This window comes from Nonomuraea sp. NPDC050451 (assembly GCF_044458585.1).
Genome location: NZ_JBITHZ010000036.1, coordinates 56,447 through 112,750, shown reverse-complemented (window position 1 = coordinate 112,750; position 56,304 = coordinate 56,447). Strand labels below are relative to the sequence as shown.

Genomic DNA, 56,304 nt, shown 5'->3' with positions numbered 1-56,304 from the left:
AAGCGTGTCATCGCTCCACACGCCCTCAGCGCCGGTGTACTGGGGTTCGAACATCTCTACATCTACGAGGTAGTCCGCGCCGTACTCGCGCAGTTCTGTCACGCGGCCGCCGCTCATGTCGCGTACTGCGGCGCGCACCTGGGCGAGTCCCTGCTCGTCCCACATCGATGCCTCCGTCAGCACGAGGACGTCGGGGGAAGTTGGCTCGGCGAGCATGGGGTGCCACGACCTGCCCACCAGCCCCCACCGCTGCTCCAACTGTTTCTGTCGTTCGAACGACTCGGCGGGCATCAACACGCGCCGGTACGGCAGCGGTTCCACCGGAAGGTCGGCCCGCGCTACCCAGGCTTGCAAGGTCGCCTGAAACAGCCGGCGTTCCTCAGCCATCGCCTTTGCCTCGGTCTTATTCGATGCCGGTTGTGTGAACGGCGACTGGGCCGTGTCGGCAGCCTCGGATAGGGCGTCGACTAGGTCGGAGAACTCGGGCAGCCGGTCTGGATCGAGCCGCTCCACGTGTTCCAGGATCGCTGCGATCACGTTGTAGCGGGGAAAGATGTGCCAGGCTTCGGGACGGTAGTTGTACCCGAATGCGGATCGTACCTCGTTGGGCAGTGCGGCGTACTTGTCGGTCAGCTCGTCGTACCGCTCCATCAGGTACCGTCGTGCCGCCGTGTGCAGCGTTACCGAGTCCATGCCACAAACTCCCCATGATTCAGCCGCCAGCGCACTCTGATGCCTGGCAACGGACGTTTCAGTCCAGCACTGGCCCAGGTTCATGAAGAGGTTATCGGCGACGGATGACCTGTCTGTCGACCAGTCACCGGTGAGGCCCTGACGATCGCCGGCCTCGGTTCCCGTAGTCGAGGGCCGTGGCGGTTGCTGCAGCGGCCTTTCTTCGTCGCCTCCCAATGGCCATGGGAGAGGTGACAGCAGCCCTGACAGCAACGTCCCCACACGTCGACGCATCCGCGCCACCGTCCACACGCACCTGACTATGGTCTTGATCACTGGAGCAGGGTGAATGCTCCGCCTGAAAAGCGGAAGGTCGGATTGCCGCAATGCATCCGCCGCCGAGGATAGAAATGTCGCTCCTGGTCAGCTTGCCATCGAGTTACCTGCTACCGATGCCCGTGACTTCTGCTGCCTGATCTCAGCGTGTAGATTCCCGGCCAGTTCCTCCAAGGTCTCTCCGCAACGCACGTTGGAGAGACCGCTGTTCTTGGGCATGAAGTTGACTCGCATGGCGACCCAGCCTCCGGACATGTCGGTGATCTGCCAGCCGGGGAATCTGTGGAGCAGTTGCTGCACGGTTAGGGGCATGGCTGCGCTCCGGCGATCAGTGACGAGAGCGGATGCGACATGCGCAGTTGCGTATAGCGAAGGGCGACTCGGTGGGCGGCGCGGGCCGGCTGAGTGAAGGGGTGTCCTGCGTAGATCGGTCGGTGTCTGCGTGGGTTCCAGCCGGTGCGCCACCAGTACGTTTCGTCCGCACACCAAACGATCAGGCTGACCCAGACCGACACCATAGGCGTGCCGTAGTCGTGATGGACGTCGGCACTGATTCCCTCGTCTACAAGGGCGGTGGCCAGTTGTTGCGCGGCGGCCAAGGAGTGGGGCGGCAGTTCGTTCATGTACTGAGCGTTGCCGTCATAAAACCGCAGGTGAACGGCCTAGTGCTGCTGGTGGTATGGGTATTCCCCTCACGAATATCGGTACGGCCGAGGCCAGCGGCTTAACCTAGCGTTGTGCCCCATATACCGCCGCAGTTCTGGTCCGGGCCAGTTGTGGCCGCCGCTCTCGCCGACTGCGATCTACCAACCATCCTCGAAGAGGTGCGGCGGGCGCACGGTTGGACGCAGGGCCAGCTCGCTGAGGCGGTCGGCTACTCCCAGAGTTGGGTGTCCAAGGTGTTGCGTGGTCGTCAGCCGCTCACTGTGGACCAGGTTCGGGAGATATCCATCCAGATCGGGGTGCCGCTTCACTTGCTCCGCTTTGGAGCCCGAGGGGATGACGATCCGACGAAGCGCAGAGATTTCGGCAAGGCCCTGGCATTGACCGCGCTGGCGGGGGTGGCCCTGCCCAAGCGTCCCGATGTGGACGAGACGACGGCTGCCACGCTGACCAGCATCACCGGTGCCCAGCGTCGGTTGGAGGCCGTCACGCCTGCGCGGGAACTCGCCAGGCCGGCTGTGGCGCAGGTCGATCTCGCGAGCCGCGTTCTCGGCCGCGCGTCGCGGTCTCCGCATGCTGACGAGATTCGGGCGGGTTTGAGCGAGGCGGCAGGCTTCGCGGCCTGGGTGCATGCCGATATGCAGGACACCGGTTCGGCGCGCCTCTACTACCGTCGCGCCGTCGACAGCGCGCGGCAGGCCAACCATGCGCTGCTGGCGGCGTACATGATCGGCAGTCTGGCCGCCTTCGAGATCGACGCCGACGATCCGCTGATCGGACTGAATCTCTTGGCGCGGGCGCGGCGGGAGATCGGTGAGCGGCCACCGGCAATCGCCCGCGCGTGGCTGTCGAGTCTCGAAGCGCTCGGCCATGCGACCGCGCGGGACGAGGCGGCAGCGCTTCAGGCGTTGAGTGCGGCTGAGGCGGCGGTACGGGCTGGCGAGCGGGCCGCTGCACCGCCCTGGCCGTGGGTGTTCCCGTTCGATCACGCCAAGCTGGCGGGGTATCGGGCTCTGGTGATGGTACGGCTCAAGCGGCCGGTTGAAGCCGTTGCCGCGTTCAACGAGTCGCTTTCGTCGGCCCAGCCCGGTGCGAAGCAGCAAGGTGTGCTCATGACGGAGGTGGCGACGGCTGAGGCCATGTCGGGGCGCTATGACGAGGCGCTGTATCTGGCGTCCAATGCGCTCACTGTGGCTACGACGTATGGCTCTGAGCGTGTCCTGCACCGGGTCAAGAACTTCCGCCGATCGTATGCCGGGCCGTCGTCCGGTGCTCTGCGCTCGTTCGACGAGCGTCTTCACGCCACTCTGATCTAGGGGGATCATGGTTCGCATCGCTGTGTCCGGCCATCGGGGCTTGCCGGAGGAGACCGCCGTCCTGATCGACGGGGCGGTACGTGAGGCGCTTGCTGAGTACGGTCCGGGTGTCACCGGGTTGTCCTGTCTGGCGGACGGGGCTGATCAGATCTTCGCTCGTGCGGTGCTCGATCTCGGTGGTGTGCTGGAGGCCGTGATCCCGGCCAGGGAGTATCGGGACGGGCTGCCGGGCGAATGCCATGCAGCGTACGGCGAGTTGCTGAACCGGGCGGGCCGGACTCACACGCTGGAGTTTGTGGAGTCCACTGCGGAGTCGCACATGGCGGCCAGTGCGCGGATGCTGGACGACGCCGATGTGTTGTTCGCCGTCTGGGACGGGCAGCCGGCCCGAGGTTATGGCGGGACTGCTGACGTGGTGGATGAGGCTCAGCGGCGGGAGGTGCCCGTGCGGGTGATCTGGCCCGATGGGGCTCGGCGAGATTAGGAGCCTCTAGACGCTAGGTGCCTGGTCAGGCGGCTAATGGGCCTCTAGGAGTGTCTCTAGACCTAGAGGTGATCTCTCTAGGTCTAGAGGCACGGGGCCCTACCGGTTCTCGCTTGCTTGCTGTCGTGCGATCCTGCGAGCGGTGGCGATCCGTTGGCGAGCTACCTCGGCCCAGAAAGCCTCTCCGTGGCGATGGCCGCTTCCGTCATAGTGCCACTCGCCCACCGTCACGGTCTTCTCCGGATTGGGAGGCGGAGTGCCCGTGATCAGCCGGGCTTGCTCGGCGCGGAAGTCGGCCCGGGCCTGTCGCATGTCCCCGAGTCTGATCGAGTAGTGGCGTGACTTGGTGGAGAAGTGTCCCCGGTAGCCGAGCATGTGCGCCCACTGCCGCAGGAGAAGGGTTCGGTAGGGCTGGAGTTCGGCGAGGCTGAAACAGGTGTAGATCATGCGGCGGGCGTGCTCGGTGACCTTCAGTCTGGCGATCTCCCCGGCATGCCGAATTGGACGGTCAACAGTGCCTGCCGACTCGGCTCCCTTGGTGGCGTACTTGGCCACGTACGCGGCGACTCGCTGATCGCTCAGGCCGCCCAGCTCAGCTGAAACGTAGACCGGTCGTACGTCGAGCTGATCGCCCCACCGGACCGGCGAGGGCGGTCCGCTCTCTACTCGAACCGCGACCTGACCGGCGGTCCGGCGTATGGACCGGTCGAGCAGGTCGATCGTGATGTGGTCCGGAGGGCGGTCGGCGGGCCCGTCCGGTCCGTCGAGTCTGACGACGGCATGGAAGTGGACCAGGCCGCGAGCTTGGTACTCGGCGACCTTGGCGTACGAAAGGCGGACCGTCCGGCGTAGCTCCCTTCGCGTGATGTCGAGCAGACGGGCCAGGACGCTCGGCATCGTCTTGGTGAACTCCCGCCAGAGGGCGCCCGCGTGAGCGTTCCACAGGACGGCTCCGATGTAGTCGTAACAGTCCACGCACAGGGGCTGTCCGACCTGGACATCATCGCGCTCATGACGCAAACCGCAGCCCTTAGGCCGGCCGTGCTCGCAGACGGGGTGGTCCCGGCGTGGACGGCATGGGAGTGTCCGGTTGGACTGCTCGCGGTGGGCGTGGACGGCACCGAAGGATGGGGCGGTGAAGGTGACGAACGCGCGGGGATGCAGACTGACCTCCTCCGGAACGCCCTTGCCGCCGCGTAAGCCAGTGATGATCAGGTGGTACGTGTCGTCCTTGTAGACCGCCGAGCAGGCCGGACATCTGGACGCACGCCGGTTGCCGCAGGCTGTGAGCAGGAAGCCGGTCGGCTCGTCGGCGGTGCGGTACATGTCGAGAACTTCGCCCGTCCGGCTGTCCAGCGTGTACCTCTCGCCGTGCAGCCGGACCGGTTGGGCGCAGCCGCCCGTGGCGTGGACCATCTGTTGCCAGCGGGTGAAGTCGGGCATGGCCGCTCGCTGCATCACGGCCAGCATCTCGGGTGACAGGTGAGGAACCTCGCTCATGCGGCGTCCCCGGAGGAGCCGTCGGGCGGGGTTTGGCGGGCGACGCATACGCCGAGCACGGTGGCGATGCGCTGCCACTTTTCTTCTGACCAGCGAGGGGATCGTGCAGCTTGCTGCTTGCCCCACTCCTGGGCAGACAGCTCGTTCGGTTGGTTCAGGTGGCCTCCTCGGCTCGCGGGCGGGAGGCACCGCCGTACCTGACGAGCACGACCAGACGCCAGCGCCACGGCAGCCTGAAGACAGCCATTGGCGGTGGTACCAGCAGCGAGAGAACAGGAATGGAGTGCGGCGAGAAGGTGAATGGCGCGCTCTGCGTGGACACCTGCCGTCGGGCCGGGAAATCCGACGGGTCATCAGTGGTCGTGGATGTGCTTGCCCGGAATCGTCTATGCGCCTTGAGGTGATTCGCCGAGATGTTCGCTGCGGTCGTGCTGTAGAGGGGCGGTGGCCCTTGGTGTGAGTACGTTGTACCACTCGGAGAACGTGTTTACGCAGGTCGGAGTTCCGGCGGCGACGAGAGTGCAGACGTCCGGCACGTCCCGTAGGCGTCCGGGGGTGTCCGTAGAAGTCCGGCTGTCACTGATGGTTCGGGGACAAAGTAAGAAGGCTGTCGCCCCTGGGTAAGGGAGACAGCCTTCTCGGACGTCCTGGACGTCTTGGGCTCAGCCTTCTCGCCAGATCGGCTCAAGCAGGTCGGGGTTGAACGTCCTGCGTCCCTTGCCGGACGGATAGATGATCACGGCTAGGAGGGCTTCGCGGATGTAGGACCGCTTGATGGTGAGGGGTAGTCCGTCTTCCTCCTCTGGTAGGTACCAGCGCCGTCGGATGTCGCTGATGTCGGTGTCGGAGCGGGCTTGGCGGCGCTGAGCGGCAGCGGTGAAGCCTTGTGCCTCGGTGCGAAGGCGGGCGATGCGCTTCTCAAGGTCCGGCGCTGTTGAGAAGAACAGCTCGTTGGTGATGTTGCCCGCCGTCCACTGGACGCGCAGTTCCTCCAGGCGAGTCTTTGCGCCCTCGCACTCCGCCTGGCCTGGCCACTCGGCGGACGCGGTGGATGCGGCGAGTTGGACCTGCTCCAGCTTGGCGAGGACCGCTTCCGAGATAAAGAGATCGACCATGTCACCGCGCCGCCCGAGTCCGCCGCAGCCGCCGACGGTCTTGCCGGGGCAGATGTAGATGTGCTGAACGCAGTCCTTGCTGTGGGTGACGCGCAGCGAGGTGTTGCAGAGGGAACCGTCCGGCTTGGCACGACCGCAGCGGAGGAAGCCGGTGAGCAGGTAGTTCGGCTCGCGGAAGTCCGGTGTGAGAATGTGGCCGATGCTCCCGTCCCGGTGGATGTAGTGACCTCTGCGGGCGTCGAAGATGTTCTTGACCGCCATCCACTGTTCGGGCGTCACGATCGGTTCCCACTGCCCGACCACGGGACTACCCGCCGCGTCCCGGACGAGTTCGCCGTTGATCTCCCGCCAACCACAGACGCGAGGGTTCTGCACGGTGAGCTTGAGCGACTGAGGGGTCCACTCGTTGTCGAGCGATGTCTTCGCGCCCTCCCGACGCCACTGGTTGGCGATGGAGTAGAGCGAGCGGCCTGCGATGAGGTCAAGGACTGCCTGCCGTACGAGAGGTGCCTCCTTGGGGTCGAGGGTGAGACGGTCGGGCTTCCAGCCGAACGGGCGTGTACCGCCGACGGGCATTCCTTGCTCGGCTCGCGTCCGATGCGAGCGGCGCATGCGGCGCTGCATCTTGCGGACCTCCATCTTGGAGATCACCGCACCGAAGAGGCCCATGCTCTCGGTGTCCTCGCTGTACAGGTCCTTCGTGCCACGAGCGTCGGCGAACACGCGGCCGTCCTGGTACGTGATCGCTTCAACGAAGCGCTCGTAGTCGCCGGGACGCCGCGCGAGACGGTCTTCGGCGACGATCACGACGCCTTGCACCGCCGTCCCGTTGGGAAGTTCGCCGGCTTGGAGAACCCGCAGCATGGCCTCGAAGTAGTCGCGTACGACATCGGCTTTCGCCGCTGACTTGTCGTTGTCCGTGTACTCGTGGACGACCGTCCACCCCTGCCGTTCCGCCGTCTCCCGGTTGAGGCGGTGCTGGTCCTGCACCCCGTGCTCATCCCGTCTGATGTCAGCGGAAATGCGAGCGTAGGAGACGACCGGGACAATGGTCACATAACTCTCCTCGCATGAATTGTTGCGGAGAGTTAAGTTCTGCCACCAGCAATATCTTTTTAATGTGCCAAACGGGTATTGCGGGATCGGTGGCACTGGAGTCTCGTGCCCGCTGGGTGTCGCGCCTGCCGGTGAGTGATCTGACGGCTGCCAGGCACCCGGCAAGATCGTGAGTTGTTGCCCCTTCTGCAAGTTGCAAGGGCGCGATACTCCTCCTGGGGGATCATGCAAAATCGCCTCGAACGCCGAATACGCCTGGGCATCGAGGGTGGGGCTCAGGGGGACGGCGCGCATACAACGTGTCCGTCAGCGGCTACGGCGCCCAACCTGACGACGGTTCGAGAGGTCGGCAAATGTCGGCAGCATCGCTGACACCGGCCTGCTGCGAAGATCACCCCCTTCAGGCCAATGAGGCCGCTTCTGGGTCGATCCCTCAGTTTTTGCGTGATGAGGCGGCGGAACTGTTTCGCAGCGTCATCGGCCCCGGAACTCCAGGAGGAGCGCGGATGGCACGCGCACGAAGCCGGCTGAGCGCGGGCACCCTGGTTCTCGATTGCGAAGGGCTTGTGAAGTGGTGTGAGGCAGACCAGCGGGTGACCGCGCTCGTGCGGGAGGCGCAGGACAACGACTACCGGGTCGTGGTCAGTGCGATGACGCCGATCGAGGCGCAAGACGTCCGTGTCAAGAGCGATCGTCTTAGGTGGTACTTGTCTCGATTGAAGATCGAGTCGGTGACCGAGGAGATCACTTCACGGGCGATCGAACTGCTACGAGATGCCCGCTTGCATGGCCACAAGTACGCGATCGGCGAGGTGCACAGCTTCGGATGACCCCGGCGATATACGGGAAACATACCGCCCTCCTCTACCCTCCGAATGTCTTTCCCTGACTCAACGGACAAGCTCAGACCCCGCCTCGGTGGTCGGAGAGTTGGGTCCGGGCCCCTTCGGAGGAGAAACACACTATGCCCGGATCTCTATCGCGCCGCAGCCTGCTCAGGATCGGTGGCGGGGCCGTGGTCGCGGGGGCGGCCGCGTCCCTGACCCGTGACGTGCTGGCCCCCGACGCGGCGCAGGCGGCTACATGGCATTCCCAGCTCGTCTACCCGGGCGCCGACGGCCGGCTTGTCTACAAGCCGGATTCGCGAGGGAAGGTGATCCCGGACTTCAGTTGGGCCGGGTACCGCAATGGCCAGACGCCGATCCCGTCCGTCCCAGTCGTCAAGGAGATCGGCCCTGTCGATGGTGACAACACCGCGCACATTCAGGCCGCGCTCGACGAGGTGGGCGGGATGCCGCTCGGCGCCAACGGGTTCAGAGGGGCGCTGCTCCTCAAGCCCGGTCACTACATCGTCGACGGCACGCTCCGGATGAAGTACGACGGTGTCGTGTTGCGCGGGGTCGGCAAGGAAGCCGACCCGTCGGTCAACACGGTCATCACCGGTAAGGGCGACGGGAGCAGGAGCGCGGTCCTCTTCGTCGGTGGTACGTCCGGCGACTGGGAATCGCAGGTGCCCGGCACCAAGACCGGCATCACCTCCAGCCTGGTCACGACCGGACAGCGCCGGATCACCCTGGCATCGACGGCCAACCTCAAGGTCGGCGACAACATCATCATCTATCACCCGCACACCCAGGAGTGGACCGACGCGATCAACGGCGGGGGCGTGGTGAACGAAGCTCCCTGGACCCCCGGCCAACCGCCGGAGCTGCCCATCATGTACAACAGGTACATCCGGGAGATCGTCGGCAACGACATCATCATTTGCGCCCCCGTCTTCAACGATCTGCGACGGTCCCTGTCCCAGTCCTACGTATATGTCTGGGACCGGGTCGGGCTCGTCCGTAATGTCGGTGTGGAGGACCTCCGCATCGACATGGGCGATCCGTCGAGCACTAGCGAGGATCACCCGCAGAGCTGCATCTTCGTCAGCAGGGTGGAGGACGCGTGGGTCATGAACGCCGCGCTCCTGCACTTCTCGGTCTCCGGCGTCTGGGTGCAGCGCAGCACGCGGGTTACCGTGCAGCGGGTTCGGGCCGTCCAACCTCGTTCCGAGATCATCGGAGGGAGGCGGTACAGCTTCTGCGCCGGTGGCATGTCCCAGCAGGTCCTCTTCGACGACCTGATAGCGTTCCATGCGCGGCACGCCTTCATCGGCACGGGGATGAGCACCTGCTCTGGCAATGTGTGGCTGAACGGGTACAGCAAGTTTGGCTACAACGAGACCGGCGGCCATCACCGGTGGAGTCAGGGGCTCCTGTACGACAACATCCAGGAACTGTCCAACCAGAGCGAGAACGATTGGGTCCTGGCCCTGCACAACCGCGGAGACAGGGGGGATGGGCATGGCTGGTCCTCGGTGAACAGCGTGGCGTGGAACTGCACCGTCGACAACGGCAAGAAGCTGTGCGTGCAGACTCCACCGACCGCCCAGAACTTCGCCATCGGCACTACCGGCATCGTCACCGGGCAGAACTGGTACACCAACCACCAGACCGGCTATGTGGAGGGGACCAACCGCTCGGGGCTGGCACCTGGATCCCTCTACCTGGCGCAGCTCGCCGATCGGCTCCGTGGCTCGTAAGCGATGAGCGTTGGCCGCGCCTCACTGGGGGCGAACGCGCTCCGGCCTGCCCTCGTCCAGGCTGTCCGTCCCTGCCCTCGGCTGCCGCACGAACCCGCTGCGGATGCGGCGGCACAGCATGCTCTGGGGCCGCACGCCGCCAGACTCCGGACTCCGAACGGTGTCAGGAGGGGGCAGTGCCGTTGATGTAGTGGGTCTTGGTGGTCTGGGTCATCGTCTGCTGCCAGACGGCCATGTCGGCCTTGAGCTGGGCAAGCGATCAAGTCCTCGTCCGTAGATCGGCGATGAACGCGTCGTACTGGGCGAAGGCCAGTTCTCTATCCCGAGCCTGCCCGCTCCGGGATCGCGGTTCTGCACAGAAAGATGTACAGTTAATGTATGACTGTTCTGCACGACGCTACTGAGTTGAGCGTCACCGAGGCGGCCCAGCGAGGGGTTGCCCGCCTGGTGGCTGATGCGGAGCAGGGGGCCGATCTGGTGGTCACCCGTCGGCGCCAACCGGTGGCGGCTGTGGTGAGCATCCGCCGACTCAACGAGTTGGAGGAGGCGGCGGCCGATCTGCGCGATCTGGCGCTTGTGCTCGCTCGGTCGGTCACGGACACGGGCGAGCGGATCTCGCTCGATGAGGTGCTGGCCGCTTTCGGGCACACTCGCGAGTCGCTGGCCGCCATCCCGGACGACGAGTAGACGTGTGCGACGTCGTCTTCACAGCGCCAGCGGTCGATGACCTCCGACGCATTGGCCCGGACGCGGTGCCCAAGGTGCTCAAGAAGATCCTTCTCCTGTTGGACAACCCTGAGGCGGGTTACCCGCTCGGTGGGGAACTGACCGGGTTTCGGAAGCTTGTGGTCGGTCGCAACACCTGGCGTGTCGTCTACCGCATCACCGACGACAAGTCGGTGGAGATCTGCGAGGTGTGGGCCGTCGGCGAGCGGGCCGATACGGAAGTCTACGCTGAGGCGACGGCGAGGGTTCGCGAGGCGGGCACCGACCGTCCGGAGATCGTCCAGCTCGGCCAGGTGATCGAGCGTCTTGGCACGCTGGCCGATCACATTCGGGTGGAGAAAGCGCCCCCTAGAGAACCGGTTCCAGATTGGCTCGCGGACCGGTTGATCTACACGGTGGGGATGGCCCGCGAGGACGTTGCCGCTCTTGATCTCCAAGAGGCTGTCGACTTGTGGGCTGAGTACCGGTCGAAGGTCCGTTAGGTTGCGCATCTATTGCCTGAGGCAAAGCGCTACCACCAGCAATATCTGTACAAAGTTCCCAATGGGTACTGTGGAATCGGCGGTACCGGGGTCTCCTGCCCAGCCGGTCTGATGTCCGGCGAGGCGTAGGCAGACATAGCGGCCGGTCCTTGCGTAGAGCGAGGACCGGCATTTTGCTACTTCGAGTAGTAAACTGAGCCTATGAGCATGCCAGAGCGAGACTTCGCCCCGGGAGACGGCCCAGCCGCCAAGGTCAGTGTGTCTCTGAGAACGGGTAACATTCGCGCTGTCCGAGAGCGAGTCGGGGCCCGGGGGTTTTCCGCCTACGTTGATGCCGCTGTGGAGCGCCAGATCGAGCGGGATCTCTTGGAGGAGGCCCTGCAGGCGAACGAGGCCGCTTCTGGGCCGATCCCCCAGTCTTTGCGTGATGAGGCGGCGGAGTTGTTCCGCCACGTCAAGTCCGCGCCCGAACTCCAAGGGGAGGACGGATGGCGCGCGCACGAAGCCGGTTGAGCGCGGGCACCGTCGTTCTCGATTGCGAGGGGCTCGTGAAGTGGTGCGAGGCCGACCAGCGGGTGACAGCGTTCGTACGGGAGGCGCAGGACAACGACTTTCGGGTTGTGGTCAGCGCCATGACACCGATCGAGGCACAAGACGTCCGCGTCAGAAGCGAGCGTCTCAAGTGGTATCTGTCCCGGCTGAAGATCGAGCCGGTGACCGAGGACATCTCGTCGCGAGCGATCGAGCTTCTTCGAGATGCCCGCCTGCACGGTCACAAGTACGCCATCGACGCTGTAGTCGCGGCCACCGCACTGCGCTCGGTGCGCCCTGCCGTCGTTCTGACGTCTGACGAGGACGACATGAGCAAACTGTGCGGGAAGGCGGTGCAGGTGGTCCCTGTCTGAGACTGCTTGAGGGCCGAGCAGGAGTCTCCGGAACTATTGCGGGAGGCGAAGCGCTACCACCAGCAGTACCTGTTCAAGAACCCGAACGGCTACTGCGGCATCGGCGGCACGGGGGTGGCCTGCCCGGTCGGCCTGACGTCCGGCGAGGCGTGACCGGCTGGGATTCGGCCTACTGCCATCGATTTTCCTGATCGCTGGGGCGCGTGCGGGTCACGCATTGGGACGCGCCCGACTTCTGTCTCGCGGCGGCAGACCTTCAGGAGGGGTGCGACCAGACGTTGATCATGGCGTCCCGGCTCTTTCTTGCCTTGATCAAGCCCGTTCACGCTCAAGCCATGACCGCCGACACCGCCTAGCAGTGGGAATTCGAAGTCACCAGCGACGGACGTTCCGCTAGGTCATCGATCGCCTCGGCACCCGAAGCACACCGACTGGTCGGCGCCGGTCGGGAGGGTGAGGCCGGCGTAGACCTGGTGGTCGTGGCCGATGAAGGAGTTGAAGCCGGGGAGTTCACCGCCGTGGTAGTACATCGAGGCGTCGGGCCGAAGCGCTGGTAGGCGATGCCGTACCCGTACTTCTTCCCATCGGGCGCGGCCGGGTCCTCGGCTTGCGGACTGTGGAGCCACTGCTGCTGGAACGTGGGGTTGAGGACCTTGCCCGTCACCAGGGACCGGATCCAGATGGCCAGGTCGTTCGCGGGGGAGATGACGCCTCCGGCGGCGGTGGCGTGGGAGGGGTTCTGGTGGGTGTGGTCCACCGGCTGGAGCTTTCCTGACCGGGCCGCCGCCTGCACGTCGGCGGGCAGCGAGGTCCCCGCCGGTCCGAGCGGGGCGCACAGCCGGTCACGGAACTGCTGGGCCAGCGGGTGGCCGCCTGCCTTCTTGGCGACGAGGTCCAGCAGCGCGTAGTTGGAGATGCTGTACTCGTAGGTTGCGTCGGGTGTGAAGTTCGGTGGGCGCCCGAACGCGATGTCCAGCATGGCCTGCGGCGTCAAAGCCTTGTGCGGGTCGACGTCCATGGTCGCCGCGAGTTCGGGTGCGTTGGTGTAGTTGTAGAGTCCGCTGTGCATCTTCAGCAGCTCGGCGATGGTGATGTGGTCGCCGTTGGGCACTCCGGGAACGTAGTCGGATACCGGGTCACTCAGCCGGAGTTCGCCGTCCTGGGCGAGGAGGATGATCAGCGCCGAGGTCATGGCCTGGTGTTGCAGGAAGTGGTCGCCCGTGGTGGGCGGTTTGGCCGTGCCCAGCTCAGTTGTGCCGGCGGTCGCCCGGAAGGTTCCTGCGGGGTGCGGAGCAGGACCACCGTGCCGGGGACCATGAGCTACTTCGCCGCACGCTCGACGGCGGACTGGAACACGGCCGGATCGATGGACCCCAGCGCCGACGGAGTGGGTCGGAGGCGCTCGCCGTCGGCGCAGGTGTGGTCCCGGAGTACTGGCGTTGCACCCGGGTTGGGGTGGTGCCCTTCTTTTCGAAGGGCGTAGCTTCTCTTCAGGGACCGATAGCGGTGAATCAGTGCAAGCCATCTTGTTCGCAGACCACGTTGGTGAACTTGCCAGTTTCAAGCGCGTTCGGGGGGACCATCACACGCTCGAACCCGTCGTCGTTCCGCAGGCCGCCCGAGAGCGTGAGGAGATGTTCGTATCCGTCTGCCCTCTTTCCGACCCAGCTGTCGATGTGAGGCCAGCCGAACGCCTGGCTGTCTCCGGGCGCGAATCCCTGTCGGGCCCGGCAGTAGTAGTCCCACTCCTCACGGAGCGGCCCCTGCACGAACCGTTCGGTTGGGGACTCCCAATGGTCTTCGTCATAGTCGGGTTCGGCGCGGTAGTCGAATGTCTGAAGGACCGGGTCGCCCTCGTCGTACTCGCCCGAAACCGACGGCAGAGTGATGATTGGCGCCGCATGCAGCCCGACCAAGGTGAGGATCTCCCCCTGCGCCGGTGTCGGCGTCTCCACGGCATGGGCTGGATCTGCGCAGATGATCGTGCATTCGTCGATACCCCGTCGGACGGCCTTGAAGACGTTGACCAGGCCAAGCCGGGCGGGCAGTCGGTCACCGAGCAATGGGGCCAGTTCGTCGGTGTCCAGCACGGCGAACAGGCTGAGCGGGGCTCCGTCCGTGGCCTGCGGCCATGGCGTTCCCGGTTCCAGAAGCGCTGAGCCCCCTGCGCGGGACCGGCCGGTTGGGGGCATGTCGGGGCCGGCGGGCTTGAGCACGAACCCCGGCCGGGCAAGAGCGGCCATCTGCCGGCCGAGCCGCTCACCCAACAGCTCGATACAGAGTTCGTGGACTTCGGCCAGGGAGCGCTGTTGATCCATGGGCCGAATCTCAGCAGACGAACACGACAGATTTCTCGATCTTTCTGCTGATCGGCCGTCCCTGTTCCAGGGTGTGGTCGTAACACAGGAACTCGCGACGGCTGGATAGGTGGCGGATGCAGCCAGTGCTACGCCGGTCGGCTGCCTGCACACGGGCGCGCTGTTGGCGCTCGGCCCTGTGCTCGGCTTCCGGGCGTGCCGCTGCTCCCAGCATGCGCGCCACCATATGCCTGGACGGTGTGGAGAGGTGAGCCGATCCACCAGCAGACGACACCGTCGACCTGCTCGTATATCCGCCTGAAGCCGCTCCCATTGCGGGCGCGGTTTCCCCGAGCAGGCGGACACGTCGTTGTCGGCGTCGCCTGTCCGGTCGGTCTGACCTCCGGCGAGGCGTAGACCTGCGGAGACAGCTGTGATTTGGCTCTCGGTCGCCGGCCCCGTCCGGGCGTGCGGCTGAGGGCCGGTCTCGGACGGCGCAGGCCTACGGCCGGGTGCCGCAAGGGGGCCGTTCGTGCCTCCTGTCCCGTCGGCGTTGGCGCGCGACGGCTTCCTGCGCTTCCCGTGACAGACCTGGTGCGGTACGCCTGACTACCGTCACGTTGACAGATTCGCCGCGAAGAGGATCGGCCTAATTTCGGTGTCACTTGAAAGAAACATCGAAAGGGCAGGTCATGAAGGCGACGCGGATGGCAGGGATGGGTCTCGCGGTCGGGGCGGTGCTTGCGCTGTGCACGATCGTGAGCCCGGCGCAGGCGACCGAGGAGGGCTGGGACGGAGCGGGCTGTGTGGAGGCGCGGCCGGAGGTCACCTCCATCAGCGGCTGGGTGTCGCCAAACGCCTGCACCTTCATCAAGCGGCAGATCAAGTTCGGCAAGGTCACCACATCCGACCGGGTGAGCGCCTACGTCGACATCTGGTCCAAGGACGCGACGCTGTGGGAGCCGGCGAAGGTGAGCAGCCCGCTGCTCCAGGGTGAGGAGGCCATCAGGAAGGCGATCAGCGGAACGCTCAGCCTCGTCCCCGACTTCCGCTTCCGCGGCACGCGCATCGCTGTGAACGGTCCCGCTGTGATGTTCGAAGCGCACAACGAGGCCACGGTCAAGGGACACGAGATCGCCTACCCTGCGGTCTACCGGGTTCAGCTGACCGACGGTGGCAAGGTCGTCCAGGGCCGCCGCTACTACGATCGGCACACCTTGTTCAAGCCGCTCGACCCCGGGTTGCCCGACCCTTTTGCCGACGTCGCCGACGGCAGCACCCCCGATCAGGGCCGCAAGCCCGTCCTCGACCCCGACGAGCTCGTCGCCCGCGGCGAGGCGTGGAACAACGAGGACGCGGAGGCCCTGGTGGGTCGGCTCACCGGCGCGCCACTGTCCGCCCCTGGCCTGAACGGCGGCACGCTGCGCACCATGCAGGGCAAGCTCGCCTACCTGAAGAGGTTCTTTGATCAGGTCAGCGACGTCCAGCTGCAGCCGGGCCAGGCGGTCAAGGTCGACGGCGCGACATACCTGGAATGGCACGGCACGCTCCTACCCAAGGGGCAGACCGAACCGGTCAGTTTCGGCATCATCGAGCGCGTCGGCGACACCGGTGGCATCTCGAGCGACTGGACCCTGACCTTCGACCGGCTGCCGCTCGTCGCCGACGAAGCGAAGATCATCGAGCTGTACGGCAGGCTCATGTAGCGATCGCGGCCAGCTCCGCCCGCGAGGAGATCCCCAGCTTGGGGAAGGCCTTGTACAGGTGGTAGCCGACGGTGCGCGGGCTGAGGTACAGCTGGGCCGCGATGTCGCGGTTGGACGCGCCCGTGGCGGCCAGCCGTACCACCTGCCTCTCCTGCGCGGTGAGGACGCTGAGCGGGTCGTTCGCCTGGCGCGGAGCTGCGGGGACGTCGCCGGTGGCGCGCAGCTCCCCGCGGGCCCGCTCGGCCCACAGCGTCATGCCGAGCCGGTCGAACGTCTCCAGGGCCGCGCGCAGCTGGGCGCGGGCGGCGGCGCGCCTGCGCGCACGACGCAACCACTCGCCGTAGAGCAGTCGTGTGCGGGCCTGCTCGTGCGGCTGCTCGCCTTGCTCGTGCACCTGCACCGCCTCGTCGTACAGGTCCTCGTCGTCCTCGACGAGGGCACGGCAGCGCAGTGCGACCGCATTGGCGGACGGCATGCCGACGCCGGCCGCCCAGGCCAGGTAGTACGCCAGGGGCTCGCGCGCCAGCTCGGGCTTCCCGGCTCTGACCGCGGCCTCGATCCGGTCGGGGGCGGAGAAGACGGACACCGGCGCCGTGGCGGGGGAAATCCTCTCCAGGATCCCCAGCGACGCCTCTGGCCGGCCCAGCGCGAGCTCCAGCCGCCCGAGCCCGGCCACCGCGACCGCCTCAGCCGTGCGGAGCCCGCGCGCTCCCGCCTGTTCCAAGGCGGCCGCGGCCGCCGCCCGGCAATCCTGCTCGTCACCCAGCTCGCCGCGGGCCAATGCGAGCAGCGCGGTGAGCGCGACCGCTCCGTTCCGTTGCCCCAGGTCGCCGACCATGGGGATGATCTCCTCCAGCCTGGCCGCCGCTTCGTGATATCTGCCGAGCAGCATCTGCGCCTGCAGCCGGGTCTCCACCGCGACGGTCAGCCAGCCACGCATGTCGTGGGCCCTACACTCGGCCTCGACGCGCGCCGCGACAGCCTCGCCCTGACCGTAGCGCCCGATCGGCGCGCACAGCTGTGCCACGAAGAGCAGACCCGGCACCTGGAGCGCGGACAGATCCGGAGCGAGCACCAGCCCCTGCATGAGCGTGACCGCATCCTGCAGCTCGCCGTTGATCAGTGCGGCCAGCCCGAGCGCGCCGCTCATCAGCGGAGAGCCGACCTCGGGCAGGGCCCTGAGCAGCTTCGCCGCCTGCTCCGCAAGGCCCGGGTCACTGGCGTACCATCCACAGCGCACCGCCTCCACGAGCAGGTAGGCCGCCCGCTCGGCGTCCAGCGGGGCGACCCGCTCCGCGCCGGCGATGATGAGCTCGCCGGCCGCGGCCTGGCTGCCCTGCTCGAACTCTCGATGGGCGCGCACCTGGATCAGGCGGGCGAGGGCCAGCGGGTCCTGGATCTTCTCACTGGCCCGGTCAGCCAGCGTGCCCGCGCGAGTCGGCTGGCCCGCGTCGCTGGCCGCCACGGCCGCCGCGGCCAGCCGTACCGAGCGCTTGGCGGTGTCGGGGGTGAGTTCGGCGGCCCGTTCGTAGGCCGCGGCCATGGCCGCATAACCGGAACGGGTGCGCGCCCGTTCCGCGGCCAGCTCCAGCTCGCGCGCCACCTCCTCGTCAGGTGTGGTCGTCGCCGCGGCCAGATGCCAGGCCCGGCGGTCGGCGTGCTCGGCGCCGTCGAGCACCTCGGCGAGCGCAAGCCGTACGGCCAGCCGTGACGTCAACGGCACGTTCTGGTAGGCAGCGGCCCTGATGAGCGGATGCCTGAAGGCCACCGCGGCCCCGTTCACCGTGACCAGCTTGGCCTGCTCCGCCGCTTCCAGGTCCGCCAGCCGGGCGGAGAAGGACTCCGCGGCACGCAGCACGATGCCCAGGTCGCCCGTGTCGTCGGCGGCGAGCACCGCGAGCAGGGCCTGAGCCGTGCGGGGCAGCGCCCTGATCTGCTGCTGGAAGGCCTCTTGCACCCGGTTGGCGACCGGAATCGTGGTGAAGGGGTTCAGCTGCCCGGCTTGCTGCTCCGCGGTGAACGTGGACGGCAGTTCCAGGAGCGCAAGTGGATTGCCGCCCGCCTCGGCCAGGACGCGGTCACGCACCTTCGGCGCCAGGTCCCTGGCCGACTCGGCCAGCAGTGCGACGGCGGCATCGCGGTCCACACCGTCCAGCCACAGCTCGGGTAGCCCTTGTGGGTGGAACTCCGCCCTTCCCGCGAACACCATCATGATGCCTTCCGCGTCCAGCCGCCGCGCCACGAACACCAGCGTGTCGATGGACGCCCGATCGAACCACTGCGCGTCATCGACCAGGCAGAGCAGCGGCCCGTCGCCCGCGACCTCGGCCAGCAGGCTGAGCACGGCCAGCCCGACGAGAAACCGGTTCACCGGAGGCGCCGCAGCCAGCCCCAGCGCGCCCCGCAGCGCCGCCGCCTGTGGTTCGGGCAGCGCGTCGATCCGGTCAAGCTCGGAACGTAGGAGCAGATGCAGGGCCGCATACGGCAGCTCCGCCTCGGACTCGATGCCGACCCCGTGAAGCACCCGCACTCCCGCAGCGCGTTCGATCACATGGCCGAGCAAGGCGGACTTCCCGATACCCGGCTGCCCGCGCACCACGAGCACACCGCTGCGCCCGGATCGCGCGTCCGCCAGCAGCCGATCCAGCTGCGCCTGCTCCGCAGCCCGCCCGTACAACATGGCCGAAAATCTAGCGGAACGTGCGTCATACCTCCGGCGTGGCATCGGCGGCGAAGCGCCAGGGCTGGAACAGCCTGCCCAGTGTGCGAGCGGGTGACCTTGACCGGGCACTACCGTCACGATGACAGATTCGGCGCGGCACCGGCCTTCGTAATTTCGATGGCAGCAGGGACGACAGCGTCCCGCACCACGAAAGGATCTGATCATGGCCACCACTGCCGCCGGTTCCGACGCCGAGGCCAAGTTGCTGCGGTTCGCGCTCAAGCAGGACGCCATCGGGTCGGGCGCCAACGGCCTCGTCTTCCTCGTCGTCGCACCGATCTTCGGCTCGATGCTCGGCCTGCCCGCCACCTTCCTCGTACCGGTCGGCACGTTCCTGGTCGCCTTCGCCGCGACTCTCCTCTACATTGCCGGCCGTCCGGTGGTGAACAGAGCGGCGGCGATCGCGGTGATGGTGGTCAACGTGGCATGGGTGCTGGCCAGCGCCGAGATGCTGATCGCCGAGTGGTTCCCGCTAGCCGGTCTGGGCACCGCCTTCGTGATCGCCCAGGCGGTGGTGGTGGCAGGTTTCACCGGCCTGCAGTTCGCCGGGCTCCGCAAGGCCTGAGCGGATGCCGGGGATGTGGCTGGAGCGTGCGCCTCCGAATGGACAAGGTGCGCGCCATGCGCACCGAGGTGCGGTCCGGCTCGGTCGTCAACGCCGCGGGCAAGAAGGTGGCCAGCATGGACGGCGACACCTTCGGCGGGCGCGAACATGGCGACGCCGAGGTCCTGCGCGGCGACCTCCACCGGCTGCTGTACAGCACGACCGACGGTGTCACCTACCGCTTCGGCGACTCCGTCACCGCCCTGGACGAGGGGCCCGATGGAGTAAAGGTCACCCTGTCCGACGGCATGCGCTCGGTCACCCGGGCCCTGGCCTTCGGGCCCGACGCGCGGTTCGTGCGCGACATGGGCTACTACGTCTCGGTCTTCACCGTGCCCAACCACCTGGGCCTGGACCGCGAGGAGCTCACCTACGTCGGGCCCGGTCGTACCGCTCTGACCTACGCCACCGCGCGGGAGGCGGGGGCCAAGGCCATGTTCCTGTTCGCCTCCGAGCCGCTGCGTACGGCTATCGCAACCGTGCGGAGCAGGAGCGGCTCCTGGCCGCGGCGTACGCGGATGAGGGCTGGGAGGCCGCCGCTAACTCAGCGCCGTCGACAGCCACTTGCCGCCTACTCGTACGTAAAGGCGTCTGTTGGTCGAGTCGACAGCAAGTGTCCCGTCGACCGGGGTGTGCGTGAACGAGGCGTCGCTGACCGCGCCCGCGACCATCCGCAGCGGCGGGTTCGGCTGGTTCTTGGTTGGGACGGTACCGCCGGACTGCCCTCCGATGTTCGCGTAGCAGTTCTCCACCCGGAAATCGCCGGTGCTTGAGGCTTCGTAGTAAATGTGAGTGCCGGTCGGCTTTGTGGAGTAGCGCCCCACGACGTTACGCAGGACGGCGGTCGAGCCGGAGCCGGAGTAGAGATCGATCCCGGAGTTGACCGTCGCCGCCGACGAGCTGTTGGCGATCAGCACGTTCTCCAGGGCGCCGGCGCTTCCCGCCCAGGCGATGATGTTCTGTGCAGTGGAATACCCGGAGGCAAAACCACCCGCGTAAGCATAGATATTGGACGCATAGACATGCCGACAGGACGCGTCGACCTTCAGATGAGGGCCGCCCTGCATCCTGGAGGTTTCGAATTTGCAGTCCGTCAGATAGATCCCATTGGGATTATTGTTCTTCGCGGTGCCCTGGGTGATCCACAAGGCGCCGGTGCCGAATGCCTCCATGCGGCATCCGATGAAATGGATCTGGTTGACGTTGTCGGCACTGTATCCCCAGCCGGTCGTGGCCGAGGAGTTTCGAAGCCACACGTTGGGCTGAGTAGTGCTGTTCGCTGTGCCGGTGCTCTCCTCGATCACCAGATTGTAGAACCTGGAGTCCCAGAACTCGACGGCGTCGATGCACAGGTCGTTGTTGCTCGACATGAAAACATCACGAAAGTAGGAGTTGTCATTGTAGTAAAGCTCGAGCAGTAACCCGGTCTTGCCGCTGCCGTTGAACCCGAGGTTCTCAATCGAACAGTAGCGCCGATGTTTCGACCCGCTCGTGTCGGTTGGGGCTCCGGACATACGCAACAGGATGCCGTTCGCTTTCTTGACCAGCGTGGAGGCCTTGCTGCTCGCGCCGACCAGTCGGATTCCGTTGCCGCCGATGGACAAGGCCGGACCGCCGGCCGTCGGGGTGACCGCGTACGCCCCCGCGGGGAAGTACACGGTTCCGCCTCCAGCGGCCACCGCCGCATCGATCGCGGCCTGGATCTTCGGGGTGTCGTCATCGGCCCCGTTGCCGAGCGCCCCGTAGTCCTTGACGTTGAACCAGTCCAGCGGGGCCGTCTCCGCCGCCGCAGTCGGGGTCTTCGCGATCATGGCGGCACCCGCCAGCCCTGCAGCGGTGCCCCACAACGCTCTACGCCCCATGCTCGGACTCTTCGGCTCCGTCATGCCACAGCCCCCTAGATCAACTTGAGGGATTAAATCAGTTCTTGACCGATCCGCGTCACTGGTACCTCAAGGACGATGGCGTGAGCGCCGTCGGCGTCGATGAGGTGCTCTTCCACGGTGGGACCGGTGACTGCCAGGCGGTGACGGTGCAGCCAGCCGAACAGGTCCTGCCCGGCGCGGACCACCCCTGCCGAGGGTGAAGCGACGGCTCGTACGACGGTGCGGGCAGGCAGCAAGAGTTGCTCGCCGGCGCCGTCGGTGGTCACCGCGGCGGCGAAGCCGCCCGTCGGCTGCCCGCGGAGCCAGGTCAGCAGGGTCGCCGGTGGCGCCGGGCAGACGGCGGCCAGTTCGGCGGGATGGTTGAGGCGCATGTGGCGGACACGTAGGCGACGCGAGTCCACTGCGGTCTGCTGAGGCAGGACCGACATCGGCACGGCGAGGTGGTCCTCGGCTTGAGCCGCGGTCGCGGCCAGCGCGGCGATGTCACGCCTGATGTTCGCCACGATCTCGGTCAGCGCCTGCCGCACCTGTGTCTCGGGAGCGTCCAGCAGATCGGCGATCTGGCGCAGCGGCAGGCCGAGGTGCCGCAGGCCTCGGATGCGTTCGAGCCGGGACAGCTCGGCCACGCCGTACCAGCGGTAGCCGGTGGCACGGTCGACCGCGGCGGGAACCAGCAACCCGACCTTGTCGTAGTGGCGCAGGGTCCGTTCGGATACGCCGACCATGCGCGCCAGTTGCCCGATCCGCCACATGGCGTCCCCTCTGCTGGCAGGTTGACTTTGTCCCTGCGTCAGGGTTCTACCGTCACGGTCCATGACTGATCCGAACCCTCGGCGCCGGCTAACCGGTGTGCTGCTGTTGACGTCGCTGGTAGCCATGATCGCCGGTACGGCCATCGTGGTGCCATCGGGGTTGACCCTGAGTCCGTCCGACCCCGGCGCCGCGCTGGACGCGGTGAGCGAGCGCGTCGGACCGCACTTGGCCGAGCTGGCCTTCGACGTGCTGGGCTGGCTGGCACTGACCGCGGCCGGGCTTGTGATGGCTGTCCGCCCGGCCGAGACGTCAAGACCGTATCTGGTGACGCTGGCCGGTGGCCTGCTGGCCGGCGCCGGGCTGGCGGGCCTGCTTCATGACGCCGGAAACCTGGCACTGACCCAGCTGGCCGCCCGCCAGACCGCTCCGGCCGCCGCCACGGTGGCCCTGGCCGTCCTGCTCACGGCCAAATGGGCAGTCAATCTGGCCGGGCTGCTGTGGGTCGCCGCCACCGTCGCCGGCGCAGTGGGCATCCCGATGCCCGCCGGGCTCCGTGTCACCGGCATGATCGCCGCACTTGGCGGCCTGGCCGCGGTCGTGCTTCCGTGGACGACCGGGACCGACGGCCCTACAGGGGCACAGGAACAGCTCGGGTATGCGCTCCACCTGCCCGTCATGATCTGGTACGGGGTCCTGGGCTGGCGGTATCTACGCAGGCAGCATGCGGTCGCTGCTGCTCTTGATCACCGGCCCGAGCCGCAATAGACGGCTGCTGCGGCATCGGTGGGACCGGGGTCTCCTGCCCGGTCGGACTGACGGCGATTGTCGTGCTTCAGTTGCAAGGCGTTCACTGCCACCAGTGCCGATAGGGCTCCTGCAGCTGCGTCTCGAGGATCTCGGTCGCCGACTCCTTGGGCAGGATCGGGTCTGGGGACTTCTCCTTCCAGGGGTAGTTGAACAGCCAGGAGAACGGCTCGTCCTTTTCCAGGCGGTCGAAGTACGTGCCTTCTTCGTCGTGGTAGAGGTCAACGTATTCGACGTAGGCGATCTGGGGCAGCAGCAGCTCGGCGTCCGCGGGGATCATGTCGTACCAGAAGCCCATCTGCTGGTTGAACTCGCGCAGGTACTGGCGGGCGCGCTCGTCGTCCTCGTTGTCCTCGCCGCCGGCCCACTCCCACAGGTCATCGATCTCGAAGTCGCCGACGGCCTTGGCGCAGTTTTCCTTGTATCGCCAGTAGAGCTCGCCGAACGAGAGGAGCACGTCGCCCGTCCGGCCCGCGTCGTAGGCGAGCGTCTTCGCGCTGCCGTGCAGCATCCTGAGCGCCTGCTGGCACAGCTCCGCCGCCTCGCTGCCCCACACCTGAGCCAGCCCCTTCGAGTGCCCCTCGATGGCGGACGCCGCATCGGCCATCCGGTCGGCGAAGTTGTGAAGCACCACGCCGAGGTCCAGCAGGCGCTCCGGATGGCTCCGTTCGAAGAACTTCCTGATGCCGGCCGCGCTGTTGGCCGAGACGTCCTCCTCGTGCCACGGCTCGGTGTCAGAGGGAGGCCGGGAACGACCCGGATCCTGCTGCCCGTGGACAACCTTGCGCAGCTTGTCCAGACGGCGGTCGAGGATTCCCTCGGCCGTGTCATAGTTCATGGCGGCGACGTACACCAGCTGGCCGAAGCCCTCGTGCGACTTGTGGAATGCCTCTGACCGCTCCTCGAGGTGAGAGAACTTCCGGTTGAGCGCGTCCATCATCTTGTCCGCAGATGCCCATGCGCCGTCCAGATCGGTGCGCGGGACGGGGACGGAGGAGTAGGCACCGAAGGCGGTCCCCATGACGTAGTGCCCGAAGGCGTCACTCGGCGTGCGATCCGAATGCGTTCCGCCGCTGAGGGAGGTCTTCGCGCTGAGGGCGTCAATGGCCATTTGCGTTGAGCGCTTCTTGAGCTCCGCCCGGTTGACGATTATCCCGCGCCCGGGCGCCGGCCAAGATCGGTCCAGCTCGAGACCGTTGTGCCACTGCCTCCAGGGTTCGGAGCTCGGGGGGTCCTGCATGCGCGTGTCCTTCCGGCGCTACGGGCCGATCACGACGGCCGAAGGAACGCCGCCCGTCGCCGCCTACATACATGTTAGGCATAGCCGTAATCTTCCCGTCAAGATCGCGTAACCCCCGACTCGCCGGCTCTTCACCATGGATCGCTCCAGGCAGGCTCTGCCGGGTCGGGTTGCCCTCGAAGTACGCTTCTGGCGTTCATCGGTGATCGGTTGCATGCGCCTGGTCCAGGAGGATGAGGGGTACGGCAGCCGCGGCGAGGGCGGCCCCGATCAAGCAGACCGATGTGAGAGCGGCTCCTTGCGTGAGCGAGGCGGCTGCCAGAACGGGGGTGATGCTGATGCCCAGCTGGAACGCCGACACGGTGGTGGCGCCGGCGAGGGTCGGCGCGTCGGCTGCGATGGCGAAGACGCGGCCGTAGAGGGCGGGGTTCAGCACGAACGCGGCGACGCCGATCAGAAAGACCATGGGCACCACCACCCAGACCTGCCGGATCGCGATCGCCAGCACGACCGACAGGATCACGACCGCCGATGCGCCCGTAAGGAGGGCGAGGTGAGGGCGCTGGTCGGAGACGCGGCCGCCGATGGACAGACCGACGAAGGCGCCGACTCCGAAAAGCGCGAGGATCGCCGGGATCCAGACCTCGGGGACGGCGGTGATGCCGGCGAGCATGGCCGACAGGTAGTTGAACGTGATCATGTACGCCGCGGTGGTCAGGATCGTGATCGCGTAGATGCCCCAGAGCAGCGGCTTCCGCATCGTGGCGAGCTCACGCGAAACGCTCGGCCCGGAGGGCCGGTCGGTGTCAGGGGCGGTGGCGGGGAGCCCGAGGAGGCAGCCGATGAGGCCGGCGACCGTCAGGGCCACGACGGCCCAGAAGCCGCCGCGCCATTGGATGAAGTGGCTGAGCAGCGTGCCTGCGGGGCCGCCGAGGACCATTGCCACGCTGAGCCCGCTGACCACGACTCCGGAGGCGCGGGCGTTCCGGTCCGGCGTCACCAGGCTGATCGCGGTCACCGACGCGACGGCGAAGAAGCCCGCGTAGGCGATCCCCGAGACCACCCTCGTCAGCAGCAGAACCTGGTAATCGCCCACCAGGCCGACGGCGATGCCGGCGGCGAAGAGGGCCTGGGTCGCCACCAGCGCGGTGCGGCGCGGCCAACGCAGGCTGAGCACGGCGAACGGCGGCCCGCCGATCACGACACCCAGCGCGAACGCGGTGATCAGGAACCCGGCCGAGGAGAGCGTGACGTCCAGATCGGCGGCCACCTCCGGCAGCACGCCGGCCAGCAGGAACTCCGCGCTCCCCATCGCGAACAGGCTGAAAGCGAGCAGGTACACGCCGGCGGGCAACCTGCCGGAGGGAACGTTCCGGGACGTCTCCGCGGTGATGCCGGCCATCAGCTCGCACCCACGGCAGCGGACAGCTCCCGTTCCAGCAGCCAGGCGGTCATGTTGATGGCGGCGGTGGAGCCCGCGCCCGCGGCGGCGATGACCTGCGCCCGGGGGTTGACCACGTTCCCGGCCGCCCAGAGCCCGGGGACATTCGTGGCACCTTGGGGATCGACGGCGACGAGTCCGCTCACCGGGTCCTTGCCCGCGCCGAGCGTGGTCAGGATCGCGTCATGGGGCACCGGGCGAGGCGCCACGAAGACGGCCTCGCACGTGACCGTCTCGCCGTTGTCGAGCTCGATCGCGACCCAACCCTCGCCACTCGTTGAGACCCGGGCGACGCGCGCGTCGACCAGGCGCACGCCGTACGCCGTGAGGCGCTGCCGCTCGGCGGTGCCGACCTCGGTGCCGTTGACGCAGAACGTCACGGAGGAGCTGTAGCGGCGCATCAGCGCGGCCAGATGTGCCGACACCGCCGCCATCGTGCTGCCGATCACGACGACGGCGCGTCCCCGCACCTCGTAGCCATGGCAGTGGGGGCAGTGGTGCACCTCCGAGGCCCACCGTTCGGACAGTCCAGGGATGTCGGGCAGTTCGTCGGTCAGCCCGGTCGCGACCAGCACCGACCTGGCGCGAAGGGCGCGGCCGTCGTCGAGCAGCAGCTCGAACGTGCCGTCCGGGGCGCGCCGCGCGTCGGTCACCGACGCCCGCACATGTGTCCCGCCGTAATGCGTGAGCTCGTCTCGCCCGGTCGCGACGAACTCCCTCGGCGCCATGCCGTCCCGGGACAGGTACCCGTGCATGTGATCGACGGGCCCGTTCCGGGGCTCCCCGCCGTCGACGACCAGAGTCGCGAACCGGGCTCTCGCGAGCACGACCCCGGCCGACAGGCCGGCGGCCCCGCCGCCGACGACGATCGTGTCCCACAGCGTTGTTGCGTTCATGCGAAGAGGATCGGGAAGCTGGGCCGGAATCGACAAACTTCGTTGCTGATTCCGGGACACATTGATTGACTGCGGCCCATGGACCGGCAACCGAGCGTCAGCGGGGTGATTGAGCAGATCGCTCCCCGGCTGCGACGCGCCCGCGAGAAGAAGGGCGTCAGCCTGGCCGACCTCGCGCGCGCCACCGGCATCTCGACCAGCACGCTGTCCCGGCTCGAATCAGCTCAGCGCAAGCCGAGCCTCGAACTGCTCCTGCCGATCACCGCGGCGCTGGGCATCCCTCTCGACGAGATCGTCGCCGCGCCCCGGATCCTCGATCCGCGGGTGCCGCAGCAGCCCACCAGGAAAGACGGCCGGGTGCTGATCCCGTTGTCGCGGCATCAGGGAGAGCCGCGCGCGTACAAGATGACCATCCCGGCGCACGACGAAGAGCCCCACCTGCGGACCCACGCGGGCTACGAATGGCTCTACGTGCTGCGCGGACGGCTGCGCGTGAGACTGGCCGACCACGACTTCGTCATGGGTGCAGGCGAGGCGGCCGAGTTCGACTGTCAGATTCCGCACTGGTTCGGCGCCGCCGGACGCGGCAGCGTCGAAGTGCTCAGCCTGTTCGGCAAGCAGGGCGAACGCATCCATCTCCGCACCCCACGGCGCTGACACAGGAGCACATGCCACCCCGTGAGCCGGGCTGTCGCTCGAGTGGTCAGCTTCTCTACGCACTGGAGGTTTTCTACGCTTGCGCGGTGAGTAGGGCATCGGCGAGGGCGGTGCGGGCGTAGAGGACCGAACGGCCCGCTCGGTGGGTGCTGGTCAGGCCGGCGGCCCGCAGGGCGGTGAGGTGCTGGGACACGCCCGCCGCGGAAAGGCCCGAGCGTTGGGCGAGTTCGGTGGTCGAGGCGGGCGTGTCCAGTTCGGCCAGGATCAACGCCCGGGAGCGGCCGATCACGGCGGCGAGGGCTTCCGTGTGCGCGTGTGTCCGGCGCTCCCACAACATGCCGATCCCGCGCGCCGGGTAGGCCAGCTGGGGTGGTTCGGACGCGACGGACCGGGTCAGCACCCGCGGCCAGGCGAAGACCGACGGCACCAGGAGCAGCCCGGCTCCGGTCTCGATCCTGGTGATGGCGCAGTGCCGCTGTACCAGGTGGAGGCTGCCGCCGGCCCAACGCACCGTGTGGTGCAGCTCGTCCAGCGCCTGGGCCGTACCCTGCTCGGCCACCTGGCGCCCCCGGTGGAAGATGTCCGCCTCCAGGGTCGAGCGGATCCTGGCCCAGTAGGGCGCGATCGCCAGCCCCCAGTAGAGCTCGATCTCCGCCACGATCCGAGGCAGGCAGCTCTGAGGGGTCCGGTGAAGGCTCCGCAGCCGGGGGGACAATGCGCCTTCGCGCTCAGCGGCGAGGCGGTCGACGTCCTGCCGTATCTGCTCGGGATCGGTGGCCTCGATGGCGGCCAGCTCGTCGGAAAGGCCGGGGGATGGGGTCGCCGGCGCCGGGTTGAGGAAGTCGGGGAGGTGGCCGCTGGGCGGGATCATGTCGGCCAGCCAGCCGCGATCGAGGCCCGCGGCTGCGAGCCGGGGGCGCACCTGGTCGGCCCAGCCGCGGTGCGGGCGCGGCACCACCGCGGCGGCCAGCGCTCTGACGCTGGTGACGACTTCCCACATGGGCGAGACGGCGAACCGGGTCTCGGCCAGATCGTTCACCGAAAAGGCGAGCCGCGCCTTCATCCCACCGCCTCCAGGATTCGGTCTGAGCTTAATCAGTGGACCCTCGGCCTTCTGCCCAGCAGTATCCCGGAAGCAGGACGATCCGAAAGGCAGTCACGTACATGTCTGTTGACACCTCCCCCTCCGTCGATGCCGCGACTCAGCGGAAGGCCCGGCTGTTCCGCGCCCTGAGCGCCGGGCCCGTGCTGGTGCTGCCCAATGCCTGGGACGCCGCCAGTGCGGCCGTCATCGCCGCAGCCGGCGCCACGGCGATCGCCACGACCAGCGGTGGTGTCTCGTGGTCGCTGGGCCGTGGGGACGGGCAGCGGCTCACCCGGGCCGAGATGGCGGAGGCCGCGCGGCGCATCGTGGACTCCGTCGACGTGCCGGTGACGGTCGACGTGGAAGGAGGGTACGGACCTGGCCCGGCGGATGTCGCCGCGACCGTGCGGGCGGTGGTCGAGGCCGGTGCGGTGGGCGTCAATCTGGAGGACTCCACGGCCGTCGGCGGTCCTCTGTTCGACGTGGCCGAGCAGAGCGCCAGGCTGCGCGCCGCCAGGGATGCCGCGGCCGCCGCGTCCCTGCCGGAACTGTTCGTCAACGCCCGTACCGACGTCTTCCTGTTCGGGATCGGCGCACCGGACGGGCAGCTGGGCGAGGTGCTGGAGCGCGCGGAAGCCTACGCGGAGGCGGGAGCCGACGGCATCTTCGTCCCGGGCCTGCTCGACCTGGACGCGCTGAACACCCTCTGCGCGGCATCGCCGCTGCCGGTCAACGCGATGGCCGTCGCGGGTGGACCGGGTGTCACCGAACTCGCGCAGGCCGGGGTACGCAGGGTCAGCCTGGGCACCGGGTTGGCCCAGGCCGCCTACGCCGCGACCCGGAGAGCCGCCGCGGAGCTGCTCGGCACGGGAGGCCTCACGGCGCTGGACGGCTCACTGGACTTCAGCGAACTCGACGTCCTGTTCCGCCGTTGATCGAACCCAGGAGGATGGCGAGGTTACGGGGGTGACCGCGCCTCCGGTCAGAACAGGAGGGAGTGCGTCATCAGGTCGGTGATGTCCCGGACCAGGGTCGGTGGGATCATTGGCAATGGCGGTGGGCAGGCGGTTTTCATGCGGAGATCATGCGCCCCGTGATCGATCGTGGTCAGTGACGTCAGTCGCGCTACGGAGGTTACGCATGAAGCACATCCGACACGCAGCCGTCCGCCTCGTGGGCCGGGTCCGCATGGGAGGCATGTACACCTACTGGAACTTCTTCAACTAAGAGGGCCGACGAGTGACGCATGCACCTGGTTCGGAGCGGCCTCCCGGCCCTCGAGGGCACTGGTTGTTCGGTAACGCCGAGGAGTACGACCGGGACAGGAACGGCTTCCTGGAACGGTGTCACCGTGAATACGGGGACGTCTTCTCGTTCGACGCCCGCACCATCGTGGTGTCCTCACCGGATCAGGTGCATGCGTTGCTCACCCGGACCAACAAAGACTTCCTGGCCGAGAATTCGCCGCTGGCGGGAAGCATGGACACCGAGCGGATGGCGGCCGACGCCGAGCTGTGGACCACCACCCGCCGCGCGGGCTGGCAGGGATTGCACAGGAGGGTCGCGCAGGCGCACGCCGAACGGTTGCGGGAGATCTTCCTCAAGACCGTCGGTGACGGGGAGCTGGACGTGCTCGCCACGATGGCCGATTTCTTCGGCCGGGCGACCGCCGACTTCTGCCTGAGCGCCGACGCGGAAGGCGTGCCGGAGACGCTGGCCGAGAACGTCGCGGCCATCGACCCTCTCTCGCGTGACTCGCTGCAGCTCCCGCCGTGGTGGCCGTCGCGCAAGGTGCGGCGCTTCGCCCGCTCCCGCAAGCGGCTCCTGGCGCTCATGACCGACATCGTGCGCCGCCGCCGTCAGGCCGGAGACTCCTCCGCCCAGGATCTCCTCGCCGTGCTGCTCGCCCCGGGCGATCAGCAGCTGTCCGACCTGCAGATCGAGCGGTTCCTGCGCGGGATCATGCTGGCCGCGCTGGGTGTCCCGGCCGCCGCGCTCACCTGGATCGTGTACGAGCTCAGCACGCGGCCCGACGTGCTGGCCCGGCTGGAGGCCGAGGCCGCGTCGGCCGGCGATGTCCCGGTCATGGGGGACCTGCCGTACACCGAGGCGTTCGTCAAGGAGGTGCTCAGGCTCTGGCCGCCGACCTGGCTGATCGGCAGGACCGTACGTCACGAGACCGAGCTCGACGGATGGCGGCTCAAGGCGGGGGACCAGGTGCTGTTCAGCCTGTATCGGCTGCATCGCGATCCGCGCTGGTGGTCCGACCCCGACCAGCTGGTGCCGGAACGGTGGCTGGAGCCTCGTGCCGCGCCCGTCAGGCACACCTATCTGCCTTTCGGCGCCGGGCCGAGGGTGTGCGTGGGGACCCAGCTCGGCATGATGCAGCTGACCCTGGCGACGGCCTGGCTGGTCGGCGGCATGGACCTGGCGCGGACGCAGGAGACGGCGATGGTGCCCGACTTCAGCGGTCTGCTGGTGCCGCGTGACCTGAGGGTCCGGCTGGAGCGGAAGGCGGTGCGGCAAGGCGCCTGATCTTCTCCTGGACGTTCCCGGCTTCGACCGCGCGGTGCTGCTTGTGGTAGAGATCGAGCGCTCGCTGCCAGGCGTCGAGGGCGGCGGCGGGCCGGTCCGCTTCGTGGTGGGCGTCGCCGATGCGGACGAGGGTGTCGGCGCCCTGGTAGGCGTTGCCGAGTTTGTCGCGTAGTTCGAGGCATCGGCCGTAGTAGCCGAGCGCCTGATCGTGTTGCCCCGCCCTGTGGGCGATGTAGCCGAGGCTGTCGAGGGTGGCGGATTCGCCGTTCAGGTCCTCGTGCTTCCGGAACAGCTCCAGAGCCTGCTCGCAGTACGATCGCGCCTCCGGGTAGTGGCCGAGCCTGGCGTGGCACCAGCCGGCGGCGCTGAGCGCGTTGGCCTCCCAGAGGGGGTCTCGGAGCTGGCGCTGGAGGCGCAGGGCGTTCTCGACGTGCGGGAGCGCGCGCTCGGGTCCGCCCCGCTCCAGCCAGGCGAACCCGAGGGTGTGGCTGGTGTGCGCCTGCCCGGCGAGGTCTCCCTCCTGCTCGAACAGCTTGAACGCGAGCAGCAGGTGTTCAAGGCCGTCGTCGGCCCGGGAGTCCTGCGCGTAGGCGTATCCCAGATACCAATGGGCGAAGGCCCGAGGGCCCGGCTGTCCCAGCCGCTCGGCGGCGGCCAGGGCCGTCTCCCAGGACCGGATGCGCAGCTCGTGCTGGCACCGCTTGTGGAACGTGTCCATGGCCCACGCCAGCCGCCAGACGGCCGCGTCCAGGCCCAGCTTCTCGGCGTGCCGCTGCACGGCGATGAGGCTGGACTGCTCGTCCTCGAACCACGCCCAGGCCGACGCGGCGTCCTCGAACTCCTCCCGCTCGGGCTCGGCGGAGATCCGCTCGGCGAAGGGACGGTTGGGGTTCAGCAGCCGGTCGCCGGCGAACGCGGTGAGCACGTACGAGTCGACCAGGCGGGTCAGCGCCTCCTCCCGCTCGTGATCGGGCAGATCGGACTGCGCGCGTTCGGCGGAGTAGAGGCGGACCAGGTCATGCGTGCGATATCGCCCGGGACGGTGCTGCTGGGTCAGGTTGGCGGCTTCGAGGTGCCGCAGCAACACCTTGGTGCGGGAGCCGGGCAGGCCGGCGAGCGCGGCGGCCGATCGCAGGCTGATGTCCGGCCACGGCGCCAGCCCCAGCAGCGCGAACAGCCGGGCGGTGCCGGGGTGGAGTGCCTCGTACGACGACTTGAACGCGGCCCGCAGGTCCGCGTTCAAGTCGCCGGTCTGCAGGGCGTCGAGGCGGGTGGCGGGGCTGCTCAGCTCCTCGGCGAGGACCGACAGGGGAAAGCCGGGGTGCATGGCGGCGCGCGCAGAGAGCACGCTGATCGCCAGGGGGAGGCCGCCGCTGTGCTCCACGAGGGCGGCCGCGCTGTCGGGATCCGCGCCGATCCTCGATTCGCCCAGGTGGCGGCCGAGCAGGCGGCGCGTCTCGGCGGGGGTGAGGGCGTCCAGCCCGATCAGGCTCGCGCCGCGGGTGGCGTTCAGGCCCGGGAGGCGGTTACGGCTGGTGATCACCACGACGCAGTCAGGGCTGCCGGGCAGCAGCGGCTCGACCTGTGCCACGTCGCGGGCGTTGTCAAGGACGACGAGCAGGCGGCGGTCGGCGACCAGCGACCGGTAGAGCCCGGCCTGGGCCTCCTCCCCGGCCGGGATGACCGCCGCCGGGACACCGAGAGAGCCGAGAAAGTGGCGCAGCGCCACATGAGCCGGCAGCGGGTCGCTGCTCGGGTCGAACCCATGGAGGTTGACGTAGAGCTGGCCGTCGGGGAAGAGGTCGATGTTGTCGTGCGCCCAGTGCAGGGCCAGCGAGGTCTTCCCCATTCCCCCGGTGGCGCTGATGGCGGCGATGGCCACGCTGTTCCTGGTCCGGTCGCGGGCGAGGCGATCCAGCTCGGCGCGTTCGCGTTCGCGGCCGACGAAGTGCGGTGGCGGAGCGGGTAACTGCCGGGGGATCGGCGAGACCATCGCATGTGGCTGGGGTTCCGGCGTGGTGTCAGAGGTGAGGATCCGCTGGTGAAGCTGTTGCAGCTCGCGTTCGGGCTCCAGCCCCAGCTCCTCGCTGATCCGTTCGCGCAGTCTCCGGTAGACCGCCAGGGCGTCGGCGCGCCGGCCGCTCCGGTGCAGCGCGAGCATGAGCTGGCCGTGCGCCGACTCGCGCAGGGGATGATCCGCGACGACCGCGGTGAGCTCGGTGACGGCTTCGGCGTGCCTGCCCGTCATGAGCATGGCCGAGCCCCGCTCCTCCACGGCTTCCAGCCGCAGCTCCTCGAGCCTGGCCACCTCCGCCTGAACGAAGGAGCCGTCGATCCCCACCAGCGGCGCCCCGTGCCAGAGGCTCAGCGCCTCGTCGTAGCGGGTCACCGCGGTCTCCGGGTCGCCTCCGGACGCCGCCTTGCGGGCCTGCGCCACACCGTCGAGGAACCTGGTCAGATCGAGCTGGTCGGGCGCCAGCCGCACGACGTACCCGGGTCGCTGCGTACGGATCAGATCTTTCCCCGCGGCGGCGCACGTCTTCCTGAGGTCGGAGATCAGCATCCGGACGCGGGAGGAGGGCGAACTGGGCAGCGGCACGCCCCACAGCGACTCCGCCAGCCGCTGGACCGACACCACGCGGTTGGCGCTCAGCAGCAGGATCGTCAGCAACGCCCCCTGCTTGCCGGTCAGGACGACGTGTCCGGTCTCGCTCTGGAGCTCCACCGGTCCGAGCACGCGGAATCTGGCCCGCGCAAGACCTTCAGAACTCACCGGCGACCTCCAGTGGGTGGAACCAGCTCCCCGGACGTGAGGATAGTCGAGGCTTGATCACCATTCCTGGCGCCGGCAGGCAACAGCGTCTCTAGATCGATTCGAGAGCCGGCCGCTACTCTGCTGATCCATGACCTCTGGCCCGGATACCGTCTTATCGGGTCGATATCGGTTGCTCAGGCGACTCGGTGGCGGCGGCATGGGTACGGACCCCGATCCGGAGGACCTGCCGCCGAAGGACGCAAGCTGTACTACTCCAAGAAATTTCCCAAGGGCGGCAAACCCGCCGTGACGAAGGCGCAGCAGGAGGGCGTCCTGACGATGGCCCGTCTGGCCGCCGAGGCGGCCAGAACCGGCGGCGCCTCGCCGGGCTGAGCCGGTACAGGGACCGACCCGCCGGCCAGGGTCGCGGCGGCCACCGCCACCGCCGCGCTCCCCGACCGAATGCAGCCACGCCGGATTCGTATTGAGGTGGCCTTCTCAATTGGCGCGGCGATGTCGCCGCCGGACCTGCCGTGTTTACTTCGCTGTCATCCGCATCTTTCATTATGAAATGAGTACGGCGCAGGCCGGTGTCGGCCGCTGAATCACCGTCCAACCATGGATCCGCAGGTGGACAGGGGGATTCGGGCGGCAGCAAACGGAGGTATGCATGGACGTACGGCTGGACCATCTCGTCTGCTGGGTCTCCGACCAGCTCGATTCCCTGCATTTCTACGAGCAGGTTATCGGCCTGCCCGGGGTGCGGGCCGAGGCGTTTCGCGAGGGAAAGGCGGCCTTTCCGAGTGTGCGGATCTCGGCCGAGACCATCCTCGACCTGATGTCGTACGAGTCCTCCACGGGAGTGGACGAGGGCACCGGGGTCAAGGGCAGCACCGGACATCCGATCAACCACTTCTGCCTGGCCGTCGGAAAGGAGGATTTCGACGAGCTGCAGGTCAGGCTGAAGCAGCACGGGGTCGAGATCACGGGCTCCGGCGTCAACTCCTTCGGCGCCCAGGGCATCGCCCCCGAGACGATGTTCTTCCCCGACCCCGACGGCAACGTGCTGGAGGTGCGCTACTACGAGTGACGGCGCAGCTTGGCCCGGGCGGCGCGGCGTACGAGGGGGCCCATGTCCTCCAGGGCCGTCACCAGGCCCGCCAGGCTCTCCAGGGCGTCGAACGCCTGGTTCGCGCCGTCCGGGTCCACTCCCTCGTAGAGCTCCAGGCCCACGAACGCCGCCGCCGTGGCCTTGGCCAGGCCCGGCACGTCCACGAACTCCGCCAGCGGCGACTTCGCCAGCACCCTCCCCAGCGCCTGCTCGACCTCCTCGATCCACAGGTTGAGGCCGGTGGTGGTGGCCGGTGCGAGTTTGGAGTCGGTCTGGCCGCCCGCGAGGAGCTGGGCGAGGGCGGCAACGGTGCCTTCCGCCCGTTCCTCCGCGTGCAGCGCGCGGCCGAGGTCGAGGAGCTCGCGGAGGGTGGTGACGGCGGCGAAGCGGGCGCGGTAGAGGGCTATGCGCTGCTGGGAGCCGTGCTCGACGGCGGCCGCGAGGAGCTGGTCGACGCTGCCGAAGTGATAGAAGACGAGGGCCTGGTTGACGCCCGCCGCCGCGGCGATCGTACGGGCGGAGACGCCGGCGATGCCGTGCTCCTTGAGCGTCTCCAGCGCGGCTTCGAGCAGTTTGGTACGTGTGTCGGCCACCGGCATCACGTTAGCGGGAACGCGGCCTTCAGGCCGCGGTGGGAACTGTCGGTCGGGTTTGGTAGACAGGCGGGCATGGGTGTGAGCGTCGATGAGTTCCTTCAGCTGCTGGACGAGCTGCCCGGGGTCCGCATGAGCCACGGTGGCGAGTGGATCGGCCTCAAGGTCCGCGACAAGGGCTTCGGCTACCTGTGGGAGGCGACCGAGACCGTCGGGCTCAAGGCCACGATCGAGGAGCAGATCGCGCTGGTGGCCGAGCGGCCCGAGGTGTTCGAGGTGCAGTTCACGGCCGGGCGGTTCGGCTGGGTGGTGGTGCACCTCGACAAGATCGACTCTGAGGAGTTGTTCGAGCTGGTGGCCGAGGCCTGGTGCCTGACCGCGCCGAAGGCGATGGTGGCCGAGTTCGAGGCCGCGCATCAGATCGGGCAGGGCGCGTTATAGGTGCATTACGGGTAATGTCGGGCATTGTGGGCGCTGTGCACGTTCGGTTGCGGGAGTGGCGCGCGGACGACGCGCCGGTCGTGCTGAGGGCATTTCAGGCGCCGGACCTCCGGACGCAGGCGTCCTGGCCCGTCGTCACGCTCAAGGACGCCTCCGGGTGGATCACCGCCTGGCAGGGGGTGGGCCACGCGTTCGCCGTCACGGTCGAGGGCCCCGAAGGTGAGCAGGTGGTCGGAAACGTCGCCGTCTCCCGCCTCGACGAGCACGACAACGGCTGGGTGTCCTACTGGGTCGTGCCCGAGGCCAGAGGGCGGGGCATCGCCGCGGCGGCCACCGGCGAGCTGGCCCGGTGGGCGTTCGGCGAGCTGGGGCTCCACCGGCTGGAGCTGGGGCACCGCGTCAACAACCCGGCGTCGTGCCGGGTCGCCACGAAGGCCGGGTTCCGGCCAGAGGGCATCGAACGCGGCAAGCTCCGCCACGAGGGCGCCCGCCACGACGTCGAACGCCACGCCCGCCTGGCGACCGACCCGCCGATCGCCGCCTTCCCGGCCCCGTGACCGACCCGCCGGCGACGGCGTTCCCGACTCCGTGACCGCCCCCGCCCGTCGCCGCCTTCCCGGGCCCCGTCACCCCGCCCGTCGCCGTCTTCCCCCGCTCTGTGACCGTCACGCACAGCTGACCCGTGGCCACTTACCGGCCCGCTGATCTACCCTTTCCTGGTGGACAGCGAGAGTCTGGCCGCGGCCGGTCTCCTGGAAGCCCTGAGCCGGGCGTCAGGGATGCTCGCGGAATTACGTCACCCGTTCGTCAGAAGCGAGCCCTTCTCCTATTTCCTCCCGCCCGCGGGCGCCCGCGTCGGCAACAACCTCACGCTGCCCGACGGCCGCGAGGTCCGTTTCGAGGTCTCCATCGCCGTCTCCGGCGGAGCCTTCCACGTCGAGGGGTCGATCACCGCGGAGGACGAGACGCTGTTCGAGCTCCCGCGCAAGAGCGTGCCGGACATCCACGACGCCCTGGCCGTGCTGGACGACTACGCGGGGGAGGTGGTGGCCCCGGCAGGGCGGCTGATCGACCAGCAACTGGACGAAATTGTCTAATTGTCAGACAATGATGGGCATGAGAAACGGACCTCTCGCCGTTGTCGCTGCCTCCGTGCTCTGGGGCACGGCCGGGACGGCAGGACTGCTCGTCTCCGCCGACTCCGTGGCGCTGGCCGCCGCGCGGCTGGTCGTCGGGGGGACGGCGCTCGCGCTCGTGGCCGGGGGCGGCGTCAGGAAGGCGATCAGGCCGAGCCTGCTGCTGGCCGCGGTCGCCGTGGCCGCGTACCAGCTCTGCTTCTTCGCCGCCGTCGGCCGCACGGGGGTCGCCATCGGCACGGTGGTGGCGATCGGCAGCGGACCCGTCTTCACGGGGTTGCTGTCCTGGCTTCTGCACGGTCACCGGCCGAGCGGGCGGTGGGCCGTGGCGACCGCGGCGGCCATCTGCGGGTGCGTCGCGCTCATCGTGGGAGGCGGGGCCGAGAGCGGCGGTCAGTTGGTCTCGGGGGTGCTGTTCGCGCTGCTCGGCGGCCTGCTCTACGCCTTCTACGCGGTCATGGCCGCACGGGCGATCGGCCGTGGAGCCGAGTCCGACGCCGTGATGGGGGTCATGTTCGGGGGCGCGGCGCTGATCATGCTCCCCGTCCTCCTGGCGACCGGGGTCGCCTGGATGGGCGAGCCGCGCGGGCTGCTCGCCGTCGTCTACCTGGGCCTCGGCACCACGGCCCTGTCCTACTTCCTGTACGGCAGGGGCCTGCGGACCACGCCGGTGGCCACGGCCGCCACCCTGGCCCTGGCGGAGCCGGCCGTCGCGGCGCTGCTCGGCCTGGTGGTGCTCGGCGAGCGGCTGGCCCCGGTCTCGATCGCGGGCCTGGTGCTCCTCGCGCTGAGCCTGGTGGCCGTGGCGATCCCGGAGAAAGTACGCGACCAAGAGCTTGTGCCGGAAAGGGAGCTAGAGTCGCAGCCGTGACGTTGCCGCTCAGACCCGTCTCCACCGTCGGCGCGCTCGCCGACGCCCTGCGCAGCAGGGTGCTCTCCGGCGAGATCCCGCCCGGCACGCCGCTGCCCGAGCAGGAGATCGCCGCCTCGTACGGCGTCGCCAGGCCCACCGTGCGGGAAGCGCTGGCGAGCCTCGTCCACGAGGGGCTGCTGAGACGCGAGCGCAACCGCAGTGCTTATGTCCCCGAGGTGACGCTTTCGGACCTCGACGATCTCATGTACGTACGCAGGCCCCTCGAAGACCTCATGGCGCAGGCCGTGGCCGGGCGGCGGGTTCCGGGGGCGGACGCCGCCCTGCACCGGATGGCGGCCCTGCCCGCCGACGCGCCCTGGTCGGAGAGCGTGGCCGAGCACATGGCTATGCACCAGGCGCTGATCGAGGCCGTGGGGAGCCCCAGGCTCGAACGGCTCTACGGAGTCCTGGCGGCGGAGACGCGGCTCGGGCTGGTGCGGCTCCGGGAGGTCTACACGGACCGGGACGTCCTGGTGCGCGAGCACCGCGAGCTGCTCGACGCCATCGCCGACGGCCCGCAGGACGCGGCCAGGGCGGCGGTGGCCGCGCATCTCAGCCACTCGTGGGGCGGCCACTGAGGGGGCCAACCGCACCATTGTGTGCGAACCCTTGCGGGACAGCCCCGGAACTCGCAAGAATCGCGCCCATGCACGGCAACCCGATGCCGGACTCCTACGTGTATGTCACGGAAGAGGGCGTCACCCGTCACTACGCGGACGGTAGCGTCGAGGCTCTCGCCTGGGAGGACGTGGTGGAGGTCCGTGTCGTCACCGAAGCCGGGGAAGACGTCCTCTACATCCTGCTCGACCGCGACGGTGAGGGCTGCGTCGTGCCGCGTTCGGCCACGGACGCCACCTTCCTGGCGCGTCTGCGCTATCTGCCGGACTTCGACCTCGATCGGCTGGCGCTGGCCGCCGACTCCGCGCATGACGGGGTTGTGGTCGTCTGGCGGAGTCCGGACCCGCCGTCCGCATTGCCGGACCTGGAGTACGACTAGCGGCTTCATTCGGCGGCAACCTGCCGAAATATCACCGTAAACCGCACATTTTGCGCGCCAGACCGCTGCACTTATGGATCGTTCCGTCAAGCCCTTCGGTTGCTGAGCCGTCGTCCGATTGTGGACATTGGACGTTATTCCCCGTACTGGAATGGATCTTTACTCTTTAGTGGGGGCCGCCGCCCTTGATTGTGCGTGGGACATGTCAACCCATGTGGTTCAAGGAACGTCCTGTTATCGCGGTGCACAGAGTTTCAGGGTGGTGCTATGAGGGTGGGGACTGGGGAGTCCGCTGTCGTGCTCCTCGGGGCCGTGCCACGCCGCGCGTCGAGCATCTGGACGCGCGCGTACCTACGGCTCCTGTTAGGCGGGGACACGACATGCGCACTGCTGGCATGCGTCTGCGTGCTGGGCATCCGGCTGATCGCCGGGGTGTTCATTCCGTGGGTCGAGTTCATGCTCGGACTCGGCCTGATCGTCGCCTGGCCCGTCGCGCTCATGATGGGCGGCGCGTACCGCCAGCGCGCCAACGGCGAGGGAACGGACGAGTTCAAGGCCGTCTTCAACGGCGGTATCGGCCTGATGGCGACCGTCGCCATCCTGGCCTACGCGACGCAGACCGCGGTCGCGCGCAGTTTCGTGATGGCGATGCTGCCGCTGGCGCTGCTGTCCACGCTGTACTTCCGCTACCGGATGCGTAAACGTCTCCACCGGCGGAGAGCGGTGGGCGACTACATGCGCCAGGTGATCGCGGTCGGGCACCGGGAGTCGATTCTCGACCTGGTGATGCAGTTCAGACGGCAGCCGCATCACGGAATGCAGGTGGTGGGAGCCTGCCTTCCCGACAGTGCGATGGGCAGCGCGATGGACATCGACCTGGACGGCATCCCCGTGCTCGGCTCCTTCGGCGACGTGGCCGCGGTGGTCGAGCGCGTGCAGGCCGACGCCGTGGCGGTGCTGGCCTGCCCGGAGTTGGACGGGGCCGCGCTGCGCCGGCTGGCCTGGAGCCTGGAGACCGCGCGCACCGACCTCTTCGTGGCCCCCGCGCTCATGGACGTGGCCGGGCCGCGCATCAGCATCCGGCCGGTCGCGGGGATGCCGCTGCTGCACCTGGAGCATCCCGAGTTCGACGGCACCAAGCAGGTCGCGAAGACCGTGTTCGACCGCCTCGTCGCGGCGGCCGCCCTGCTGCTCCTGGCGCTGCCGCTGCTGGCCCTCGCGCTGGTGATCCGCCTCACCAGCCACGGGCCGGCGCTGTTCCACCAGACCAGGGTCGGCAAAGGCGGCAAAGAGTTCCGTGTCGTGAAATTTCGTACGATGGTGGTGGATGCGGAGCGGCTCAAGAGCGCACTTCTGGACGCGAACGAGTTCGACGGAGTGCTCTTCAAGATTAGGAACGATCCAAGAATCACTCGGGTAGGCGCTTTCCTGCGGAAATACTCGCTCGACGAGCTGCCGCAGCTGCTGAACGTGCTCCGAGGCGAGATGTCCCTGGTCGGCCCCCGCCCGCCGCTGCCGGAGGAAGTGGGCAAGTACGGCGCCGACGTCCGCCGCCGCCTGGTGGTCAAGCCCGGCATGACCGGCCTCTGGCAGGTCAGCGGCCGCTCCGACCTGAGCTGGGAGGAGTCCGTGCGCCTCGACCTGCGGTACGTGGAGAACTGGTCGCTCATCCTCGACCTGCAGATCCTCTGGAAGACCTGGTCCGTCGTCACCCGTGGAGAAGGGGCTTACTAGCGGTGAAAGCACTCGTGCTCGCCGGGGGGTCGGGCACACGGCTCCGGCCCATCACGCACACCTCGGCCAAGCAGCTGGTGCCGGTCGCGAACAAGCCGGTCCTCTTCTACGGGCTGGAGGCGATCGCGGCGGCGGGGATCAGGGAGCTCGGCCTGGTGGTCGGCGACACCCACGCGGAGATCGAGTCCGCCGTGGGGGACGGCTCGGCCTTCGGGCTGCAGGTCACGTACCTGAGACAGGAGGCCCCGCTCGGGCTCGCGCACGGCGTGCTGATCGCCAGGGAGTTCCTGGGCGACGAGGACTTCGTCATGTACCTGGGCGACAACTTCGTCGTGGGCGGCATCAACGACCTGGTGGACAGGTTCGCCCGCGAGCGGCCCGCCGCCCAGATCATGCTCACCAGGGTCGGCGACCCGCGCCAGTTCGGGGTGGCCGAGCTCGACGCCTCCGGCCGGGTGGTCGGCCTGGAGGAGAAGCCCGCCCGCCCCAAGAGCGACCTGGCGCTGGTCGGCGTCTACCTGTTCAGCCCGGCCGTCCACGAGGCGGTGGCCGAGCTCAAGCCGTCGTGGCGGGGCGAGCTGGAGATCACCGACGCGATCCAGTGGCTGATCGAGGCGGGCCTGCGCGTCGAGTCCTCGGTGATCTCCGGCTACTGGAAGGACACCGGCAACGTCACCGACATGCTGGAGGTCAACCGGCTGGTCCTGGAGTCGGTCGAGCCCAGCGTACGCGGGCACGTGGACGAGGCCAGCGAGCTGGTCGGCCGGGTGGTCGTGGCAGAGGGGGCCGTGGTCGAGCGGTCCAGGATCGTCGGCCCGGTGATCATCGGCCAGGGCGCGCGGATCCGCGAGAGCTACGTCGGCCCCTTCACCTCCATCGGCGCCGACTGCGCCGTCACCGGCAGCGAGATCGAGTATTCGATCGTGCTGCCCAGGGCCTCCATCGCCGGGGTCGGCCGCATCGAGTCGTCGCTGATCGGCCACGACGTCGAGGTCACCCCGGCACCCAACACGCCCAGAGCCCACCGCCTCGTGCTGGGCGATCACAGCAAGGTACAGATCAGTTCATGACCCGGATCCTGGTGACGGGCGGAGCGGGCTTCATCGGCTCGCACTTCGTCCGCAATTTGCACGATATGTACGTCACGGTGCTGGACAAGCTCACGTATGCCGGCAACCGGGCCAACCTCGAAGGAGTGCGGCACGAGTTCGTGCACGGGGACATCTGCGACGCCGAGCTGCTCAGGAGCGTCGTCCCGGGCCACGACCTCGTGGTGAACTTCGCGGCCGAGTCGCACGTGGACCGGTCGATCGAGGGCGCGGCCGAGTTCATGCGCACCAACACGCTGGGCACCCAGACCCTCCTCCAGGCATGCCTGGAGGCCGGGGTGCCGAAGGTGGTCCAGGTGTCGACCGACGAGGTGTACGGGTCCATCGACATCGGCTCGTGGGACGAGGACGCGCCGCTGCGCCCGCGCTCGCCGTACGCGGCGTCGAAGGCCGGCGGCGACCTGGTCGCCCGGGCCTATGCGATCACCTACGGCCTGAACGTCTCGATCACGAGGTGCGGCAACAACTACGGGCCGAGACAGTACCCGGAGAAGCTCATCCCGCTGTTCCTGACGAACCTGATGCGCGGCCGGAAGGTCCCGCTGTACGGCGACGGCGGCAACGTCCGCGACTGGATCCACGTCCAGGACCACTGCGCCGGCATCCGGCTGGTCGCCGAGAAGGGCGAGCCGGGCGAGGTCTACAACATCGCGGGCACGGCCGAGATGACCAACAAGGAGCTGACCGGCCGCCTGCTGCAGGCCTGCGGCAGGGGCTGGGACGCGGTCGAGTACGTCGAGGACCGCAAGGGCCACGACCGCAGGTACTCGATGGACGACTCGAAGTTGCGGGCGCTCGGCTACCGGCCGGAGATCCCGTTCGAGCAGGGGCTGAAGGACACCGTCCGCTGGTACGCCGAGCACCGGGACTGGTGGACCTCGTGATCGATCGGTTGTGCCGGGAGGCGGCATGAGGTGGCTCATCACGGGCGCCGGCGGCATGCTCGCCGCCGACGTCCTCGACAGGGCGGCGTTGACGGGGGAGCCGGTGCTCGCGCTCGGCCGGGCCGAGCTGGACCTGCGCGACAGGCGCGCGGTGCGTGACTTCGTGTCCGCCTACCGGCCGAGAGTCGTGATCAACTGCGCCGGCTGGACCGCGGTGGACGACGCCGAGGCCAGTGAGGCGGAGGCGCTGACGGTCAACGGGCATGCCGTGCGCTGGCTGGCCGAGGCCTGCGACCTGGCTGGGGCGCGGCTGGTGCACGTCTCCACCGACTACGTCTTCGACGGGGACGGCGTGGTGCCGTACCCGGAGGACGCGCCGACGGGGCCGATCAACGCGTACGGGCGGACCAAGCTCGCCGGGGAGTACGCGGCGCTGGAGCACGGGCACTACGTGGTGCGCAGCGCCTGGCTCTACGGGATGGGCGGCGCGAACTTCGTGCGGACCATGATCCGCCTGGCGGGTGAGCGGCCCACGATCGACGTGGTCGACGACCAGCACGGCCAGCCGACCTGGGCGGCCGACCTGGCGGACTACCTCGTGCGGCTGGCCCGGTCGGACCTGCCGCCGGGCGTCTACCACGGCACCAGCGCGGGCGAGACCACCTGGTGCGGGTTCGCCAAGGAGATCTTCAGCCTGCTCGGCGCGGACCCGGACCGCGTACGCCCCGTGACCAGCGCCGCCTTCCCCCGCCCGGCCAAGCGGCCGGCCTACAGCGTGCTCGCGCACACCAGGGGGGAGCCGATCCGGCATTGGCGGGCGGCGCTGCACGCGGCCTGGCCGGTGCTGATGCGTGGACGCCGGTGCAGCGTCGCCTGAGGGACTCGATGCTGTGGCTCGTGGTGGCAGGCCTGGCCGGATGGGCGGGCCTGCGCCTGTGCGGATGGGAGCCGAAGTTCGTCTGGTCCCAGCTGGTGTCGTTCACTCCCTACGCGGCCGTGCTCGCGCTGGTGCCGCTGGGCTTCGCGGTCTTCCTGCGCTCCGGTGTGCTGCTGGTGGCCGCGCTGGTCGTGACCGCGGCCTTCGCGGTCATCGTGCTGCCGCGCGCCATCCCGGAGGGCAACCCGCCCGCCGGTGGCCCGGTGCTGCGGGTGATGGCCGTCAACCTGCTGCACTCTTCCGTGCTGCCGCCCGACCTGGTCGACGCGGTCGAGCGCGAACGGCCGGACGTGCTGCACCTGCTGGAGTTCACCGGCCTGATGCGGAAACGGGTGGAGGAACTCGGGCTGGGGCGGCTGCTGCCGTACGAGATCGTCCTGCCGGGGGAGAACTCCCAGGGCGCGGCGATCTACTCGCGCTACCCGCTGCGGCCGGGGGACGCGCCGATCGCGGCCCCCGCCTTCGAGGAGAGCCCGCGCCACCTTCCCGCCGTCGTCACCCTGCCGGGCGGACGGGAGGTGGACCTCGTCGCGGTCCACGCGTGCGCGCCCTCAGAGGGCTGGCGTACGGCGTGCTGGGCGTCGAGCATCCGGGCGTTGCCACCCGCCGGAGGGCGCCTGCGGGTGCTGGCCGGCGACTTCAACTCCACCCTGGACCACGCGGTGCTGCGCGACCTGATCGCCACCGGCTACCGGGACGCCGCCGACGTCACCGGAAAGGGGCTGTCCATGACCTGGCCCTACTACGAGCAGCCGCGGTTGTTCCCGAAGGTGGCCATCGATCATGTGCTGGCCGACCGCCGGATCGCGATCCGGAGCTTCCAGACCCTGCGGGTGCCCCGGACGGACCACCGCGCGACGCTCACCGAGCTGGTCCTCCCGTGATGTCACGTTTCCTGAGCCGGAACCGATATGTCATGGACACCCAGGGGGATGGATGACGAGGTTGCCGGAGCAGACCTCCAGGAAGACGATACTCGGCACCACACTGGACGCCCTCACCATGCGCCAGGTGATCGCGCGGTGCGTGGCGGCGGTCTCGGAGAACAGGAGGCTCACCATCGGCGTGGTGAACGCCGCCAAGGTGGTCAACATGCGTGCCGACGCCGAGTTACGGCAGTCCGTGCTCGACAGCGATCTCGTGCTGGCCGACGGTCAGGCGGTGGTCTGGGCCGCGCGGATGCTCGGTCACCGGCTTCCCGAGCGGGTGGCGGGCATCGACCTGTTCACCGAGCTGATGGCCGAGGGGGACCGGCGCGGCTACCGCGCCTATTTCCTCGGCGCGACCGACGAGGTGCTGGCCCGGGTGCTGGCAGAGGTACGGCAGCGCTACCCAGGGCTGGGCATCGCCGGGTCGCGCAACGGATATTTCCCGGTGGAGGACTCGGCCGAGGTCGCCGCCGAGATCGCCGAATCCCAGGCCGACCTGTTGTTCCTGGGCATCACCTCGCCGAAGAAGGAGATCTTCATCCGCGAGTGGGGCGAGAGCACCCGGGCGCGGATCATCCACGGCGTGGGCGGCTCGTTCGACGTGCTGGCCGGGCACACCCGCAGGGCGCCGCTGCGCTGGCAGCGCCTGGGCCTGGAATGGCTCTACCGCATGCTGCAGGAGCCGTTGCGGCTCGGTCCGCGCTACGTGCGGACCAACGGCAGATTCCTGCTCCTGGTGCTCCGGGAGCGGGTCGGTGTCAAACGCAGGATCGAGGAGACGACGTGACGGATCACCGGATCGCTCTGCTGAGCTCCGGACATCAGGACTTCGTGACGGGCATGGTGGACCTGTCCGTGCGCGGGCTGCCGCCGGGCTACGCCGACGGCGAGTTCGTGTTCACCCGCCGCGGCCGCCAGAACGCCGACGGGACGTGGACAGCGGCGCCGGAAGGGCGCAGCATCCGCTACTCGGCGATCGTCGCGCTCGGCGTGGGGACCCTGACGGAGCAGCGGCAGCGGGCGGCCCTGGCCGGTGACAGCCTCCTCGACCTGGTGGGCAACCTGGTCAAACGGCTGCCGGAGGTGACGGGGACCGGCGACGCCGCGCTGATCTGCTGGGCGGCCGCGGAGGCCGGGCACGCCGATCTGGACCTGGCGCTGAGCCGGCTCGCGGAGCTGGACACGGGCGCCCAGATCTACACCGTCGAGGCGGCGTGGGCGCTGGCCGCCCTGGTCGCGGCCGGTGTGACCGACGGCCGGGCCGAGCGCGCCCGTGAGCGGCTGCTGGCCGGGCTGGCGGGCAACCGGCTCTACCCGCACGCGCTCGGGAAGGGGCCGCTGGTCCCCCGGTACCGCGCCCACGTGGGCTGCTTCGCCGACCAGGTCTACCCGCTGCAGGCGCTGGCCAGGCTGCACGCCGCCACCGGCGACGCCGAGGCGCTGCGCGCGGCCGAGCAGGTGGCGGAGGGCATCTGCCGCGCGCAGGGCCCGCAGGGGGAGTGGTGGTGGCATTACGACGCCCGCACCGGGTCGGTGGTCGAGGGCTATCCGGTCTACAGCGTTCATCAGCTGTCGATGGGGCCGATGGCGCTGCTCGACCTGGCCGACGCGGGGGGCACCGCCTACGTGGCGGAGATCTCCAAGGGGCTCGACTGGATGATCGAGCGGCCCGCCTTCGTGCTCGAGGAGCTCGCTCTGACGTGGCGCAAGGAGGCCAGGGCGGATCCCCGCAAACTGGTGCGCGGGGTGCGGGCGGTGGCGACGGGAGTGCATCAGGGGATGCGCCTCGGCGTGCTGGACCGGATCTACCCGCCCGTCGCCGTCGATCGGGAGTGCCGGCCGTACGAGCTGGGGTGGTTGCTTTATGCGTGGCTGTCCACTTGTGGACAGCCCTCGTGACTTCCGCCTGATTCGGTGCGATAGATCGAGTTCAGGGCTCGGGGGAGTTTCAGCTCAAGGGGGTTCCACGTGTTGAGGCGGCTTCGCCATGCGCTCCTTTCCGTTCTGCTGCTCACCACCGGCCTGACGCTCATCGCGCCGTCCGCCGCGCAGGCGCTGCCGGGCAGCTTCCAGAAACAGGTCGTCTTCAGCGGGCTGACCAACCCGACCAACATCGAGTTCGCCTCGGACGGCCGGGTGTTCGTCGCCGAGAAGAGCGGCCTGATCAAGGTCTTCGACTCGATCACCGACACCACGCCGGCGATCTACGCCGACCTGCGCACGCAGGTGCACAACTTCTGGGACCGCGGGCTCCTCGGCATGGCCCTGCACCCGAACTTCCCGGCCGACCCGCGCATCTACGTCCTGTACGCCTACGACGCGGTGCCCGGCGGCACCGCGCCACGCTGGGGTACGGCAGGCGTGAGCGCCGACCCCTGCCCGACCCCGCCCGGCGCCACCGGGGACGGCTGCCTCATCACCGGGCGCTTATCCTCGCTGGCGCCCTCGGGTGGCTCGGTCGTCGAGACCCCGCTGATCACCGACTGGTGCCAGCAGCACCCCAGCCACTCCGTCGGCGACCTCAAGTTCGGCCCCGACGGCATGCTCTACGCCAGTGGCGGCGACGGTGCCAGCTTCAACTTCGCCGACTACGGCCAGGACAACCTGACCAGCTCCGACGTCACCCCGGACAACCCGTGCGGCGACCCGCCGTCGGCGGTCGGCACGGCGCTCACCCCGCCGGCCGCCGAGGGCGGCGCGCTGCGCTCGCAGGACCCGCGCACCGGCGGTGACCCCGCGGCGCTCAACGGCACCGTCATCAGGATCAACCCGGACACCGGCGCGGCCGCGCCCGGCAACCCGAACGCCGGCAGCAGCGACCCCAATGTGGCCAGGACCATCGCCTACGGCCAGCGCAACCCGTTCCGCTTCACCATCCGGCCGGGCACCAGCGAGGTCTGGGCCGGTGAAGTCGGCTGGAACACGTGGGAGGAGATCAACCGGATCGCCGACCCCACCGGCCCGGTGAAGAACTTCGGCTGGCCCTGCTACGAGGGCGCCGCCAGACAGGGCGGCTACGACAACCTCAATCTGACCCTCTGCGAGAACCTCTACGCGGAGGGCGCCGCGGCGCACGCCCAGCCGTACTTCGCCTGGAACCACGGTTCCAAACCCGCGCCGAACGACCCGTGCCCGTCCGGCGGCTCGTCCTCCAGCGGCGTGGCCTTCTACAACGGCGGCCCCTACCCCGATGCCTACGACGGCGCGATGTTCTTCTCCGACTACAGCCGATCGTGCGTCTGGGTCATGACCAAGGGGGCGGGCGGCCTGCCCGACACGGCCACCATCACCACGTTCGACTCGGGCATGCCCGCCGTGGAGCTGCAGACCGGCCCCGGCGGAGACCTCTTCGCGGTCGACTTCTCCAACGGGCAGATCATCCGCTACCTCTACAACAACACCCCGCCGACCGCCGTCATCGGCGCGAGCGCCACGTCGGGCAACGCGCCGCTCACCGTGAACTTCACCTCCGCCGGATCCGCGGACGCCGACGGCGACCCGCTCACCTTCCGTTGGGACCTGGACGGCGACGGCGACTTCGACGACTCCACCTCGGCCACCCCGTCCTTCACCTACACCCAGCCGGGCTCCTACGTGGTGAAGCTGCGCGCCGATGACGGGCGCGGCGGCCTGGGGGACGCCACCGTCACGATCAACGTGAACAACACGGCGCCGACCGCGACCATCAACTCCCCGTCGTCCGCCCTGACCTGGGCGGTCGGGGACACGATCGCGTTCTCCGGCACCGGCACGGACGCCCAGGACGGCACGATTCCAGGGGCGCGGATGTCCTGGAAGCTGATCATGCATCACTGCCCCAGCACCTGCCACGAGCACGAGATCACCACGTTCACCGGCGCGAGCGGGTCCTTCGCCGCCCCGGACCACGAATATCCCGCTCACCTGGAGCTCAGGCTGACCGTGACGGACGCGCACGGCCTCACCGACACCAAGAGCGTGACACTCCAGCCGAAGACGGTGAACCTGACCTTCCAGACCTCGCCCACCGGGCTGCAGCTCGGCTTCAACAGCGAGCAGACCGTCGCCCCGTTCACCCGGACGGTGATCGTGGGCTCCCACAACTCGATCTCCGCGCCCTCGCCGCAGAGCGCCGACGGCTTCAGCCACACGTTCACCTCCTGGTCCGACGGCGGCGCGGCCAACCACAACCTCACCGCGCCCGCCACCGCGGCGACCCACACCGCGAGCTACCAGCGTTCACAGGCGCCGGACGGCCTGGTGGCCGCCTACGCGATGGACGAGGGCGGCGGCACGGCAGTCGCCGACGCCTCGGGCAAGGGCAACAACGGCACGGCCGCGAACACCGCGTGGAGCGTGACCGGCAAGTACGGCCAGGCGCTGTCGTTCAACGGCACGTCGAGCTGGGTGACGGTGGCTGATTCCGCGTCGTTGCGGTTGACCGGCGGGATGTCCTTGGAGGCGTGGGTGCGGCCTACGAGTGTCTCGGGGTGGCGGACGGTGCTGATGAAGGAGTTCGGCGCCGATCTGGCGTACGCGATCATGGGTAGCGGCAGCAGCGGTCCGGCGGCGTTCATCTATACGTCGTCGGGGGCGAACGCGCCGGCGGCGAGCAATCTGCCGTTGAACACCTGGAGTCATGTGGCGGCGACGTATGACGGGTCGACGTTGCGGATGTTCGTGAACGGCACGCAGGTGGCCACCAATCCGACGGGTGGCAACCTGCGTACCGGGACGAGTCCGTTGCGGATCGGCGGCAACAGCGGTTCGGGTGAGTACTTCAGCGGTCTCATCGACGAGGTCCGCGTCTACAACAAGGCACTCACCGCGGCCGAGATCACCACCGACATGAACACCCCCGTCGGCCAGCAGGGACCGCCCGACACCCAGGCGCCCACCGCGCCGGGCTCGCTGGCGGCGACCGGCGGCCCGGGCAGCGCCCAGCTGACCTGGACGGCCTCGACCGACAACGTGGCGGTGACCGGGTACACCGTCCACAGGTCCGCCACCGCCGGGTTCACCCCGTCCGGCGCCAACCAGGTGGGTTCGACCGCGAGCACGTCGTTCACCGACTCGGGCGTCGCGGCGGGCACGTACTACTACCGCGTCGTGGCCTTCGACGGGTCCAGCAACACCAGCCCGTCGTCCAACGAGGCGTCGGCCGTCGTGACCCAGCCGCCCACGGTCACCGGCCTGGTGGCCGCCTACGGGATGAACGCCGGCACCGGCACCGTCGTCGCCGACGCCTCCGGCACCGGCAACAACGGCACGGCCACCGCGGCGACCTGGTCGGCCGGCAAGTACGGCCAGGCGCTGTCGTTCAACGGCACGTCGAGCTGGGTGACGGTGGCTGATTCCGCGTCGTTGCGGTTGACCGGCGGGATGACCTTGGAGGCGTGGGTGCGGCCTACGAGTGTCTCGGGGTGGCGGACGGTGCTGATGAAGGAGTTCGGCGCCGATCTGGCGTACGCGATCATGGGTAGCGGCAGCAGCGGTCCGGCGGCGTTCATCTATACGTCGTCGGGGGCGAACGCGCCGGCGGCGAGCAATCTGCCGTTGAACACCTGGAGTCATGTGGCGGCGACGTATGACGGGTCGACGTTGCGGATGTTCGTGAACGGCACGCAGGTGGCCACCAATCCGACGGGTGGCAACCTGCGTACCGGGACGAGTCCGTTGCGGATCGGCGGCAACAGCGGTTCGGGTGAGTACTTCAGCGGTCTCATCGACGAGGTCCGCGTCTACAACAAGGCACTCACCGCGGCCGAGATCACCACCGACATGAACACGCCGGTCGGTTAACCCCGGCTGCTCTCGTCACGCAGCCAGGTGGTGTAGTCGCCCGCGCGGATCGCGCGGGCGGCTCTCCGCCTGGCCAGCACGGCCACCAGGGCGAAGACGACCGCCGCGCCCACCAGGCGCGGCTCTCCGGCCACGATGGCCAGCAGATCCCGCATGCCCGTGCGCTCCCCGGCCGTGGCCGAGCTCTGCTCCAGCTCGCTCACGCTGGTCGTGGCACGCACCCGGCGGCGCATCAGGTCGGCGACGGTACGCGGAGTCTGGATCACCGCACGGGCACTGGTCACGATCACGCGCTCGTCCGCTCCGAACGCCAGCGAGGCGGCCAGATCGTCGGCCATCGCCGGCGGCAGGGCACGGATCCGCGCGTTGCCCTCGTCGTTCACCGCGATGACGCCCCGGCCGAACAGCCCGGCGCGCACGTGCGGCAGCCGCGTCCAGATCGCGTAGTAGGCGCGGATCGGCCACGGGCGATCGGCCAGCGCCAGCTCCCGCTCGGGCGCGGCGGCGAGCGGCCCGTCCGGCGCGGCCAGCACGTCGGCCAGCGCGCGGACGGAGGCGGTGCTCAGCTCGATGTCGGCGTCCACGTACAGCCGGGGATATCCGCGTGCCGCCTCGTCGCCCATCCGCAGCGCCTCGCGCTTGGAGGGGACCGGCGTCGACAGGACGCGGACGTCGTACGGCTGCGTCGCGGCGACCGTGCCGTCGGTGCAGCCGTTGGCCACCACCACGACGTCGAACTCGCCGGGCGCGGCCTCCCGGAGGAGACCGTCCAGCAAGCGGCCGATCACCTTGGCCTCATTGTGGGCCGGTATCACGACGCTCACCACGATGGGAGTATCCCTGCTTCCTGAGCCTGCTTGAGCGTGGGCGCCGCGGCGTCCTTCGCGGAGATGATGGGCTCCCCGTCGAGGGGCCATTCGATGCCGAGATCCGGGTCCAGCGGGTGGACGCCGTGCTCCCGCGCCGGGTCGTACGTGGTGGAGCAGAGGTAGACGACGGTGGCCGACTCGCTGAGCGCCATGAAGGCGTGCCCCAGGCCCTCGGAGAGGTAGATCCCGCAGCGCGACACGTCGTTCAGCCGCACCGCCTCCCACTGGCCGAAGGTGGGCGAGCCCACGCGCACGTCCACGACGACGTCCAGCACCTCGCCCGAGACGCACATGACGTATTTGGCCTGACCTGGGGGGACGTCGGCGAAGTGGACGCCGCGCAGCACGCCGCGTTTGGAGACCGAACAGTTCACCTGCGCGAGGTCCATCGATTGCCCCAGCGCCTCCTGCAGGTCGGCGGCGCGGAAACTTTCCAGGAAGTCGCCCCGCGGATCGCTGTGGATGCGGGGGGTGTAGACAAGTGCTCCACTGATGCTCAGGTGCTTCATGAAGATACTTGTAACACTCCTTGGCGCCCACCCGAAGTACGTCTGTGGGTTTGCCATAGGGGGAAATCTTGTCATTTTCGGGTGGGGCCCATTGTTGAGGACATCGTGCCGGCTGTGTGGTTCGGCCGACCTGGTCGGTGTGGTGGATCTCGGGGCTACTCCGCCCTGTGAGCTCTTCCTCACCGCGGAACAGCTCGACCAGCCCGAGATCACTTATCCACTTCACCTGCGGGTCTGCACCAGCTGCTGGCTGGCTCAGATACCGCCGCTGATCACGCCGGAAGAAACTTTCACCGAATACGCCTACTTTGCCTCTTATTCCGCCTCCTGGGTGGAACACGCACGGCAGTTCGTCGACTCCGCTGTGGAACGTTTGAAGCCGTCGTTCGTGGCCGAGGTGGCCAGCAACGACGGCTACCTGTTGCAGCACGTCGTCGACCGCGGCATCAGGTGCCTGGGCATCGAGCCGTCGGCCAACGTGGGACAGGCGGCCAAGGACAAGGGCGTGCCGACGCTCACCGCGTTCCTGACGCCGGAGACGGGCGCCGCGGTGCGGGCCGAGAACGGTCCAGCCGACCTGGTCGTGGCCAACAACGTCTACGCGCACATCCCCGACGTGATCGGCTTCACCGAGGGCCTGCGCGCCCTGGTGGCCGACGACGGATGGGTGTCGATCGAGGTCCAGCACCTGCTCACGCTCATGGAGCTGAACCAGTACGACACGATCTACCACGAGCACTTCCAGTACTACACGGTCGCCTCCGCGCAGCGGGCGCTGGCCTCCGGCGGGCTGACTCTGGTGGACGTCGAGCTGCTGCCCACCCATGGCGGATCCATCCGGCTGTGGGCCCGGCCGTCGGGGGACCCGTCCGACCGGGTGCTCGACGTGCTCGCGCGGGAGAAGGCCGCCGGGCTCCACGATCTGTCCGGCTACGCCGGCTTCGCCGAACGGGTCGCACGCGTCCGCCGCGACCTGCTCCGCTTCCTGATCGACGCCGCCGAAGAAGGCAAGACGGTCGTCGGCTACGGCGCGCCGGGCAAGGGCAACACGCTCCTCAACCACTGCGGCATCCGCCAGGACCTGCTGGCCTACACGGTTGACCGCAACCCCTACAAGCACGGCAGATTCACTCCGGGCACCCGGATCCCCATCGCCGCTCCGGAGCGCATCGCTCAAGATCGTCCGGACTATGTGCTGGTCCTGCCGTGGAACCTGCGCGAAGAGCTCACCGCTCAGCTCTCCTATGTGCACGAATGGGGAGGCCGTCTGGTCTTCCCGATCCCACACCTGGAGGTCGTGTGAAGGTTGTCCTGTTCTGTGGAGGCTTCGGCACACGCATGCGTACGGGTGTGCCGGGCGAGGTGCCCAAGCCGATGGCGCTCGTCGGCCCGCGGCCGCTGCTCTGGCACGTCATGCGTTACTACGCGCACTTCGGGCACAAGGAGTTCATCCTGTGCCTGGGCTACGGTGCCCACCACATCAAGGACTTCTTCCTCGGCTACCAGGAAGCCACGTCCAACGACTTCGTCTTACGCGGTGGCAAGGTCGAGCTGCTGTCGAGCGACATCTCCGACTGGTCCATCTCGTTCGTGCAGACCGGGACCAACTCCCCGATCGGCGAACGGCTGCGCCGCGTCCGTCACCACCTGGACGGCGACGAGATGTTCCTCGCGAACTACGCGGACGTGCTCACCGACGCGCCGCTGCCCGACATCATCGACCGCTTCGTCGAGTCGGGCGCGGCCGCCTCGATGATGGTCGTGCCGCCGTCCCAGACCTTCCACTGCGTGGACGTGGGCGAGAACGGCCTGATCGGCGGCATCTCGCCGGTCAGCGAGATGCCGGTGTGGGTCAACGGCGGCTACTTCGTGCTGACCCAGGAGGTCTTCGAGCACATCCCGGAGAACGGCGACCTGGTCGCCGACGGCTGCGTGGAGCTGGCCAAGCGCGGACGCCTGCTGGCCTACCCCCACCGCGGCTACTGGCGGCCGACCGACACCGTGAACCAGCGGATGGAGCTGGACGAGGCCTACTCCCGGGGCGAGCGCCCGTGGGCCCTTTGGGAACGGTCCCGGTGATCGGCCTGCGCGCGGGGCGGCTCACCGGCGTCGTGGCGCTCGCCGCGCACTGTGACGACCTCGCGATCGGGGCCGGCGGCAGCCTGCTGACGATCTGCGCCGCCCGGCCCGGCATCCGCGTGGACGCGCTGGTGCTGTCCGGCGGCGGCACCGAGCGCGAGGACGAGGAGCGCGCGGCGCTGGCGGACTTCTGCCCGGGCGCGGACCTCCGCGTCACCGTGCTGAAGCTGCCCGACGGCTACCTGCCCGCCAGGTGGGAGGAGGCCAAGGCCGCGGTGGAGGAGCTGCGCGCCCGCACCGAGCCGGGCCTGATCTACGCACCCTGGCGGGGCGACGCCCACCAGGACCATCGCGGGCTGGCCAAGCTCGTGCCCACGGCCTTCCGCGACCACCTGACGCTCGGCTACGAGATCGTCAAATGGGACGGCGACCTCGCCGCGCCCTCCGTTTTCCAGCCGCTCACGGAGGAGGTGGCGGAGCTGAAGGTCGATCTGCTCCAGCGCCACTACGCCTCCCAGCGGCACCGGCCCTGGTACGACCGCGAGGCGTTCCTGGGCCTGGCCCGCATCCGCGGCATCGAGTGCCACGCGCGCTATGCCGAGGCGTTCCACGTTTCCAAGCTGACCGTCGATCTGGAGAACTGATGCGGGTACTTCTCACCGGCCACCAGGGCTACCTGGGCAGCGTGATGGCTCCCATGCTGGCCGAGGCCGGACACGAGGTGGTCGGCCTGGACTCCGGCCTGTTCGCCGACTGCCTGCTCGGTCCCGAGCCCGGGAAGGTCGAGACGTACGCGGTGGACCTGCGTGACGCGGGTCCCGAACACGTGGCGGGATTCGACGCGGTGATCCATCTGGCCGCGCTGTCCAACGACCCGCTCGGCGCGCTCGCGCCCGACCTGACCTACGACATCAACCACCACGCCTCCGTCCGGCTGGCCAGGCTGGCCAAGGAGGCGGGCGTGCGCCGCTTCCTGTACGCCTCCACCTGCTCGGTCTACGGCGCGTCCGGCGGCGAGGAGCTGCTGGACGAGGACGCGCCGCTGCGCCCGGTGACGCCGTACGCCGAGTCCAAGGTGCGGGTCGAGGACGACCTGGCTGCGCTGGCCGACGACGACTTCACGCCGGTGTTCCTGCGCAACGCCACCGCCTTCGGATTCTCCCCGAGGCTGCGCGCCGATATCGTGCTGAACAACCTGGTGGGCCACGCGCACCTGACCGGCGAGGTCCGGGTGCTGTCCGACGGCACGCCCTGGCGCCCGCTGGTCCACGCCAGGGACATCGCCGACGCCTTCGCGGCCGCTCTCGTCGCGCCCCGCGAAGCCGTGCACGCGACGGCCTTCAACGTGGGCACCGAGGTCAACAACGTGACCGTCGCCGAGATCGCGGCCGAGGTCGTCGCAGCGGTGCCCGGATCGACGCTGACCATCACCGGCGAGACGGGATCCGATCCGCGCTCCTACCGCGTCGACTTCTCCCGGATCAGGGCCGCGCTGGGCTACGAGGCGCGCTGGACGGTCAAGGCGGGCGCGGTGGAGCTGATCGACGCCTACCGCGAGCACGGTCTGACCAAGCAGGACTTCGAGCGCCGCTTCACCAGACTGGCCCGGCTCGCCGACCGGCGCGAGGCAGGCACCGTCGACGACACCCTCCGGCCATGACCGGCGAGGAGATGCACGACCTGGTACGGCGGCTCTACCCGCTGTGCCGGAGCATCACCGGCGCCGGGCTGCGGCAGACCCTGGAGATCATCGGCGAGTCGATCCCGCTGGAGATCACCCAGGTGCCGACCGGGACCAGGGTCCTCGACTGGACGATCCCCCGGGAATGGAACATCCGCGACGCCTATATCAGGGACGCCGCGGGCAACAAGGTGGTCGACTTCCAGGACTCCAACCTGCACGTCGTGGGATACAGCGTGCCGGTCGAGGCCACGATGTCCCTGGAGGAGCTGCGCGGGCACCTGCACACGCTGCCCGGGCAGCCGGACCTGATCCCGTACCGGACCAGCTACTACGCCGAGACCTGGGGCTTCTGCCTGAGCCAGAACACCCTGGACGGGATGGCCGACGGCCCGTACGAGGTCAGGATCGACTCCACGCTGGCCGACGGGCACCTGACCTACGGTGAGCACGTCATCCGCGGCAGCAGCTCCCAGGAGGTGCTGATCTCCTGCCACGTCTGCCATCCCTCGCTGGCCAACGACAACCTGGCCGGCGTGGCGGTGGCCGTCGCCCTGGCGCAGCGGCTGTCCGACCCCTGGTACACCTACCGGTTCATCTTCGCGCCCGGCACCATCGGCGCGATCACCTGGCTCGCACTGAACCGGGAGCGCACCGACCGCATCAGGCACGGCGTGACGCTGGCCTGCGCGGGGGACAGCGGCACGATCACCTACAAACGCAGCAGGCGCGGCGACGCCGAGATCGACCAGGTCTTCGCGCACGTGCTGAAGGACCGGCCGCACACCGCCCTGGACTTCTCCCCGTACGGCTACGACGAGCGGCAGTACTGCTCGCCGGGGTTCAACCTCGCCGTCGGCTCGCTGACCAGGACACCGTACGGCGGATACCCGGAATATCACACCTCAGCCGACAATCCCGACTTCGTGCGTCCCGAGGCGATGGAGGACACCCTTGAGACGCTGTGGACGGCCGTGCGGGTTCTGGAGGGCAACCGCCGCTACCAGAACCTCAGCCCGTACGGCGAGCCCCAGCTGGGGACCCGAGGCCTGTACGGGTCACTCGGCGGGCGCAGTGACACGAAGCAGGCGCAGATGGCGATGTTGTGGGTGTTGAGCCTTTCCGACGGGCTGAACAGTCTCCTGGACATCGCGGAACGGTCGAACCTGCCGTTCCAGGCAGTAGCGGACGCGGCTCATGCCCTGCAGAACGCGGGCCTGGTGAAGGAGTGGATGGGTTGAACCTGGCGCTGAAAGTCGGCGACATGGTCGAGGTCCTCAGCGCGGAGGAGATCCTCGCCACGCTCGATGACAAGGGTGAGCTGGACAGCCTCCCTTTCATGCCGGAGATGCTGCGGTTCTGCGGGCAACGGCTCACCGTGC

At 68.7% G+C, this 56,304-nt stretch carries 53 protein-coding genes and 4 pseudogenes (2 of these 57 only partly in view); 39 read left to right on the top strand and 18 right to left on the bottom strand.

From position 1 onward, the window contains the following. On the bottom strand, positions 1-693 hold the 5' portion of the coding sequence (locus ACIBI9_RS54525) for a hypothetical protein (protein WP_397235344.1). It extends 111 nt beyond the left edge of the window; the window shows 693 of its 804 coding nt (coding positions 1-693); its start codon is at positions 691-693; its stop codon lies beyond the left edge, outside the window. A gap of 617 nt (positions 694-1,310) precedes the next feature. Further along, complete coding sequence (locus ACIBI9_RS54520; RefSeq protein WP_397235343.1) at positions 1,311-1,631, bottom strand: hypothetical protein; 321 nt, start codon at positions 1,629-1,631, stop codon at positions 1,311-1,313. 114 nt (positions 1,632-1,745) lie between these two features. On the opposite strand from ACIBI9_RS54520, the gene ACIBI9_RS54515 reads away from it, so the two are divergent. Continuing rightward, entirely contained in the window at positions 1,746-2,987 is a 1,242-nt protein-coding gene (locus tag ACIBI9_RS54515; protein ID WP_397235342.1) for a helix-turn-helix domain-containing protein, read from the top strand. Between the two features lie 7 nt (positions 2,988-2,994). After that, entirely contained in the window at positions 2,995-3,471 is a 477-nt protein-coding gene (locus tag ACIBI9_RS54510) for a hypothetical protein (RefSeq protein WP_397235341.1), read from the top strand. A 99-nt stretch (positions 3,472-3,570) separates the two neighbouring features. Here the strand turns inward: ACIBI9_RS54510 and ACIBI9_RS54505 are convergent, their stop codons facing one another. Beyond that, positions 3,571-4,971 (bottom strand): replication initiator, encoded by a 1,401-nt coding sequence (locus ACIBI9_RS54505; protein WP_397235340.1) that lies wholly within the window; start codon positions 4,969-4,971, stop codon positions 3,571-3,573. Between the two features lie 662 nt (positions 4,972-5,633). Then, positions 5,634-7,142, bottom strand: coding sequence for a recombinase family protein (locus tag ACIBI9_RS54500; RefSeq protein ID WP_397235339.1), 1,509 nt, complete (start codon positions 7,140-7,142; stop codon positions 5,634-5,636). A gap of 43 nt (positions 7,143-7,185) precedes the next feature. Here ACIBI9_RS54500 and ACIBI9_RS54495 point away from each other — a divergent pair. The 9 genes and pseudogenes from ACIBI9_RS54495 to ACIBI9_RS54455 all read left to right on the top strand — a co-directional run. Continuing rightward, a pseudogene (locus tag ACIBI9_RS54495) lies at positions 7,186-7,281 on the top strand (peptide-methionine (S)-S-oxide reductase); the annotation flags it as partial. Positions 7,282-7,495: 214 nt separating this feature from the next. Next, the gene (locus tag ACIBI9_RS54490; protein WP_397235338.1) at positions 7,496-7,972 is read left to right on the top strand and encodes a hypothetical protein; all 477 of its coding nucleotides are present in this window, start codon (positions 7,496-7,498) and stop codon (positions 7,970-7,972) included. 134 nt (positions 7,973-8,106) lie between these two features. Beyond that, entirely contained in the window at positions 8,107-9,726 is a 1,620-nt protein-coding gene (locus ACIBI9_RS54485) for a hypothetical protein (RefSeq protein ID WP_397235337.1), read from the top strand. A 405-nt stretch (positions 9,727-10,131) separates the two neighbouring features. Further along, positions 10,132-10,413: a type II toxin-antitoxin system prevent-host-death family antitoxin gene (locus ACIBI9_RS54480; RefSeq protein ID WP_397235336.1), complete on the top strand. Its 282-nt coding sequence runs from the start codon at positions 10,132-10,134 to the stop codon at positions 10,411-10,413. A gap of 2 nt (positions 10,414-10,415) precedes the next feature. After that, positions 10,416-10,934: a type II toxin-antitoxin system RelE/ParE family toxin gene (locus tag ACIBI9_RS54475; RefSeq protein WP_397235335.1), complete on the top strand. Its 519-nt coding sequence runs from the start codon at positions 10,416-10,418 to the stop codon at positions 10,932-10,934. A 21-nt stretch (positions 10,935-10,955) separates the two neighbouring features. Continuing rightward, positions 10,956-11,063 (top strand): annotated as a pseudogene (locus ACIBI9_RS54470) (peptide-methionine (S)-S-oxide reductase); the annotation flags it as partial. A 210-nt stretch (positions 11,064-11,273) separates the two neighbouring features. Then, entirely contained in the window at positions 11,274-11,447 is a 174-nt protein-coding gene (locus ACIBI9_RS54465) for a hypothetical protein (RefSeq protein ID WP_397235334.1), read from the top strand. Continuing rightward, on the top strand, positions 11,423-11,839 hold the full coding sequence (locus ACIBI9_RS54460) for a type II toxin-antitoxin system VapC family toxin (RefSeq protein ID WP_397235333.1): 417 nt from the start codon (positions 11,423-11,425) through the stop codon (positions 11,837-11,839). Before ACIBI9_RS54465 ends, ACIBI9_RS54460 begins: the two co-directional genes overlap by 25 nt. A gap of 45 nt (positions 11,840-11,884) precedes the next feature. After that, a pseudogene (locus ACIBI9_RS54455) lies at positions 11,885-11,992 on the top strand (peptide-methionine (S)-S-oxide reductase); the annotation flags it as partial. A gap of 199 nt (positions 11,993-12,191) precedes the next feature. On the opposite strand, the gene ACIBI9_RS54450 reads toward ACIBI9_RS54455, so the two are convergent. From ACIBI9_RS54450 to ACIBI9_RS54440, 3 genes are all read right to left on the bottom strand, one after another. Continuing rightward, positions 12,192-13,031 carry a serine hydrolase domain-containing protein gene (locus tag ACIBI9_RS54450; RefSeq protein ID WP_397235332.1) on the bottom strand — a complete coding sequence of 280 codons (840 nt, stop codon included), beginning with the start codon at positions 13,029-13,031 and terminating at the stop codon, positions 12,192-12,194. A 319-nt stretch (positions 13,032-13,350) separates the two neighbouring features. Then, on the bottom strand, positions 13,351-14,157 hold the full coding sequence (locus tag ACIBI9_RS54445; RefSeq protein ID WP_397235331.1) for a DUF1963 domain-containing protein: 807 nt from the start codon (positions 14,155-14,157) through the stop codon (positions 13,351-13,353). Between the two features lie 10 nt (positions 14,158-14,167). Continuing rightward, a complete protein-coding gene (locus ACIBI9_RS54440) occupies positions 14,168-14,371 on the bottom strand; it encodes a hypothetical protein (RefSeq protein ID WP_397235330.1) in 204 nt (67 codons plus the stop codon). A gap of 457 nt (positions 14,372-14,828) precedes the next feature. On the opposite strand from ACIBI9_RS54440, the gene ACIBI9_RS54435 reads away from it, so the two are divergent. After that, entirely contained in the window at positions 14,829-15,842 is a 1,014-nt protein-coding gene (locus tag ACIBI9_RS54435; protein WP_397235329.1) for a nuclear transport factor 2 family protein, read from the top strand. On the opposite strand, the gene ACIBI9_RS54430 is transcribed toward ACIBI9_RS54435, so the two are convergent. After that, positions 15,835-18,522 carry an ATP-binding protein gene (locus ACIBI9_RS54430; protein WP_397235328.1) on the bottom strand — a complete coding sequence of 896 codons (2,688 nt, stop codon included), beginning with the start codon at positions 18,520-18,522 and terminating at the stop codon, positions 15,835-15,837. The genes ACIBI9_RS54435 and ACIBI9_RS54430 overlap by 8 nt on opposite strands. Before the next feature lie 205 nt (positions 18,523-18,727). Between ACIBI9_RS54430 and ACIBI9_RS54425 the strand changes: the two genes are divergently transcribed. Beyond that, positions 18,728-19,129 (top strand): hypothetical protein, encoded by a 402-nt coding sequence (locus tag ACIBI9_RS54425; RefSeq protein ID WP_397235327.1) that lies wholly within the window; start codon positions 18,728-18,730, stop codon positions 19,127-19,129. Between the two features lie 578 nt (positions 19,130-19,707). Here the strand turns inward: ACIBI9_RS54425 and ACIBI9_RS54420 are convergent. Continuing rightward, positions 19,708-20,979, bottom strand: a complete 1,272-nt coding sequence (locus ACIBI9_RS54420) for a glycosyl hydrolase family 28-related protein (RefSeq protein ID WP_397235326.1) — start codon at positions 20,977-20,979, stop codon at positions 19,708-19,710. Positions 20,980-21,083: 104 nt separating this feature from the next. Continuing rightward, the gene (locus ACIBI9_RS54415; RefSeq protein ID WP_397235325.1) at positions 21,084-21,806 is read right to left on the bottom strand and encodes a MerR family transcriptional regulator; all 723 of its coding nucleotides are present in this window, start codon (positions 21,804-21,806) and stop codon (positions 21,084-21,086) included. A 61-nt stretch (positions 21,807-21,867) separates the two neighbouring features. On the opposite strand from ACIBI9_RS54415, the gene ACIBI9_RS54410 reads away from it, so the two are divergent. Continuing rightward, on the top strand, positions 21,868-22,572 hold the full coding sequence (locus ACIBI9_RS54410) for a hypothetical protein (RefSeq protein WP_397235324.1): 705 nt from the start codon (positions 21,868-21,870) through the stop codon (positions 22,570-22,572). Between the two features lie 82 nt (positions 22,573-22,654). On the opposite strand, the gene ACIBI9_RS54405 is transcribed toward ACIBI9_RS54410, so the two are convergent. From ACIBI9_RS54405 to ACIBI9_RS54395, 3 genes are all read right to left on the bottom strand, one after another. Next, complete coding sequence (locus tag ACIBI9_RS54405; RefSeq protein ID WP_397235323.1) at positions 22,655-23,722, bottom strand: hypothetical protein; 1,068 nt, start codon at positions 23,720-23,722, stop codon at positions 22,655-22,657. Positions 23,723-24,047: 325 nt separating this feature from the next. Further along, entirely contained in the window at positions 24,048-25,253 is a 1,206-nt protein-coding gene (locus ACIBI9_RS54400; RefSeq protein WP_397235322.1) for an MFS transporter, read from the bottom strand. Beyond that, on the bottom strand, positions 25,253-26,188 hold the full coding sequence (locus ACIBI9_RS54395; protein WP_397235321.1) for an NAD(P)/FAD-dependent oxidoreductase: 936 nt from the start codon (positions 26,186-26,188) through the stop codon (positions 25,253-25,255). The genes ACIBI9_RS54400 and ACIBI9_RS54395 overlap by 1 nt, the downstream gene beginning before the upstream one ends. A 78-nt stretch (positions 26,189-26,266) precedes the next feature. Between ACIBI9_RS54395 and ACIBI9_RS54390 the strand changes: the two genes are divergently transcribed. After that, complete coding sequence (locus tag ACIBI9_RS54390; RefSeq protein ID WP_397235320.1) at positions 26,267-26,845, top strand: helix-turn-helix domain-containing protein; 579 nt, start codon at positions 26,267-26,269, stop codon at positions 26,843-26,845. Between the two features lie 73 nt (positions 26,846-26,918). On the opposite strand, the gene ACIBI9_RS54385 is transcribed toward ACIBI9_RS54390, so the two are convergent. Further along, positions 26,919-27,908, bottom strand: a complete 990-nt coding sequence (locus tag ACIBI9_RS54385; protein WP_397235319.1) for a DUF5937 family protein — start codon at positions 27,906-27,908, stop codon at positions 26,919-26,921. Between the two features lie 101 nt (positions 27,909-28,009). Here ACIBI9_RS54385 and ACIBI9_RS54380 point away from each other — a divergent pair, with 101 nt between their 5' ends. Beyond that, positions 28,010-28,864, top strand: a complete 855-nt coding sequence (locus ACIBI9_RS54380) for an isocitrate lyase/phosphoenolpyruvate mutase family protein (protein WP_397235318.1) — start codon at positions 28,010-28,012, stop codon at positions 28,862-28,864. A 304-nt stretch (positions 28,865-29,168) separates the two neighbouring features. Next, positions 29,169-30,464, top strand: a complete 1,296-nt coding sequence (locus ACIBI9_RS54375; protein WP_397235317.1) for a cytochrome P450 — start codon at positions 29,169-29,171, stop codon at positions 30,462-30,464. Here the strand turns inward: ACIBI9_RS54375 and ACIBI9_RS54370 are convergent. Further along, complete coding sequence (locus ACIBI9_RS54370) at positions 30,394-33,237, bottom strand: BTAD domain-containing putative transcriptional regulator (RefSeq protein WP_397235316.1); 2,844 nt, start codon at positions 33,235-33,237, stop codon at positions 30,394-30,396. The two genes, ACIBI9_RS54375 and ACIBI9_RS54370, sit on opposite strands and share 71 nt — an antisense overlap. Positions 33,238-33,889: 652 nt before the next feature. On the opposite strand from ACIBI9_RS54370, the gene ACIBI9_RS54365 reads away from it, so the two are divergent. Beyond that, complete coding sequence (locus tag ACIBI9_RS54365) at positions 33,890-34,309, top strand: VOC family protein (RefSeq protein ID WP_397235315.1); 420 nt, start codon at positions 33,890-33,892, stop codon at positions 34,307-34,309. On the opposite strand, the gene ACIBI9_RS54360 is transcribed toward ACIBI9_RS54365, so the two are convergent. Then, complete coding sequence (locus ACIBI9_RS54360) at positions 34,300-34,929, bottom strand: TetR/AcrR family transcriptional regulator (protein WP_397235314.1); 630 nt, start codon at positions 34,927-34,929, stop codon at positions 34,300-34,302. The two genes, ACIBI9_RS54365 and ACIBI9_RS54360, sit on opposite strands and share 10 nt — an antisense overlap. 69 nt (positions 34,930-34,998) lie before the next feature. On the opposite strand from ACIBI9_RS54360, the gene ACIBI9_RS54355 reads away from it, so the two are divergent. The 14 genes from ACIBI9_RS54355 (at position 34,999) to ACIBI9_RS54290 (ending at position 49,784) form a co-directional block, all read left to right on the top strand. Continuing rightward, complete coding sequence (locus ACIBI9_RS54355) at positions 34,999-35,364, top strand: MmcQ/YjbR family DNA-binding protein (RefSeq protein WP_397235313.1); 366 nt, start codon at positions 34,999-35,001, stop codon at positions 35,362-35,364. A gap of 35 nt (positions 35,365-35,399) precedes the next feature. Then, positions 35,400-35,921, top strand: a complete 522-nt coding sequence (locus tag ACIBI9_RS54350; protein ID WP_397235312.1) for a GNAT family N-acetyltransferase — start codon at positions 35,400-35,402, stop codon at positions 35,919-35,921. A gap of 162 nt (positions 35,922-36,083) precedes the next feature. Further along, entirely contained in the window at positions 36,084-36,461 is a 378-nt protein-coding gene (locus tag ACIBI9_RS54345; protein WP_397235311.1) for a hypothetical protein, read from the top strand. 19 nt (positions 36,462-36,480) lie between these two features. Next, a complete protein-coding gene (locus ACIBI9_RS54340) occupies positions 36,481-37,371 on the top strand; it encodes a DMT family transporter (protein WP_397235310.1) in 891 nt (296 codons plus the stop codon). Continuing rightward, positions 37,368-37,991: a GntR family transcriptional regulator gene (locus ACIBI9_RS54335; protein ID WP_397235309.1), complete on the top strand. Its 624-nt coding sequence runs from the start codon at positions 37,368-37,370 to the stop codon at positions 37,989-37,991. The genes ACIBI9_RS54340 and ACIBI9_RS54335 overlap by 4 nt, the downstream gene beginning before the upstream one ends. A 68-nt stretch (positions 37,992-38,059) precedes the next feature. After that, a complete protein-coding gene (locus ACIBI9_RS54330) occupies positions 38,060-38,410 on the top strand; it encodes a hypothetical protein (RefSeq protein WP_355382402.1) in 351 nt (116 codons plus the stop codon). A 267-nt stretch (positions 38,411-38,677) separates the two neighbouring features. After that, positions 38,678-40,144, top strand: a complete 1,467-nt coding sequence (locus ACIBI9_RS54325) for a sugar transferase (RefSeq protein WP_397235308.1) — start codon at positions 38,678-38,680, stop codon at positions 40,142-40,144. 2 nt (positions 40,145-40,146) lie between these two features. After that, a complete protein-coding gene (locus ACIBI9_RS54320; RefSeq protein ID WP_397235307.1) occupies positions 40,147-41,214 on the top strand; it encodes a glucose-1-phosphate thymidylyltransferase in 1,068 nt (355 codons plus the stop codon). Continuing rightward, a complete protein-coding gene (gene rfbB / locus ACIBI9_RS54315; protein WP_397235306.1) occupies positions 41,211-42,137 on the top strand; it encodes a dTDP-glucose 4,6-dehydratase in 927 nt (308 codons plus the stop codon). Before ACIBI9_RS54320 ends, rfbB begins: the two co-directional genes overlap by 4 nt. 25 nt (positions 42,138-42,162) lie before the next feature. After that, positions 42,163-43,014 (top strand): dTDP-4-dehydrorhamnose reductase, encoded by an 852-nt coding sequence (gene rfbD, locus ACIBI9_RS54310; RefSeq protein ID WP_397235305.1) that lies wholly within the window; start codon positions 42,163-42,165, stop codon positions 43,012-43,014. Further along, a complete protein-coding gene (locus ACIBI9_RS54305) occupies positions 42,999-43,958 on the top strand; it encodes an endonuclease/exonuclease/phosphatase family protein (RefSeq protein ID WP_397235304.1) in 960 nt (319 codons plus the stop codon). Before rfbD ends, ACIBI9_RS54305 begins: the two co-directional genes overlap by 16 nt. Positions 43,959-44,010: 52 nt before the next feature. Further along, the gene (locus ACIBI9_RS54300; protein ID WP_397235303.1) at positions 44,011-44,790 is read left to right on the top strand and encodes a WecB/TagA/CpsF family glycosyltransferase; all 780 of its coding nucleotides are present in this window, start codon (positions 44,011-44,013) and stop codon (positions 44,788-44,790) included. Next, complete coding sequence (locus tag ACIBI9_RS54295; RefSeq protein WP_397235302.1) at positions 44,787-45,902, top strand: hypothetical protein; 1,116 nt, start codon at positions 44,787-44,789, stop codon at positions 45,900-45,902. Before ACIBI9_RS54300 ends, ACIBI9_RS54295 begins: the two co-directional genes overlap by 4 nt. Positions 45,903-45,971: 69 nt before the next feature. After that, entirely contained in the window at positions 45,972-49,784 is a 3,813-nt protein-coding gene (locus tag ACIBI9_RS54290; RefSeq protein WP_397235301.1) for a LamG-like jellyroll fold domain-containing protein, read from the top strand. On the opposite strand, the gene ACIBI9_RS54285 is transcribed toward ACIBI9_RS54290, so the two are convergent. Beyond that, positions 49,781-50,611 (bottom strand): glycosyltransferase, encoded by an 831-nt coding sequence (locus tag ACIBI9_RS54285; RefSeq protein WP_397235300.1) that lies wholly within the window; start codon positions 50,609-50,611, stop codon positions 49,781-49,783. The genes ACIBI9_RS54290 and ACIBI9_RS54285 overlap by 4 nt on opposite strands. Further along, entirely contained in the window at positions 50,605-51,162 is a 558-nt protein-coding gene (rfbC, locus tag ACIBI9_RS54280; RefSeq protein ID WP_397235299.1) for a dTDP-4-dehydrorhamnose 3,5-epimerase, read from the bottom strand. Before rfbC ends, ACIBI9_RS54285 begins: the two co-directional genes overlap by 7 nt. Here rfbC and ACIBI9_RS54275 point away from each other — a divergent pair. The 7 genes and pseudogenes from ACIBI9_RS54275 to ACIBI9_RS54245 form a co-directional block, all read left to right on the top strand. Beyond that, positions 51,146-51,442: pseudogene (locus ACIBI9_RS54275) on the top strand (class I SAM-dependent methyltransferase); the annotation flags it as partial. The gene rfbC and the pseudogene ACIBI9_RS54275 sit on opposite strands and share 17 nt — an antisense overlap. Before the next feature lie 84 nt (positions 51,443-51,526). Next, complete coding sequence (locus tag ACIBI9_RS54270; protein WP_397235352.1) at positions 51,527-52,465, top strand: class I SAM-dependent methyltransferase; 939 nt, start codon at positions 51,527-51,529, stop codon at positions 52,463-52,465. Beyond that, positions 52,462-53,241 carry a sugar phosphate nucleotidyltransferase gene (locus ACIBI9_RS54265; protein WP_397235298.1) on the top strand — a complete coding sequence of 260 codons (780 nt, stop codon included), beginning with the start codon at positions 52,462-52,464 and terminating at the stop codon, positions 53,239-53,241. The genes ACIBI9_RS54270 and ACIBI9_RS54265 overlap by 4 nt, the downstream gene beginning before the upstream one ends. Further along, positions 53,238-53,885, top strand: a complete 648-nt coding sequence (locus ACIBI9_RS54260) for a PIG-L deacetylase family protein (RefSeq protein WP_397235297.1) — start codon at positions 53,238-53,240, stop codon at positions 53,883-53,885. Before ACIBI9_RS54265 ends, ACIBI9_RS54260 begins: the two co-directional genes overlap by 4 nt. Next, on the top strand, positions 53,885-54,901 hold the full coding sequence (locus ACIBI9_RS54255) for an NAD-dependent epimerase/dehydratase family protein (protein ID WP_397235296.1): 1,017 nt from the start codon (positions 53,885-53,887) through the stop codon (positions 54,899-54,901). Before ACIBI9_RS54260 ends, ACIBI9_RS54255 begins: the two co-directional genes overlap by 1 nt. Further along, positions 54,898-56,163 (top strand): DUF4910 domain-containing protein, encoded by a 1,266-nt coding sequence (locus tag ACIBI9_RS54250; RefSeq protein WP_397235295.1) that lies wholly within the window; start codon positions 54,898-54,900, stop codon positions 56,161-56,163. Before ACIBI9_RS54255 ends, ACIBI9_RS54250 begins: the two co-directional genes overlap by 4 nt. Next, positions 56,151-56,304: the 5' end (the start) of a hypothetical protein gene (locus tag ACIBI9_RS54245; protein ID WP_397235294.1), read on the top strand. The gene runs 836 nt beyond the window's last position; the window shows 154 of its 990 coding nt (coding positions 1-154); its start codon is at positions 56,151-56,153; its stop codon lies off the right edge, out of view. The genes ACIBI9_RS54250 and ACIBI9_RS54245 overlap by 13 nt, the downstream gene beginning before the upstream one ends.

What these genes read in the sequence shown, in the direction of transcription:
- ACIBI9_RS54485 (WP_397235337.1), top strand. Translation starts at nt 8,107, where the DNA reads ATGCCCGGATCTCTATCGCGCCGCAGCCTGCTCAGGATCGGTGGCGGG.
- ACIBI9_RS54385 (WP_397235319.1), bottom strand. Translation starts at nt 27,908, where the DNA reads ATGAAGGCGCGGCTCGCCTTTTCGGTGAACGATCTGGCCGAGACCCGG.
- rfbB (WP_397235306.1), top strand. Translation starts at nt 41,211, where the DNA reads ATGACCCGGATCCTGGTGACGGGCGGAGCGGGCTTCATCGGCTCGCAC.
- ACIBI9_RS54435 (WP_397235329.1), top strand. Translation starts at nt 14,829, where the DNA reads ATGAAGGCGACGCGGATGGCAGGGATGGGTCTCGCGGTCGGGGCGGTG.
- rfbD (WP_397235305.1), top strand. Translation starts at nt 42,163, where the DNA reads ATGAGGTGGCTCATCACGGGCGCCGGCGGCATGCTCGCCGCCGACGTC.
- ACIBI9_RS54430 (WP_397235328.1), bottom strand. Translation starts at nt 18,522, where the DNA reads ATGTTGTACGGGCGGGCTGCGGAGCAGGCGCAGCTGGATCGGCTGCTG.
- ACIBI9_RS54460 (WP_397235333.1), top strand. Translation starts at nt 11,423, where the DNA reads ATGGCGCGCGCACGAAGCCGGTTGAGCGCGGGCACCGTCGTTCTCGAT.
- ACIBI9_RS54510 (WP_397235341.1), top strand. Translation starts at nt 2,995, where the DNA reads ATGGTTCGCATCGCTGTGTCCGGCCATCGGGGCTTGCCGGAGGAGACC.
- ACIBI9_RS54520 (WP_397235343.1), bottom strand. Translation starts at nt 1,631, where the DNA reads ATGAACGAACTGCCGCCCCACTCCTTGGCCGCCGCGCAACAACTGGCC.
- rfbC (WP_397235299.1), bottom strand. Translation starts at nt 51,162, where the DNA reads ATGAAGCACCTGAGCATCAGTGGAGCACTTGTCTACACCCCCCGCATC.
- ACIBI9_RS54255 (WP_397235296.1), top strand. Translation starts at nt 53,885, where the DNA reads ATGCGGGTACTTCTCACCGGCCACCAGGGCTACCTGGGCAGCGTGATG.
- ACIBI9_RS54490 (WP_397235338.1), top strand. Translation starts at nt 7,496, where the DNA reads ATGTCGGCAGCATCGCTGACACCGGCCTGCTGCGAAGATCACCCCCTT.
- ACIBI9_RS54330 (WP_355382402.1), top strand. Translation starts at nt 38,060, where the DNA reads ATGCACGGCAACCCGATGCCGGACTCCTACGTGTATGTCACGGAAGAG.
- ACIBI9_RS54390 (WP_397235320.1), top strand. Translation starts at nt 26,267, where the DNA reads ATGGACCGGCAACCGAGCGTCAGCGGGGTGATTGAGCAGATCGCTCCC.
- ACIBI9_RS54340 (WP_397235310.1), top strand. Translation starts at nt 36,481, where the DNA reads ATGAGAAACGGACCTCTCGCCGTTGTCGCTGCCTCCGTGCTCTGGGGC.
- ACIBI9_RS54360 (WP_397235314.1), bottom strand. Translation starts at nt 34,929, where the DNA reads ATGCCGGTGGCCGACACACGTACCAAACTGCTCGAAGCCGCGCTGGAG.
- ACIBI9_RS54505 (WP_397235340.1), bottom strand. Translation starts at nt 4,971, where the DNA reads ATGAGCGAGGTTCCTCACCTGTCACCCGAGATGCTGGCCGTGATGCAG.
- ACIBI9_RS54415 (WP_397235325.1), bottom strand. Translation starts at nt 21,806, where the DNA reads ATGTGGCGGATCGGGCAACTGGCGCGCATGGTCGGCGTATCCGAACGG.
- ACIBI9_RS54445 (WP_397235331.1), bottom strand. Translation starts at nt 14,157, where the DNA reads ATGGATCAACAGCGCTCCCTGGCCGAAGTCCACGAACTCTGTATCGAG.
- ACIBI9_RS54365 (WP_397235315.1), top strand. Translation starts at nt 33,890, where the DNA reads ATGGACGTACGGCTGGACCATCTCGTCTGCTGGGTCTCCGACCAGCTC.
- ACIBI9_RS54450 (WP_397235332.1), bottom strand. Translation starts at nt 13,031, where the DNA reads ATGACCTCGGCGCTGATCATCCTCCTCGCCCAGGACGGCGAACTCCGG.
- ACIBI9_RS54395 (WP_397235321.1), bottom strand. Translation starts at nt 26,188, where the DNA reads ATGAACGCAACAACGCTGTGGGACACGATCGTCGTCGGCGGCGGGGCC.
- ACIBI9_RS54250 (WP_397235295.1), top strand. Translation starts at nt 54,898, where the DNA reads ATGACCGGCGAGGAGATGCACGACCTGGTACGGCGGCTCTACCCGCTG.
- ACIBI9_RS54355 (WP_397235313.1), top strand. Translation starts at nt 34,999, where the DNA reads ATGGGTGTGAGCGTCGATGAGTTCCTTCAGCTGCTGGACGAGCTGCCC.
- ACIBI9_RS54380 (WP_397235318.1), top strand. Translation starts at nt 28,010, where the DNA reads ATGTCTGTTGACACCTCCCCCTCCGTCGATGCCGCGACTCAGCGGAAG.
- ACIBI9_RS54425 (WP_397235327.1), top strand. Translation starts at nt 18,728, where the DNA reads ATGGCCACCACTGCCGCCGGTTCCGACGCCGAGGCCAAGTTGCTGCGG.
- ACIBI9_RS54300 (WP_397235303.1), top strand. Translation starts at nt 44,011, where the DNA reads ATGACGAGGTTGCCGGAGCAGACCTCCAGGAAGACGATACTCGGCACC.
- ACIBI9_RS54400 (WP_397235322.1), bottom strand. Translation starts at nt 25,253, where the DNA reads ATGGCCGGCATCACCGCGGAGACGTCCCGGAACGTTCCCTCCGGCAGG.
- ACIBI9_RS54440 (WP_397235330.1), bottom strand. Translation starts at nt 14,371, where the DNA reads ATGCTGGGAGCAGCGGCACGCCCGGAAGCCGAGCACAGGGCCGAGCGC.
- ACIBI9_RS54420 (WP_397235326.1), bottom strand. Translation starts at nt 20,979, where the DNA reads ATGATCGCGAAGACCCCGACTGCGGCGGCGGAGACGGCCCCGCTGGAC.
- ACIBI9_RS54325 (WP_397235308.1), top strand. Translation starts at nt 38,678, where the DNA reads ATGAGGGTGGGGACTGGGGAGTCCGCTGTCGTGCTCCTCGGGGCCGTG.
- ACIBI9_RS54405 (WP_397235323.1), bottom strand. Translation starts at nt 23,722, where the DNA reads ATGGCCATTGACGCCCTCAGCGCGAAGACCTCCCTCAGCGGCGGAACG.
- ACIBI9_RS54410 (WP_397235324.1), top strand. Translation starts at nt 21,868, where the DNA reads ATGACTGATCCGAACCCTCGGCGCCGGCTAACCGGTGTGCTGCTGTTG.